The sequence below is a fragment of the Parasphingorhabdus sp. genome (genome assembly GCF_039982395.1).
GTDB lineage: Bacteria > Pseudomonadota > Alphaproteobacteria > Sphingomonadales > Sphingomonadaceae > Parasphingorhabdus.
Genome location: NZ_JBDWYO010000007.1, coordinates 1 through 57,671 on the forward strand (window position 1 = coordinate 1; position 57,671 = coordinate 57,671).

General features: G+C 54.9%; 49 protein-coding genes and 1 tRNA gene (1 of these 50 running past the window's edge). 22 read left to right on the forward strand and 28 right to left on the reverse strand.

All coding sequences use genetic code 11. The features are described from left to right. Positions 1–277 precede the first annotated feature (277 nt). From ABJV08_RS15725 to ABJV08_RS15735, 3 genes are all read right to left on the reverse strand, one after another. Positions 278–739 carry a hypothetical protein gene (locus ABJV08_RS15725; protein WP_348039889.1) on the reverse strand — a complete coding sequence of 154 codons (462 nt, stop codon included), beginning with the start codon at positions 737–739 and terminating at the stop codon, positions 278–280. Positions 740–919: 180 nt separating this feature from the next. Then, positions 920–1,594 (reverse strand): TetR/AcrR family transcriptional regulator, encoded by a 675-nt coding sequence (locus ABJV08_RS15730; protein ID WP_348114418.1) that lies wholly within the window; start codon positions 1,592–1,594, stop codon positions 920–922. 31 nt (positions 1,595–1,625) lie between these two features. After that, complete coding sequence (locus ABJV08_RS15735) at positions 1,626–3,503, reverse strand: DUF3604 domain-containing protein (protein WP_348039891.1); 1,878 nt, start codon at positions 3,501–3,503, stop codon at positions 1,626–1,628. 157 nt (positions 3,504–3,660) lie between these two features. Here ABJV08_RS15735 and ABJV08_RS15740 point away from each other — a divergent pair, with 157 nt between their 5' ends. Then, a complete protein-coding gene (locus ABJV08_RS15740) occupies positions 3,661–5,901 on the forward strand; it encodes a TonB-dependent receptor (protein WP_348039892.1) in 2,241 nt (746 codons plus the stop codon). Between the two features lie 233 nt (positions 5,902–6,134). Continuing rightward, positions 6,135–6,950, forward strand: a complete 816-nt coding sequence (locus tag ABJV08_RS15745) for a M90 family metallopeptidase (RefSeq protein WP_348039893.1) — start codon at positions 6,135–6,137, stop codon at positions 6,948–6,950. Here ABJV08_RS15745 and ABJV08_RS15750 read toward each other — a convergent pair. The 6 genes from ABJV08_RS15750 to ABJV08_RS15775 all read right to left on the reverse strand — a co-directional run bounded on the left by ABJV08_RS15750 (position 6,947) and on the right by ABJV08_RS15775 (position 18,502). After that, complete coding sequence (locus ABJV08_RS15750) at positions 6,947–7,591, reverse strand: glutathione S-transferase family protein (protein WP_348039894.1); 645 nt, start codon at positions 7,589–7,591, stop codon at positions 6,947–6,949. The genes ABJV08_RS15745 and ABJV08_RS15750 overlap by 4 nt on opposite strands. 71 nt (positions 7,592–7,662) lie before the next feature. Beyond that, on the reverse strand, positions 7,663–8,037 hold the full coding sequence (locus ABJV08_RS15755) for a hypothetical protein (RefSeq protein ID WP_348039895.1): 375 nt from the start codon (positions 8,035–8,037) through the stop codon (positions 7,663–7,665). A gap of 247 nt (positions 8,038–8,284) precedes the next feature. Continuing rightward, positions 8,285–11,443 carry an FG-GAP-like repeat-containing protein gene (locus ABJV08_RS15760; protein ID WP_348039896.1) on the reverse strand — a complete coding sequence of 1,053 codons (3,159 nt, stop codon included), beginning with the start codon at positions 11,441–11,443 and terminating at the stop codon, positions 8,285–8,287. Positions 11,444–11,716: 273 nt separating this feature from the next. After that, complete coding sequence (locus ABJV08_RS15765; RefSeq protein ID WP_348039897.1) at positions 11,717–12,151, reverse strand: hypothetical protein; 435 nt, start codon at positions 12,149–12,151, stop codon at positions 11,717–11,719. Between the two features lie 114 nt (positions 12,152–12,265). Beyond that, on the reverse strand, positions 12,266–16,435 hold the full coding sequence (locus ABJV08_RS15770; protein WP_348039898.1) for a translocation/assembly module TamB domain-containing protein: 4,170 nt from the start codon (positions 16,433–16,435) through the stop codon (positions 12,266–12,268). Continuing rightward, positions 16,436–18,502 (reverse strand): autotransporter assembly complex family protein, encoded by a 2,067-nt coding sequence (locus tag ABJV08_RS15775; protein WP_348039899.1) that lies wholly within the window; start codon positions 18,500–18,502, stop codon positions 16,436–16,438. It lies immediately after the preceding gene. Positions 18,503–18,761: 259 nt separating this feature from the next. On the opposite strand from ABJV08_RS15775, the gene ABJV08_RS15780 reads away from it, so the two are divergent. Further along, positions 18,762–19,382, forward strand: a complete 621-nt coding sequence (locus tag ABJV08_RS15780; protein ID WP_348039900.1) for a hypothetical protein — start codon at positions 18,762–18,764, stop codon at positions 19,380–19,382. A gap of 15 nt (positions 19,383–19,397) precedes the next feature. Here the strand turns inward: ABJV08_RS15780 and ABJV08_RS15785 are convergent, their stop codons facing one another. From ABJV08_RS15785 to ABJV08_RS15805, 5 genes are all read right to left on the reverse strand, one after another. Beyond that, a complete protein-coding gene (locus ABJV08_RS15785) occupies positions 19,398–20,567 on the reverse strand; it encodes a crosslink repair DNA glycosylase YcaQ family protein (RefSeq protein WP_348039901.1) in 1,170 nt (389 codons plus the stop codon). A gap of 5 nt (positions 20,568–20,572) precedes the next feature. Further along, positions 20,573–21,487, reverse strand: coding sequence for a DMT family transporter (locus tag ABJV08_RS15790; protein WP_348039902.1), 915 nt, complete (start codon positions 21,485–21,487; stop codon positions 20,573–20,575). An 81-nt stretch (positions 21,488–21,568) separates the two neighbouring features. Then, entirely contained in the window at positions 21,569–22,036 is a 468-nt protein-coding gene (locus tag ABJV08_RS15795) for a thioesterase family protein (RefSeq protein WP_348039903.1), read from the reverse strand. After that, positions 22,005–23,165: an iron-containing alcohol dehydrogenase gene (locus ABJV08_RS15800; protein WP_348039904.1), complete on the reverse strand. Its 1,161-nt coding sequence runs from the start codon at positions 23,163–23,165 to the stop codon at positions 22,005–22,007. Before ABJV08_RS15800 ends, ABJV08_RS15795 begins: the two co-directional genes overlap by 32 nt. 103 nt (positions 23,166–23,268) lie before the next feature. Continuing rightward, positions 23,269–25,854 (reverse strand): TonB-dependent receptor, encoded by a 2,586-nt coding sequence (locus ABJV08_RS15805; RefSeq protein ID WP_348039905.1) that lies wholly within the window; start codon positions 25,852–25,854, stop codon positions 23,269–23,271. A gap of 220 nt (positions 25,855–26,074) precedes the next feature. On the opposite strand from ABJV08_RS15805, the gene ABJV08_RS15810 reads away from it, so the two are divergent. The 4 genes from ABJV08_RS15810 (at position 26,075) to gpmA (ending at position 30,560) form a co-directional block, all read left to right on the forward strand. Further along, on the forward strand, positions 26,075–27,979 hold the full coding sequence (locus ABJV08_RS15810; protein ID WP_348039906.1) for a DUF3604 domain-containing protein: 1,905 nt from the start codon (positions 26,075–26,077) through the stop codon (positions 27,977–27,979). A gap of 18 nt (positions 27,980–27,997) precedes the next feature. Continuing rightward, positions 27,998–28,822: a peptidylprolyl isomerase gene (locus tag ABJV08_RS15815; protein ID WP_348039907.1), complete on the forward strand. Its 825-nt coding sequence runs from the start codon at positions 27,998–28,000 to the stop codon at positions 28,820–28,822. Continuing rightward, a complete protein-coding gene (locus tag ABJV08_RS15820) occupies positions 28,819–29,808 on the forward strand; it encodes a HupE/UreJ family protein (RefSeq protein WP_348039908.1) in 990 nt (329 codons plus the stop codon). Before ABJV08_RS15815 ends, ABJV08_RS15820 begins: the two co-directional genes overlap by 4 nt. Before the next feature lie 65 nt (positions 29,809–29,873). Further along, a complete protein-coding gene (gene gpmA, locus ABJV08_RS15825) occupies positions 29,874–30,560 on the forward strand; it encodes a 2,3-diphosphoglycerate-dependent phosphoglycerate mutase (RefSeq protein ID WP_348039909.1) in 687 nt (228 codons plus the stop codon). Between the two features lie 10 nt (positions 30,561–30,570). On the opposite strand, the gene ABJV08_RS15830 is transcribed toward gpmA, so the two are convergent. After that, positions 30,571–31,074: a GGDEF domain-containing protein gene (locus ABJV08_RS15830; protein ID WP_348039910.1), complete on the reverse strand. Its 504-nt coding sequence runs from the start codon at positions 31,072–31,074 to the stop codon at positions 30,571–30,573. Between the two features lie 300 nt (positions 31,075–31,374). Here ABJV08_RS15830 and purE point away from each other — a divergent pair, with 300 nt between their 5' ends. From purE to ABJV08_RS15875, 9 genes are all read left to right on the forward strand, one after another. Further along, the gene (gene purE / locus ABJV08_RS15835) at positions 31,375–31,863 is read left to right on the forward strand and encodes a 5-(carboxyamino)imidazole ribonucleotide mutase (RefSeq protein WP_348039911.1); all 489 of its coding nucleotides are present in this window, start codon (positions 31,375–31,377) and stop codon (positions 31,861–31,863) included. Positions 31,864–31,872: 9 nt separating this feature from the next. Continuing rightward, on the forward strand, positions 31,873–32,943 hold the full coding sequence (locus tag ABJV08_RS15840; protein WP_348039912.1) for a 5-(carboxyamino)imidazole ribonucleotide synthase: 1,071 nt from the start codon (positions 31,873–31,875) through the stop codon (positions 32,941–32,943). A gap of 35 nt (positions 32,944–32,978) precedes the next feature. Next, a complete protein-coding gene (locus ABJV08_RS15845) occupies positions 32,979–33,467 on the forward strand; it encodes a dihydrofolate reductase (RefSeq protein ID WP_348039913.1) in 489 nt (162 codons plus the stop codon). Between the two features lies 1 nt (position 33,468). Next, positions 33,469–34,683, forward strand: coding sequence for a dipeptidase (locus ABJV08_RS15850; protein ID WP_348039914.1), 1,215 nt, complete (start codon positions 33,469–33,471; stop codon positions 34,681–34,683). 6 nt (positions 34,684–34,689) lie between these two features. Further along, entirely contained in the window at positions 34,690–35,613 is a 924-nt protein-coding gene (locus tag ABJV08_RS15855) for a bifunctional riboflavin kinase/FAD synthetase (protein WP_348039915.1), read from the forward strand. Further along, a complete protein-coding gene (locus ABJV08_RS15860) occupies positions 35,610–36,593 on the forward strand; it encodes a glycerophosphodiester phosphodiesterase family protein (protein ID WP_348039916.1) in 984 nt (327 codons plus the stop codon). The genes ABJV08_RS15855 and ABJV08_RS15860 overlap by 4 nt, the downstream gene beginning before the upstream one ends. Before the next feature lie 219 nt (positions 36,594–36,812). Then, on the forward strand, positions 36,813–39,782 hold the full coding sequence (gene ileS, locus ABJV08_RS15865; protein ID WP_348039917.1) for an isoleucine--tRNA ligase: 2,970 nt from the start codon (positions 36,813–36,815) through the stop codon (positions 39,780–39,782). Then, positions 39,779–40,306, forward strand: coding sequence for a signal peptidase II (lspA, locus tag ABJV08_RS15870; RefSeq protein ID WP_348039918.1), 528 nt, complete (start codon positions 39,779–39,781; stop codon positions 40,304–40,306). The genes ileS and lspA overlap by 4 nt, the downstream gene beginning before the upstream one ends. 55 nt (positions 40,307–40,361) lie before the next feature. Continuing rightward, positions 40,362–40,769 (forward strand): DUF3035 domain-containing protein, encoded by a 408-nt coding sequence (locus ABJV08_RS15875; RefSeq protein WP_348039919.1) that lies wholly within the window; start codon positions 40,362–40,364, stop codon positions 40,767–40,769. Positions 40,770–40,816: 47 nt separating this feature from the next. Here the strand turns inward: ABJV08_RS15875 and ABJV08_RS15880 are convergent, their stop codons facing one another. The 6 genes from ABJV08_RS15880 to ABJV08_RS15905 form a co-directional block, all read right to left on the reverse strand. After that, positions 40,817–41,113, reverse strand: coding sequence for a DUF167 domain-containing protein (locus ABJV08_RS15880; protein ID WP_348039920.1), 297 nt, complete (start codon positions 41,111–41,113; stop codon positions 40,817–40,819). A 53-nt stretch (positions 41,114–41,166) separates the two neighbouring features. Further along, complete coding sequence (gene purH / locus ABJV08_RS15885; RefSeq protein WP_348039921.1) at positions 41,167–42,759, reverse strand: bifunctional phosphoribosylaminoimidazolecarboxamide formyltransferase/IMP cyclohydrolase; 1,593 nt, start codon at positions 42,757–42,759, stop codon at positions 41,167–41,169. Between the two features lie 2 nt (positions 42,760–42,761). Continuing rightward, positions 42,762–44,549: a heparinase II/III family protein gene (locus ABJV08_RS15890; protein WP_348039922.1), complete on the reverse strand. Its 1,788-nt coding sequence runs from the start codon at positions 44,547–44,549 to the stop codon at positions 42,762–42,764. After that, positions 44,546–45,208: a ribulose-phosphate 3-epimerase gene (gene rpe, locus ABJV08_RS15895; protein ID WP_348039923.1), complete on the reverse strand. Its 663-nt coding sequence runs from the start codon at positions 45,206–45,208 to the stop codon at positions 44,546–44,548. Before rpe ends, ABJV08_RS15890 begins: the two co-directional genes overlap by 4 nt. 120 nt (positions 45,209–45,328) lie before the next feature. Beyond that, on the reverse strand, positions 45,329–46,606 hold the full coding sequence (locus ABJV08_RS15900) for an RsmB/NOP family class I SAM-dependent RNA methyltransferase (protein WP_348039924.1): 1,278 nt from the start codon (positions 46,604–46,606) through the stop codon (positions 45,329–45,331). 492 nt (positions 46,607–47,098) lie between these two features. Then, entirely contained in the window at positions 47,099–47,275 is a 177-nt protein-coding gene (locus ABJV08_RS15905; RefSeq protein ID WP_348039925.1) for a hypothetical protein, read from the reverse strand. On the opposite strand from ABJV08_RS15905, the gene ABJV08_RS15910 reads away from it, so the two are divergent. After that, positions 47,268–47,993: an NAD(P)-binding oxidoreductase gene (locus ABJV08_RS15910; RefSeq protein WP_348039926.1), complete on the forward strand. Its 726-nt coding sequence runs from the start codon at positions 47,268–47,270 to the stop codon at positions 47,991–47,993. The genes ABJV08_RS15905 and ABJV08_RS15910 overlap by 8 nt on opposite strands. Positions 47,994–47,998: 5 nt before the next feature. Here the strand turns inward: ABJV08_RS15910 and ABJV08_RS15915 are convergent, their stop codons facing one another. Beyond that, positions 47,999–48,919, reverse strand: a complete 921-nt coding sequence (locus tag ABJV08_RS15915) for a M48 family metalloprotease (protein ID WP_348039927.1) — start codon at positions 48,917–48,919, stop codon at positions 47,999–48,001. Between the two features lie 84 nt (positions 48,920–49,003). Between ABJV08_RS15915 and ABJV08_RS15920 the strand changes: the two genes are divergently transcribed. After that, positions 49,004–49,186, forward strand: a complete 183-nt coding sequence (locus ABJV08_RS15920) for a DUF1674 domain-containing protein (protein ID WP_348039928.1) — start codon at positions 49,004–49,006, stop codon at positions 49,184–49,186. Between the two features lie 12 nt (positions 49,187–49,198). Here ABJV08_RS15920 and ABJV08_RS15925 read toward each other — a convergent pair whose 3' ends face one another. After that, the gene (locus tag ABJV08_RS15925) at positions 49,199–50,380 is read right to left on the reverse strand and encodes a hypothetical protein (RefSeq protein WP_348039929.1); all 1,182 of its coding nucleotides are present in this window, start codon (positions 50,378–50,380) and stop codon (positions 49,199–49,201) included. A 2-nt stretch (positions 50,381–50,382) separates the two neighbouring features. Further along, positions 50,383–50,517, reverse strand: a complete 135-nt coding sequence (locus ABJV08_RS15930; RefSeq protein WP_348039930.1) for a hypothetical protein — start codon at positions 50,515–50,517, stop codon at positions 50,383–50,385. Positions 50,518–50,613: 96 nt separating this feature from the next. On the opposite strand from ABJV08_RS15930, the gene ABJV08_RS15935 reads away from it, so the two are divergent. Continuing rightward, a complete protein-coding gene (locus tag ABJV08_RS15935; protein ID WP_348039931.1) occupies positions 50,614–51,450 on the forward strand; it encodes a nucleotidyltransferase family protein in 837 nt (278 codons plus the stop codon). 116 nt (positions 51,451–51,566) lie between these two features. Here the strand turns inward: ABJV08_RS15935 and ABJV08_RS15940 are convergent, their stop codons facing one another. Further along, positions 51,567–52,160, reverse strand: a complete 594-nt coding sequence (locus tag ABJV08_RS15940; RefSeq protein WP_348039932.1) for a TetR/AcrR family transcriptional regulator — start codon at positions 52,158–52,160, stop codon at positions 51,567–51,569. A gap of 68 nt (positions 52,161–52,228) precedes the next feature. Here ABJV08_RS15940 and ABJV08_RS15945 point away from each other — a divergent pair, with 68 nt between their 5' ends. Continuing rightward, entirely contained in the window at positions 52,229–53,158 is a 930-nt protein-coding gene (locus tag ABJV08_RS15945) for a phytanoyl-CoA dioxygenase family protein (RefSeq protein ID WP_348039933.1), read from the forward strand. A gap of 102 nt (positions 53,159–53,260) precedes the next feature. Here the strand turns inward: ABJV08_RS15945 and ABJV08_RS15950 are convergent, their stop codons facing one another. From ABJV08_RS15950 to ABJV08_RS15960, 3 genes are all read right to left on the reverse strand, one after another. Beyond that, positions 53,261–54,904 (reverse strand): alpha/beta fold hydrolase, encoded by a 1,644-nt coding sequence (locus ABJV08_RS15950; RefSeq protein ID WP_348039934.1) that lies wholly within the window; start codon positions 54,902–54,904, stop codon positions 53,261–53,263. Positions 54,905–55,530: 626 nt separating this feature from the next. After that, a complete protein-coding gene (locus tag ABJV08_RS15955; RefSeq protein ID WP_348039935.1) occupies positions 55,531–55,953 on the reverse strand; it encodes a hypothetical protein in 423 nt (140 codons plus the stop codon). A 170-nt stretch (positions 55,954–56,123) separates the two neighbouring features. Next, a tRNA-Gly gene (locus ABJV08_RS15960) sits at positions 56,124–56,198 on the reverse strand. A gap of 221 nt (positions 56,199–56,419) precedes the next feature. On the opposite strand from ABJV08_RS15960, the gene ABJV08_RS15965 reads away from it, so the two are divergent. Beyond that, positions 56,420–57,328, forward strand: a complete 909-nt coding sequence (locus ABJV08_RS15965; protein ID WP_348039936.1) for a tetratricopeptide repeat protein — start codon at positions 56,420–56,422, stop codon at positions 57,326–57,328. Beyond that, positions 57,325–57,671 carry the 5' portion of an LON peptidase substrate-binding domain-containing protein gene (locus ABJV08_RS15970; RefSeq protein WP_348039937.1) on the forward strand. Its footprint extends 274 nt past the window's final position, so only the first 347 of its 621 coding nucleotides appear in the window; its start codon is at positions 57,325–57,327; its stop codon lies beyond the right edge, outside the window. The genes ABJV08_RS15965 and ABJV08_RS15970 overlap by 4 nt, the downstream gene beginning before the upstream one ends.

Genomic DNA, 57,671 nt, shown 5'->3' on the forward strand with positions numbered 1-57,671 from the left:
CAGAGCGACGGTCAGCAATATCAAGTCGACAAAGACATACTTTTTGTAATTGTCCAATTCTTGATCCATCTTCAGGTTGAAACGCTTTCTAACGATAAAACTCGACGGTATATAGTTTTATCCTGTGACGCATTGATCAAAGAACTTCTCCCGACAACTCAAGTCCGCAATATCCCGAAAGCGGACATTAGCTTTAGGTATTTGTAACTGTAAATTCTGGATTTCCACCTATCGTTTCCCGCTTCAATGGGTAAAGACAGTAAGCTCATTGTCACCATTACAGCTTTAAGAACATCCTTACACTTTTTCCAGTATCCAATGAAAGTGCCTGGTCCTTAAACCTCTCGCAATTTCCACCTTCAACTAATGTGCATTCCCAATACTGACAAAAAAGCACTATGTATTTGCTATCTGGATCGGAATATTCTTCTCGAAAAATCCGAGCCTCTTTGAACCGTCTGAGAGCATCGTCGTAACGAGATTCAAAACCCATTACCATTGCATCGAAAGCGACTATAAAGTCATATTCTTCGTCGTGAACTCCGAGCACTTTATCGAGATACTGCCGAGACTGTGAGGCGTCATTCTTTTCAAGATGTTTAAGGGACTTCAAAAGTCTATAATCTGATATAATTTTCAACATTTGTCTGACCCCATTCTTTCTTTGAACAGTGGCCGTTATTAGCTCTGCCAAAACCCATCTGTAATCGATATTGGGCCACCTCGTGAAAATATCCATAGCGCATTGGTAACTTCAACGATGTTTATGACAACATTGCTACTTGGGATGCGCGGTGAAAACAATATCCGCTTTGTTGCCCAATCCTAATGTCCGCTTTTGCGCCCAAAGCGTACATCAGCTTGGTGGCCGCAATATCCCGAAAGCGGACATTAGCTGTATTCAATCAAGATGCCAAAATCAGCCCTTCGTGCCGAGCAGTGCTTTCACGGAGTCGATGATGGGTGCCATGCTATCCAGCGCAGGATGATAGAAGGAGACGGTATTCACAGCGCCGGCCGTGATAGCCATCATGAGGTCGCCCGCAATGACGACGTCGGTATCTTGGGGGAGGTCGCCGCAATCCACGGCGGCGGCCACCAAACTACGGAAAACTTGTGCGGATTCGTCTCGCAAGTCCCGTATTTCCTGGAATTTTTCCGGCTCTTCCTGCAATCGGTTGATCACCACATTCCCGATCATGGGGAAGCCGGAGGGCCCACCTTGTAGCGGAGTAACCGCTTCCAGCAATCTATTGAACTGGTCTTGCCACGAACCTGAACCCGAAACGGCATCCCTTATGGTTTGATTGTATATCTGAATGCGGTTGGAAAGTGTGGCTTTCAACAGATCGTCTTTTGAATCAAAATAATTGTAGATGGCCGCACCGGTGATGCCTGCGGATTCGGCGACCTTTGCCATGCTCACATCCGAATATGCTCGGGCGTTAAAATGTTCCTCGGCAGCCTTGATCAGGCGGGCGCGGGTATTTTTGGAACTGCTACCAAAGGGGCGGCCTCTTTTGATCGCTGGCGCTAGAATATCCTGTCTGTCCTTCATCAAGGCACCGTTCGCAATTTTCAATTCATTGGTCAACAAGGACCATGATTGCGAACGGTGCCATAGGTTATGATGGTTGGTACCAAATCGGAGAGCTATAGGCCCGTTCCTGGGTGATGAGCGGCGCGTCTTTGGGTGGCTTCACCTTGAATTGCACCGCATCATAGAGCGTCCAGCGCGGCGTCGGGATTTCCAGCACGCGCACATAATAAAATGCCGCGACATTCGCATCGAAATCGGGATCCACCCACAATGTCGCCAAAAGCGGCTCGCCAATATCATTGGTGTAGCTTGCATCATTGTAGTTCACCGTATTGCCGACGGCCGGGATCTTCCCGGTTGCCGGGTCAACTGTGCGATCGCCCGAAAAGACCACTTCATAGATTTTTTCATGAAGCTTACCATCGCTGCTGCGCCAGCCTTTTATCACCTGCGCCCGATCCAGATTGGCACCATTTGGGTCCTTCATTGCGGTGACCATGAAACGCGGTGCGTCCCCTTTCCCGGTCAACACACCGCCCATCGGAACGCCCTTAGCATAGCCGATCCCAGCATAGCCTGATTTCTCCATGTCGGAAGCTTGATAATCCCAACCGCCAAAGAAACGGACAGCCATGCGCGGGCCCGTGGTCGCGTATACTTCCTTGCGTTTGAAGGCTGCAAAAAGCTCTTCACGGGTATTGGCTCTCGCCCAGGCGCCAATATAACCGGAGCTTGTCAGTCGCCAATTTTCCCAAAGGCGACCGCCCATTTTGCTGTTGATTCGCTCTTTGCTCGGTTCGGATTCTACGAATTTCCCCCAGAAATTGTCATCGTCCGCCGTGGCCAATCCCGTATGGTCATCGGTGCTACCGATCAGTCCAAATTGATAGGGATTGACGCCAAAGCGTTCCTGCAGGTCCAGTCCCTGTTTCAACCCCTCCCGGGCATATTCTCCGGCCAGCCATATTTTCAACTCGGCGGGGTCGGTCGGCTTCGGGACCATCGAAATATTATTCTCGTCCCAACTTTCAAAATCCGCGAATTCATCGTCGGGTGACAACAGGGGATGGGCCTCGCCATCGCCTTTGACTTGGGTCGTTTCATAGAGCGGCTCCCAACGGGCCCGCAGGTCGACATATTCCTGATTGAAGGGCGTTCCATCGCTTTGCACATCGCCGAACATATTGCCGTTGGAGATATTGCCATTATGCGCAATCGCCATTACCTCGCCGCCGGTCTGTTCTTCATAGCCAGCCAGATAACGCCATAGGTCGAGCGGATTGTTGCTGTCTGCGGCCGAGAAGGGAATGGTCTGCAGCGTTTTGTCCTTGTTATCCTTATAGACAACGACCCGGTGCTGGTTGCCGCCACCGGGCATGGACGTCCATTCATAGCCAGCGAATGTGGTGAATTTGCCGGGCTTGTTATGGCGTTCCGCCGCTTCCACAAGCTCTGACCAAATTGTTTTCCGGAAGCTTTCCGGCGGCTGTCTTTTGGCTTTGCCTTCGCGCAGAGATGCGACAACCTCGTCCATTGGTCCGACCGTATCTCCGGCGTCATTCATCGCGGCCCAGGCTTTGCCCAATGGTGTGTCGATAATATCCGGATTGCCTTCTTCCATGCCGAGAAAAACGCCGGTAAATTCTGCGTGATCGGACACCATTAGAAAGTCCAACGGTCGCTCCAGCTTCGCTTTCCTGCCGCCATGGGCATCGACTTCTTCTCCCTGGGCAAAGCGATAGGCTTCATCGGGGCCGAGCGTCTTGTTGCCGAAATTATAGCTGTCAAAAGAATAGAGCGTGTGGAGATGGAGGTCACCCCAAAAGACTTGCTCGGGATATTCGGTCAGTGCGACGGAGGCGTCAGCTTGTCCCGGTTCTTTCGATTGTTTGGCGCAACCAGAGACCGCCATGGCGACGGCGGCAATGCCCAAAAGCAGCAGACCTCTATTTGTTTTCGGCATAGTCATATCCCCTCTGGTTGCTTCCTTTTGAAAGCTCTCTTTTGCGATCCATCACGGCCCTGTCAGTTTTGACTGTGGTTCGATAATTAAATAAATATATGTTCATTTAAATAAATAGAACACGGCCAAAATCAATAGGCCAATCAGGGGGAGAAACATGATGCGTGCATCAAAGACCATATTTAAGCGGCAATTGGCCTACGGAACAGCATTAAGCCTGATGGGCGGTCTTGCTACTCCAGCCATGGCGCAATCTGACGAATCATCGTCAAAGATTAATTCCGGCAATGAAGAGATTATTGTCACCGCCCGTAAGCAGACCGAACGGCTTCAGGAAGCACCGGTTGCCGTGACCGCCATTGGCGCTGATCGGCTGGAACGGATCGGCGCAACCGACATTTCGGATCTGAGTGGTCGGGCCCCGAACGTGACCATCAACACGATCGGCAACTTCGGCAGTTCGGTTGCCGTTTTCATTCGCGGCATCGGCAACGGCGATCCGGATTCCACGGTGGATCCTTCGGTCGGCATCTATGTTGATGGCGTATATATCCCGCGGACAGCCAATAGCTCTCTCGATCTGTTCGATGTCGAACAAGTTGAAATTTTGCGTGGACCACAGGGTACGTTATTTGGCCGCAACACAACCGGCGGTGCCGTCAACTATCGCACGAAGCGTCCGACCGGACAATTTGACATTCGCGGGCAAGTGACGCTCGGTGATTTTGGACAGAGAGATATTAAATTTGCGGCGGAAGCGCCGCTGATCGACGATGTTCTGTCTGTCAAAGTCGCGGCCTTCTCGCAATATTTGGATGGCTATTATCTGAACACGTTCACCGGCATACCAGGCAGACGCGAAGCCACACCTGCGGGCAAGAGCAACACATTTACATTCCGCCCGTCGATCCTGTTCACGCCGACCGACAATTTCGAACTGACGGTCATTGGTGAATATAGTCGTGAGCGCAGTGAAAACCTGCCTTCGATCAACGTGACACCGCCCAACAAGCTGTTACAGATATTCTATAACGTGCCGTCCTTCGCGCGCACCGACGATGTCAGAGCCTTTGCCTTCAACGTCCCGGGCCGCAGCGACATTGATGTCTGGGGCATCACAGCCGAAGCCAATTGGGAGATTGGTCCCGGGACTTTGACGTCCATCTCCAACTATCGCGAGACGACGAAAGACATTAACAACAATGACACGGACGGCACGACGGCAGGTTTTTTCGAAACATTGCGCGATCAACCGCACGAGCAATATTCGACTGAGCTTCGGTATAATGCGAATGTTACCGATGATCTGAACATCATTGGTGGTCTCTATTACTTCCATCAAAAATATTTCCTGCGCCGGGACACGTTCCTCAATGTTTTGAACGGCCCGACGACAGCGCGGAACAATGCGATCACAGGACAGACGCATAAGAATTTCGCAATTTTTGCTCAGGCACAATATAATATCACCGAAGCCTTGCGCGTCTCTGTGGGGGGGCGTTTCACTTCAGAGAAGAAGGATTTTTTCGCCACCTTCTTCACGCCTTTCCCCAACCTTGGGCCGATCACCCGTTTGGATAACAAATGGTCCAATTTCGGACCGTCGGTCAGCGTTGACTATCAGGCGACTGACGATATTCTGCTCTATGCCAAATATTCAAAGGGCTTCAAAAGCGGCGGCTTCAATGGCCGTGGCGGCACGCCCGGCGCGCTTGGGCCATTTGATGAGGAAAGCGTGAATGCTTTCGAGGGCGGTGTAAAAGCCGATTGGTTCGACAACCGGCTCCGCACCAATCTTGCGGTCTATTATAACAAATATAGCGATTTGCAGAGAACCGTGATCAGAACCCTTGCCGGGCAAATTGGTGGCAACAATCAGGAAACCGTGACCGACAACGCAGCCAGTGCGACCGTTAAAGGATTTGAGCTGGAGGTATCGGCGGTGCCGATCGATGGTTTGAATATCGATTTCTCGGCCGGTTACAACAATGCCAGCTATGATGAATATTTTGCCGATTTGAATGGCGATTCAATCGCTACAGACAATTCCAATCTCGAGATATCGCGAGCACCGAAATGGACCTTGGGCGGCGGCGTGAGCTACGCAGCTGACTTAGGCGACGCCGGCATTCTGACCTTCCGCGGGGATTGGACGCATGTTGGCAAACAAAATCTTTTGGTAACCGGCGCTCTGGACGGTCGCATTCCATCTTATGATGTTATCGATGCCAGCATCAGATGGGATATGCCCGGGGATCAGGCCTATGTGACCATCTTCGTCAAGAACCTGAACAAGGAACTGTATGAAGTTTCCTATACTCCCGTCGGAGGTTTGTTCGACTTTCACAATATCAGCCCACCGCGTCGCTGGGGCGTAACGCTAGGGTTTGATATGTAAACTAGACGCGTTCGCGAAGAGAAAGGGGCGTTCTCCCAACGTCCCTTTTTTTTGACAAAATCAAGCGTCCGCTTTTGCGCCCAAAGCGGACACTACCAATGTTCCGGTTCAATTGTCGCAATCCATTGACTGGCACTTCATCGACAGGTTGCACATCCAGTGACGTGAACGGCTGCGCAGGCGTTGCTTGTGCCGCTATTGTATTTTGCACCTTTCGTTTTTACTTCAGAGGCATGAACTGGTTGTCCGTCCTCCTTGGTGCATTGGCAATTGTCGCCGTGCTTCTGTATCGGCGCTGGGCGAGAAACCGTCGGCGCGAACAATTGTTGGCGACACCGCTGACTTCAGAGCAGCGCGCAGTGGTCGCTAGGCTGGTCCCGATTGTGCGCCGGTTACCGGAAGCATTGCGACCCAAGTTGGAAGGGAAGATCAATCTGTTCCTCGATCAGGTCACCTTCCGAGGCAATCAAGGTCTCGAGATAACCGAGGAAATCAGGCTCTCGATCGCCGCTCAGGCGTGCTTGTTAATCGCCAACAGTCAGGCTTGGTACAGCACGATCAGAAACGTGTTGGTCCATCCTTCCGCCTTTCGCATATACCGCAACACGCATGACGGGCTTGTCGTCCACGAGGGCAAGCACTCGCTGCTTGGCGAAAGCTGGGCCAGGGGACCGGTTATCTTGTCATGGGAGCATGCGCTTCACGGGGGGCTCGAGGAAGACGATGGACATAATGTCGTCATCCACGAATTCGCGCACCAGCTGGACAGCCTGACCGGCGACACCAATGGCATTCCGCTCTTGCGCAAGGGCCAAGCCTATCAGGGCTGGGAAAAAGCCATGTTGGATGCCTTCCACAAGCATGTGGAACGGGTTGAACAAGGACATAATACCTTGATCGACCCCTATGGCGCAAACAACCATCAGGAGTTTTTTGCCGAAGCGATTGTGACGTTTTTTGAAAAACCCCAGTTGATGCAGCGCGGGGAGCCAGCGCTCTATGCGCAGCTGTCTGAACTGCTGGCGCTAGATCCCGCGCATTGGGATTAGGCAAGGTCGTCCATTCTGGATCTCCAAGCCACTAGTTCGGCTTGATTGGAGAAAGCCTTGGCAAATTCTGGAGTGGCTCCAGAAAAGCCAGTGGCGCTGATACCGTAGATGGCAAAATCAGCAACACTTGGCTGGTCAGAATAGAAAAACGGATGTTGTCTGAGCAATTCTGCAAGATTGTCCAAACGCAGTTCCAGCTCCTCAACAAGAATTTCATAGGGCAACCGCCCCAGTCCTTGACCTATCGGTTGCTTGCCAACCAGTTGGCGCAATATGGGTTTCGCGAAAAAGCGGAGTGGAGCGGGAACGAACCTGCGATTTTCCTCAACAGTTCGCGGTTCGTTTCTTGTGTTCCACCGCAGAGCCTGAACATACCAGTATAAAGATTCATCGCTCCAGTCTTCGAGCAAATATTGCTTTGCAGCGAGCGCTGTGTCTTTTGAGATCAGAGGTGGCGATGGTTTCTCAATATCCAGCTTGCGCAGGATTAGGCTGGAATCAAAAATGACCTCATTATCAAAAAGAACGATCGGTACTTTTCCGGTTTGTGGGTTCAGCTTCCTAAGTTCAGATATGCCGACATATTCCTGATGCTCGAATGGAAGTTTCTTATAGGCAATCGCCGCCTTTACCTTCGTCACAAAGGGAGAGATTGATGGGCCAATGACCTTGATTTTAGAGATTGAAGATTCTCCTCGCGAAGTGACAGAGGTCAAACTGATATACCGGCTAGTCCAAGAAGGACTACCAAGCCAAAAAGCGGAATGATGGGAAAAGTCCGCAATGGCAATTTTGCTTTTACCGACACACCTGTTGCTAGCGCTATTAGCGAAAAAGCAATCCCAGTGGAGATGATGGCGTAGTCCAATCTCTCTGACCAGATAGCCGCAGTTGTATAGCCCAAGGCAACGACAGCAATGGCGATGGTTGCAATATGCCAGCTATAATAAGCCATCCATTTCAAATTGGGCTCCATCTCGACCGCCATAAATGGCCGTACAAACACCCTTCCGCCAGCGAATATGTGGATGAGAACAGTGAGATAGCAGATCAAAGCTGCTGCCCAGAAGAATAGAGTTGCGTTCAAATTTGATCCCTCGTGATTGCCGTCACTTCATACACTTATGACGGCTGCAAGAATTTGTCGATTAGCTGAATATCTAGCGTCCGCTTTTGTGCCCAAAGCGGGCATTAGCGCTGTGACGGCTTTATCCCGAAAGCGGACATTGGAGAGCTGCCCGCCAAACGCAGATATCGAAGTACGAGCATTCGTAGCTAGGTAAATACCTCTATTCGCATATGGTGGCTGACTATCTAGCTATTACCATCTCAATTCATCTAGTTTGCCGGCCAATAAGATAGTGTCCACCCCCCATATTCTCGGGGCGCAAAGTGGATGTATTTCCATCCGGCCAGCGTATTTCCATCAAGGAAATCCGTGCCGAGTTGCCGATACCGAAATGAGCTAGTATCGGGTCCGAAGACATAAAACCACCGCTGGCGCGGATCATCCGCATCTGACATTTACCGACGATGATCTTGGTTGCCCTGTCAGTGCAGATTATCACTTTTGCGCCAATGGCCATGCTGTTTTTGCCATTTTGACGCAGCGATATCCAAAGCCCTTTACCCTTAGGCCTGTCATTGCGATGGACTAGCATGCGCAGCGCCGAATTATCTCGGATAATATCGATATCGCCATCGCGATCATAGTCCAACGTGACATAGCTATAGGTCGGGATAAGATCGGTCAGGCCAAAAGCATCAGTGCCATCTTTAAAACCCTTACCAACATTATGATAAAGAATATTGGTACTGGTTGATGATGTTGCGAGCCACATGCCGGTGCCAACTAAAATATCCTGCCATCCGTCCTGATCGAGATCGGCAAAACGCGCATTCCAGCTCCAACCGGGCGAATGTGAAGCAGTCTCCGTTGCTTTGTCGACAAATTTCCCATCCGGCATTCCTGTAAATAGAATATTATGTCGCCTATACGGAGCCTTATATTTTTCATCTACATCTCTGCGCGTTAGCCCTGGAACCGCCGGTTCAAGCAATGAGCGGCAATTGCGCTGCATCAACGGCAGATGGCCGAGTTTCGCTGAGCATCTTTCGAAGCGTGCACGATCTCCTAGAAGATCGCGATCAGGTTTTTCCAATCGCCTGATATACGCCATTGCGCCGCAAATGGCGCGATGCTCAGCCTTTTGCTGGCTTGCGCATCCATCCAGCTGCGTGCCGCTTTTTCCGCCTCTAATAAGATCTGCAGATGTCAAATCAGCCGCACAATCTTGAATTTTCCGGACGTGCCAGCCAAGATCCTTCCCAAATTGCTGGCAAAGCTCAAATATTCTGCGGGCTTGTCCGTTCGAGGCGTCACCGCGAACTGTTCTTGTTGCTATTTGTGCGGAATAATAATCACTGATGAGGTCATTATTCCAATCCCCTTCGGTTTGGCTCATCGTTGTTCGCGTATAATATGGAAAGGGCTGATTGTCTTTGCCTAGCTCTGTTACCACTTGCCCCGGGCCAAATAGCGTCCATCCATCGGTGCGTCCAACGTCATCCCCATTCCATGAGTCTGAATAGCCATCGCCATCAATATCAGCGACCATGATCGACATGGTTTGTCCCGGTGCGCCAGGCAATATGACTTTCCTGAAATTGTGAGCCCCTTCGTTCCAAAGGATTTCATTGCGGGTCAATTGAGGCGGAGTGTGCCAACTTTCAATGGTTCCGCTCTGTGACCAATAGCCCAGCAAAATATCAATATCACCGTCTTTATCCATATCGTCAAAAGCGAAAGCACGGATAAAACGCGCACTAGGAGCATCAATTTGGATCATATTTTTGGCGGAAAATTCTCCATTCTTGTTAAAGAATAGAAATGCACCGCCTGGAATTGTCGATACTGCAAGATCAAGCTGCGCATCTCCATCAACATCGGCAAGCGCTACATTCATTACTTCCAGATCATCCACGCTCCCCAAATCAAGCTCTTGGCGTATGAATTTTCCACCAATATTGGCATATAGAGACAATCCATTTGCATGATCCGGACGACGTGTGACAATGTCTGTCCATCCGTCCCCGTGCACGTCACCGGCGGCCAGCCCGCCATTCATCATATGCGAACTCAATTGCCGGATGGGGGAGTTAACGCCCTGTTCGGCAAGGCCGATATCGGTGCCGATGATGCGCGTAAATACATCCCCTTCGGCATTTGCCGCCGGAGCAAAGCCCGCGGGTTGCTGAGCGAAATCATAGCGGCGAATCGATGCTGGCACCCCCTCTATGCTCGCCGCTATCTTAGTTTTTTTGGGGCTATGTTCTACCATTAACGGAAGTAGAGCATCCCTCGTCTGGCCGGGCGGCAAGGCTGCCACCTTTGGCCATGAAATGCTATCCACCGCATTTACGGCGGCCAATTGTTGAGCAAAATAATAACGTGAAACAGCAGGCGTGGTCAGGTTGGCCAATATGCCGCCAGCCATCGCCATAGCGATAACCGCGCCCCAGACTATCAAGCCAGTCCGCAGGGAAATCGAACGCCACAATATGATGAACGCATATATACTGAATGAGCCCAGCGCGATCAAGATCGCGGTCGCATAATCCTCTCGGATGCCGATATTTATGAGGACGATTGTCAAGATGACATCAAGCGCGATTGGCGCAGGCACGAAACTTGCGATCGCCGCGCATAAAGCCATTGCCATGACGATCGGCACGGCATTGGCTACGGGCAACAACTTGCCCAACTGCCCCGGACTGACAAATGTGGCAATCAATGACCCCAAAAGCGCAGCCAGTAACATCATCGGAACGGTTATGATCGCAATGTAAAACAAGTTGCGTGCGTAGGTTTTTGCAAACCAGATCAATGATCCCAAGGGCCCAGGGCCACGATGATCCACTTCCACAGGTGCAAGCGCGCGTGCAATCCATGCGGAAAAGCCCTTAGGTACCGAAATATCCGCGATCTCCCGCGTCATATGACGGGTGGTCTCGGTCTCTTCCTTCAAAATATAACGGCATAATAATGGCACGACCAGTAACACCATCACCAACGCCAGCAACAGTTTGATTGCCGCAACATGCAGTGGCAGCAGCGCAAAACTCATTGTCACCACAATGACATTGAGTGTTGGCGACGAAACCAGCGCCGATAGCGTCGTTTCAAGCCGCATCCGGCCCATATGCAGGCCAAGAGCAATGGGCGCTGCACAATTGACGCACACGCCCAATGGTGCGCCAATGACAGTGCCCAGTGCTGCATTGGCAAAGCCGCCTTCAAAGGAACGCTTGCGGATGAGCGAAAGTAAAGTCAGCGCGCCGGCCCCGAACAAAACGCCAAAGGCCATGCCTTTCAAATTGGTGTTGATCCAGTTGATCGTATTTGCGGTAATTTCCCACCATAAGCTGCTGTTGGGCATCACATCGAAGACGATATCGAATGACAATCCAGACAGCGGCGTATCTCCGCCCATCAAAGCCTTTTCATTCAATGCAGGATATCGCGACGACAGCCAGAAAAACAGCGCGAGTATTGTGATCGCGGCTATCGTAATAACAAGCCGAAAATCAGACTGGCGGCTTTTTCCTCGATAAAATTGAGAATTGATAATGAGGCCTTTGGCTATAGCGATAGCTCGTCAGAAACATCTCCCGACTGACGCATCATTAAAATGATAAAAGAACTTCGGACATGTTTCAAATCATAAATGTAAACTGAACGTCCGCTTTTGCGCCCAAAGCGGACATTAGGTACCGTTCATAGATTGTTGGACGGGATTGCATCTCTTGCCTACTTCATGATCAAAGGAGCTGTTCAATCCGTGTTGATATTGTAGCAAGTCTCTCGCCTCTTTTTGGGTCAATTTTGAATCCTCTAATGCATTAACGTGATCGATAACATAATACTCACACGGTCCATATCTGCGGTCCAAATTGGCTTCTTGTTTCCTAATGGCCACAATATATTTCGTATCGGATTGATACCAATCCACCCGCATCGGAATCGTGAAATCAGTCTCTTTGCGGTAAATTGTTCGATAGTCATCGCTGGTCGCCTGCACATAGTAATCGCCTGCAATGTTAATATCGTAAGACTCATTGAATGCCTCATCGATCAACCAGCATAAACCCACCCCTAATCCCAGCAGAATTACGATAGAGTAGACAGCAAACTTTTTCATGTTGTTATGCTTCTAGAACCAACCAACCACAGTCAATAGATTTTGGATTGACCGTCTGCCTGATTCCCTAACGCCCCCTTTTACGCCCAAAGCGGACGCTAGCATCAACCGCGCTCAATAGTCTCGGCTCACCCGCACGTTGGCGCTCTGGCGGCCCAATGTGGAGATGCTGGACAGGATTGATAGCCAGCGGGTGATCTGGAATTCAAGCTGGGTGGCGCTATAGCCCTTGCCGTCGGTGATCAGCTCCACATAGGCGCGGCGGGTGATATATTTGCCTGCGGCAATTGAGGTTCCGGACCCCGCCACCGTGTCGCTTGGCAATATCCGCAAGCGATCAAGGCCAACGGCCTTGCGCAACTGGTTGATCGGATCGAGCCCGCCGCCGCTGTTGAGCGAAGCCACGGCTGCTGCCAGCTGCACCGCTTCGGGCGCCGATAGGTCGGCAATGGATGCGCCGAACAATATGCGCGAAAGCAGCTCGTCTTCCGGCAGGGCCGGGTTGCTGGCAAAGGCGATTTCCGGCTTATTGCCCGATCCCGTGACATTGATCGTCGCATTGAGGCCGGTCAGATTGGCCTCCGCCTCGATGTCCAAGACCGGATTGACCGGCTGGTTGCCGACAAAGCGGATCCGCCCCCGTTCCAGTCGGAAACGCCGGCCAGCAAATGTATAATTGCCACGCACCAGATTGGCGGTGCCGGTCATCGCGAAATTGTCGACCGGCCCTGATATTTTGAGATTGGCACCCCATTCACTGTCGAGGCCCAGCCCTTCGACCCGCAAGCGGTTGGGAGCCTTTGCCGACAAGGCAAATTGCCAAGGGCGGCTGCGGACCCGCACCGGCCGCTCGTCGGCCCGCCGGTTGATCTCTCGGGTTTTGATATCCGGCAAGCTGGCGGTCGCGCTGGCTTTGCCAAAGCGGAAGAAGCTGCGGTTGAGGGTTACGTCACCGGATATCAAGCCGCCTTGCGCCGAGCTGCGTATCTTGATCGGTCCGGTCACCGTGGCTGCAAAATCATCCCGGGCGATGAGGGCCGCTTGCTGGGCGTTGACGTCCATCACAATGCCAATGCCTTCGCCGGGTTCGACGGCAAAGTTAAAGCTGCCGCTGCCGCTGACCGTCCCGCCGCCGCTAGTGTTCCCGGTCAGGTTCGGCAGCACGAGGCGCGAGCCGTCGAACCGGCCGACCGTTTTGATGTTAGAAACCACCGTACCGGTCAGGGGGCTTTCCAGTCTTGCGTTACTGGTGCGCACCTGCCCCTTAATTTGCGGATTGGCCAGGCTGCCGTTGATATCGGCGCTGGCCGCCACTGGACCGGTGAGATCAAACGTCTCGACACCGGTCAGCCGCCACAGGCTTTCCGCGCCGCCGCTGAACCGCGCCTGCGCGAACATGGGCTTGCGCATCAGCTCTTCCTGCCAGCGGCCATTGCCAAGACCGGTGATCCGCCCCTGAAAACGGCCGAGGGCCTTCCCACCGGGAGATTTGATAATTCCCCGCGCCGCAGCGTTGCGCCGGGTAATCGCGATATTCAGGCCGAGATTGACAGGGTCCGAGGTCAGGATCAGCCCCGATCGCATCAGACCGTTAACGGTTAGTTTCGCTTCGCCCTGCGGTACCTGCCGACCCGACTGGCTAAGGTTGACGCTGCCGTTGACCGTGCCGCCCAGCCCGAGATCCGGATATCCGATATCGATCAGCGACAACGGCATTTTCGACAACGACAGGTTGAGCTTGGAACTTCCGCTTCCCCATCGACCGGACAGTCTGGCGCTGCCGTTGCCGTAACTGATGGTGGTCGGAGCCGCGGTCCAGCCATCGCTCACGCGCCGCAGATCCAGCGCTCTGGTGAGGCGCAGGTTGCGGCCTTCGAACTGGCCTTTGCCGGTAATCTGATAGCGGTCAGGGCTGATATCGGCCTTGGCCTGAAATTCAAACGTGCTGCCCCGGGTTCCTGCCACAGTAAAGACCGCCTTGCCGCTGCCGTTGGTCAGCTTTGCATTGGCAGCGATCCGCCCGATGATAAGTTCGCCGCGGCTGATCCCCTGCGCACGGAGCGTTGCATCGATATTGGACTGGCCGTCGATCAAAACAATATCAGCATCGAGCACGGCGGTGCGAATAAAAATTGGTGGTGCGCCGTCAAATCGAGCATTTTTGGCGGTGAGATCGGCGCGGATCAACTGGCGTCCGTTGCCGGGACGGAACAGCACATCCCCGTTCACGCCGCCGCCGCTGATCGCGAGCCTGCCCGCCAGGCCCTGAGCGGTGGGCCGGATCGTGCCGGTTGCCAGCGTATCCGATACCAACAGACGATCAACCCGCACCGCAGTGTCCTGCCCTGCGCTGGTCAGGATCATGCCATTGCTGTTGAACGGCCCCAATGTGGAACCTCCCGCCGCAATATAGGCAAAACCGGAGGCTGCAGGAGCCAGTTTCAGGCTGACCGCAGAGAGACCCGCAGCCGGTAGCGGATTGTCGAGCAACAGCGCAATTTCGGGGCGGTTGAGCGGCCCATCCAGTTTGAGGTCAAAACGACCATAAGTGTCTTGCGTACCCGACCCCTGAAACGCAAAAGTCGTTGCCGTGGTCTGTATGCCGGAGCCCTGGAACGAAAGGTTCGGCGCATTCAAGTTGAGATCCGTAAAGCGCAACAATCCGTCTGGACCCAGCGCGAGGCCGGTCTGCAGTTCCGGCAAGCCGCCAGCCAATTCGCGCAGAAAACCGATATCAAAACGACGAAGCCTGGCATTGACCTGCCCATCAAATGACAGGCCGGAAGCCCCCGGCCCCAGTTGAACATCAGCGATAATATCGGCCATCCCGACACCCTGTACCGCGAATCCCGGCGCAGCGGCGCCAATATTGACCGCAAAATCACCGGTCGAGGGACGCAGTTCCAAATCCACCGTCCCTGTTGCCGTGTCGGTCGCCACCCGGCCGCGCTCGGCAAACAGCCGGTCTTTTTCGTAGCGCAGATTGGCGGTTGCGGTAAAACCGGAGAGCAATTGTTTCAGCAGTTCACCATTGCCGATGAGCGAACCGACCGACAGTTTCAGCGGGATATTCCAACCACCGGCATCGCGCCGCCCCTCACCTTCGCCCCGTACATTGGACAGCAATGTTTTGCCAAAGGCCAGTTGCGGCGCGGTCAGCAAATATTGATAACGCAGCTCTGACATTTTCCCGTTCAGCAAAGCTTTCAATTCAAAATTCTGCGCCTTCATATTGGAGACCAAAGCGGATGGATTGATCAACCGGCTTTCCAGCCGCATCGCGTCGAAGCTGTTTCGCGCCAGATCAACTCCGCCCTTTGCCGTCAGCGACAAGGCAGCAGAGCGGGCTTCGAGGTCGAGCGCCAACAGGCGATCATCCAAACTGGCAGTGCCCTTCATGGCCAGATCGGGCGACGTGATTTTCCGGGCGATGCCACTGGGCAGCAGAGACCCGGCCAGCTTTCCGTCATAGGCAAAAAGGCCTTCTTTGGCCTCGATTGCGAATTGCGCCAGAGGCTCTTCCTTGCTCAACGCATTAAATTCGCCATTCCATTTCCGCCAACTGCCGTCGCCCTTCACGGTGACAGACAGATCGCGTTCCATGTTCAGCATACCCGCCAACACACCGCCGGCAGGCGCTATGATTTCAGCATCGAGATCCAGCTTCTGGCGATCCGGTTCGGCATTCAGAGCAAGCATCAATTTGTCGCCGCTACGGGTTGTTGCTGCGTCCAGACTGACCATGGCACGGCCGGCTCTGATATCGGCTGCACCAGACAGATCGGCAAATTGTTCGGAACCGGCGACCGCTTCCCCGAGGGCCAGATTGTCGGCCCGGAAAGCGCCGATATAAATGTCGAAATCTGGCAGCAGCGGCTGATCTTCAACGCTTTCGATCAATTCCGGCAATCGGTCGAGCCGCGCTTTGCGAATGACGGCGTCGGAGATATTGAGTTCGTTGAAAATCCAGGCCAGTGGATTCCAGTCCACCGCAACCGATCCGGCCGAGAAGAATTTCCCCTTGGGATCGTGAAGCTCAAGTCCCTGGACGTCTGCCGTTCCGTAGACAGACCCTTTGATGTCCGAGAGCTTGATCCGCAAACCATTATCCGGTTCCAGCGCCTCGACCTGATCGATGATATAGCGATGGCCGGAATCGCTATCCAGCCATAGCGCGGCAGCAATCAACCCGGCGATGATCAGCACAGCAACCCCAAGCAGGCTGCGCATTGGCCAGCGCCAGGTCATTAATTTGAGCCGCGATTTTTGGGCGCTGTCCGTCATCTAGAAGGCCTGTCCGAGCGAGACATAGACCGCGACACGGGAATCGCCGGGCTGCGGGTTGATGGGCGTGCCAACGTCAATCCGGATCGGTCCGAAATCGCTATAATAGCGAACGCCAAGGCCGGCCCCATAGCGCAATCCCTTAAAATCGGGGCTGCTGCTGGTGTAGACATTGCCGGCGTCGATGAAAGGCACCACGCCGAGATTGCCTCCGAACAAGCCCGTCTTGACGCGTGCCTCGAGCGAGAATTCGACCAGCGAGCGCCCGCCCACCGGATCATTATTGGCATCACGCGGCCCGATGCTTTGATAGCTGTAGCCCCGCACAGAACCGCCACCGCCAGAATATAGCCGGCGGGAAGGTGCGATCCGGTTGTTGCCGGCCCCAACAATGGATCCAAAACGCGCGCGCCCCGCTAACGTTATTTTTTCTGAAGCCGGAAAATAGGCGCTGCCGTCCAACTGGCTCCGCACATAGAAAAAACTGCCGTTCTGCAGCGATGCTTCGGGAGCGATACGGCCACTCAACCGAAAGCCACGGGATGGATCCAGCAGATCATCGCTAGCATCATAAGTGACCAACCCGGGCAGAGAACCGATGAAAAATGTATCCCGGCCGGTTGCGCCGGTTGGCCCGGTGACGTCTTTCTCCCGCGATGCGAGGAGCTCGATGCCAACCGACCAGCTCCAGCGTTTTTGATAAATGAGATTGCTTTGCCGTTCGATATTGGCAGCAACTGAGAAAGTTTGCGCCTTGAAGGCCGGACGATCGACCACGCTCAGCGCGGTACGCCCGTTCAACACATTATCGCGCCGCCGATAATTGTTGCGGCGATAGGCGATGCTGCCGGATTGTTCTTGCGTTGCAAGCACACCCGTCATGCGGATCAACCCTTCTGGCGGGAACATATTCCGATGCTCCCAGCTTACTTCGGCGCGGGCCCCTTCCCCGGTGCCATAGCCCAGCTCGCCAGCAATGGTGCGAAGCGGGGCCGGTGTCACGTTCACCGCAATATCAACAGCATCAGGCTCCTCCGCCACCACCGGGTCAATGGTGATCGTCGACACCAGTCCGGTCGCGATCAACGCCCGCCGCAAGTCTTCAAGGTCGGACGCCTGATAGACATCACCGGAATCGAAGCGGGCAATCATCTGGACGTGATCGGCATCGAACAAATCCGCTTGTCCCATGACCACGGAACCGAAATTATATTTGCCGCCGGGCTTCACCGTGACTTCGAGATCGCCCAGCCGTTCAGCATGATCAATTTCCAGTTCCGGCTCTCCGGTGATCGCAAAGGGATAGCCATTTTCTGCCATCGCCCCATCCAGCCGGCCTTTGGCATCCATAATATCGTCGCTGTTGACGATATCGTCCGACTGCAATCCAAAGCTGTCGCGGAATGCCTGCCGATCGGCAGTCCGCGCATCATCCAATCCGGGCAGGACAATCCGGTCCAGCGCATATTGCGGACCCGCTTGCACGTTGATCAACACCGCCAGCTGATCGTCCCCGTCTGCTTCAAAGCCGGTTTGCACGACCGCATCATAATAGCCTTCGATCCGGAGCAACCGTTCCACCAGTTCCGTATCGCTCTGTGCTCGCCGTCGAATCTGCGCGAAATTTGCATCGTCTCCGCGATATTGCTCAAGAACCGACAAGATTTTAAAGCGGCTGCGGAAGGCTTCACCGATCCCATCAGGCAGCCCGCGGAACCCAATCCGATAACTGGTTTCCGCCAAGAGATCCGCTGGGCGATAGTCATTCAGGGGCAGATCGTCTGCCAGAATATTTTCTGTTGCGGTAAGGTCCTGATCCTCGTTTTCATCTGCCTTTGTAAGCGCTGGAACGCCTTCCACATCCTCTGCGCCATCAACAGGTTCCGCCACCTCATCAAGATCGGGCCATTCTACGCCAAAATCCGGAAATTCGGTCAGCGGCTGGTCCGGGTCGAGCGGCGCATCCAGATCATCCTTGAAAACTGGATTTGCCGGCGCTTCTGACAGGCCATCTGTTTGGGCATGGATCGACCGGACAGGAAAACCCATCAGCAGAATAACAAGCATGCCAAGGCAGCAACGATATGCAGTCAGACCCATTATGGGTTCTCTAGCGGTTGATGAATCGTGACGCCAATGAATAAGATTGAACCAGGCCGCTTTACCGGCAAGCTTCTCATTTTATGGGATATTCCGAGCCGGCATCATATCCATCCGATTTCACCACAGGATTTAACCATGTGTTAACCAAGATGTAGCATATTTTAAGACCGATACCGATCAGGCCTTTGGTCTGGTCACCATTAGTTCAACAGGATCGCAGAAAATGTCGAATATGCGTATGATTTTGATCGAAGCAGCCATGCTCACCAGTTTTTTGATGACCGGTCTAGCCGTGTCTCAAGCCGCCCACGCAACTCCGCTTGCCGCCAGCATACAGTCCGCGGCAGCCGACGCTCGGGCGAATGTGAAAATAGACAGCAAAATATTTGTTGAAAAAACGCAACAGTCTGAATCGGGCAAAAGTAAAACCACTTTGGTGGATCCCTCGACCGTCAAAGTCACTCCCGGTGACAAGCTGTTGTTTCTCAACACCTATCGCAACACTGGCAAGACCGCCGTCACTGGTTTCGTGGTCAACAATCCGGTTCATGCCGCCGTGGCCTTCGTCGAAGTGCTAGAAGGATGGGCACTGGTATCCGTCGATGGTGGCAAAACATATGGAAAGCTGTCCGATTTCACCGTGACCGCCGCGCCGCCAGTGGCAGCTGCCGAAGCTGAAACCACCGAGGCCGTTGATAGCCCTGAAACACCGGAAGTTGCGCCTGCCGCTCCTACAAGCCGTGCGGCTATCCCATCCGATGTGACTCATATCCGCTGGATTCTGCCATCCCCGATCCCAGCGGGTTCCACCGGCGAACTGCGGTTCCGCGGGATTGTCAAATAGGACAGTCCTCGGACCTCACGGTCGGTCGCATTCCCAGAGAATATCGCTAACGTCAATCAGGCGGGCCAAGCGCGACAGTTCGGCTGCCAGCTTGTCCTGCTTTCCGACAGACCAGCGGGCTCCGGGCTCGGGCCAGAATTGCGTCACCCGCAAGCGGCCCGCGGACCGGTCCGCTTTAATCTCAATCCGGCCGACAAAGCGATCACGCTCCAATATCGGATAGACATAATAGCCCCATATGCGCTGCGCGGCGGGCACAAACATCTCGTTACGATAGGCAAAGCCAAACAGCGTCAGCAGCCGGTTTCGATCGCGCACGATTGGATCGAAGGGATTGATAATCCGCAGGCGCGACGTCGGTGCGACTAGATTGGCAAGGCGCGCCTCAATATCCGCAGGCGCCATTGCCTGAAGCCATCTCCCATCACGGCCTTCCAGCTTTATCGCAACCAGATCGTCTGCCCTTTGCGCCCAGGCCCGGGTCTCCTTCGCATCCACTGCCCCCCAGAAACGCTGTATTTCCCCGAGGGAAGCAAAAGCCAGTCGATCCAGTGCATTGCGGCAAAGCCAATCGATCTGGCCGATATCATCATGGGTCACTTCCCGATGATGCGGTGGAATCACCCGTTCCGATAGGTCGTAATATTTGGTGAAATTGTGACGATGGGAGGTCGCCAGTTCGCCAGCATACCACAGTTGATCCATCACCCGTTTGTGCGGCGGTCGATCCCACATCTGTTTGGCGCCTTTGACCTTCGTATCGAAGGCATGGGTGGACAACGGGCCTTCCGCAGCAATCCGGTCCTTGATCTCCTGCGCACCAATATCCTTTATGGCTTTCTGGAAGGATGCATAGCCCGCAGCACGATCGCCCAGACGCCGAAACTGGCGCTGCCACATCGGATAAAATTCGATCGGCAAAACCGAGGCATCATGGGTAAAATGTTCGAAGACCGCACGGTCTTTGCCGAGAAGCTGATCCAGCATCGGTTCCCGGTAATTCTGATTGCGGCTCCACAGGATATGATGATGGGCGCGCGTGACATTCTGGATCGTATCCAGCTGGACATAGCCGAGGTGACGGATCGTTTCTGACAGGTTCAGCGGGCCAGTCGGCGTATCGGACAGACCTTGCGACTGCAGCCAGAGCCAGCGTGCCTCGCGGTTGCTGATCTGCAGCGCCATCGCGGTCAGACCGCGGTGTTTTCGATATGGGTGACCTGCTTGTCTTTCCGGGTTGCCACGACACAGCCGATGACGATCAAAACGGTGCCGACGATGGTGGTAACCGTGACCGGTTCCTGAAAGAACAGCCAGCCGAAAATCACCGCCCAGACAAAGACGCTATATTCCAAATTGATCAGGTTCTTGGCCTCTGCTCGGGCATAACCCCAGGCAATGAGCACCGCCGATGTGATCGACAGAATCGCCCCCGCACCGATATAAGGATAAAATTCCTGATCCGGGACGACCGCAAGAAACGGCGCCAGTAGCAAGAAGGTCGAACCGACGATCAGATTTTGCGAAAAACTGATCTCGATCGGATCGGCGAGCAAGGCCTGAGTCCGCTGAATCACCAGATTGCCGGCGTAGAGCACCGCCGACACCAATATGGCGCCGATGCCCATGATCACCTCTTCATCATAGCCCCCGGTGGCACGGCCTCCGGCGATGACCAGCACACCACTGAATCCCAGTATCGAAGCCAGGATGGCGCTGCGGTGAATCGTCTCGCCGAGAAAAACCGCGGCCAGATATAGCGCGATAATCGGCGCGATGAAGGACAGGGCAATGGCTTCGGCCAAAGGCACGCGTGCCAGTCCCCAGAAGAACAGATAGGACATGAAAACGACAATGATGCCGCGCTGCAGATGCACTTTGCGCGCTGCCTTGCCGGGCATTTTTGGCCGGCGCGCAAAGAAGATCACCGAGACAAGGGCAAGAGAGACCAGCACCCGCCAAAGGATGGCATTATAGGCACCAAGATCCATCGCCAGACTCTTCATGACGACATCCATCATCGAGAAGGTCAGCAGGCCGGTCAGCACCGACCCTGCGGGCAATAGCGATCCGCTATTTTGTGAAGAGGGAGACGGTCCGGACATAGTTCGCTATCGGGCGAACGTTAGCGCTTGTCTAGCCATGACAGTCTCATTTTCTGAATGACTGAAGGCCAAATCCGCTAATTAGACCACTATCGCCTCCAGCGCCGCGCGCAATGGGGCGGGGAGAGAGACCGGTCGGCGGTTTTCACGGTCGACATAGACATGAGTGAAGCTGCCCGCTGCGGACGCTATATCGTCATCTCCGCGAAACAGGCCGACGCCATAGGTCACGCTGCTATTGCCCAACCGATCAACCCGGATGCGGGCCATCACGTCATCAGGGAAAGCGATCGGCGCGAAATAGTCGCAACCGGTGTTGACGACCAGGCCGATGGTGTCACCACCCGCGATATCCAGCACGCCCTGCTCAATGAGGTAGCGGTTCACCGCGGTATCAAACCACAGATAATAGATGGCATTGTTCACATGGCCGTAGGGGTCATTGTCATTCCATCGGGTGGTGATTGCACAGCCCGCGCGATAATCACTCAGGGCCGGTGGTTCAGCCCTTGGGTTTTTACCAAGCGGCATCATAGATCCTTTGGGCATCGGCCAGCGATACTTCCCGAGGGTTGTTGTCCAGCAATCGTGTTTGCAGCATCGCTGCTTCGGCGAGCTCGGTGGTCGCGTCCTGCGCGATCCCGATATCCCGCAACTTGCGCGGCGCGTTGACCTTGACCGCCAGCGCTTCCAGAAAATCGATCAATTGCTGAGCCCGCGCTTCCTTGCTGTTGTCGCTGCCTCTGGGAATGTCCAAAGCATCGGCCAGTTCGGCATAGAGCGGCGCCGCCGCCTCCAGATTAAACTGCATCACATAGGGCATGACCAATGCGTTGGAGAGGCCGTGTGGAATATGATAAATGCCGCCGAGCGGATAGGCCAGCGCATGGATTGCACCGACCGGGCTATTGGCAAAAGCCTGCCCTGCCAGCATAGAACCACGCAACATCGCTTCCCGGGCTTGCATATTCTGCCCGTCGAAGCAGGCGGTTTCTATATTGGCGGTGAGCAGTTTGAGCCCCTCGATTGCCAGCATATCGGAGACCGGGTTCTTGCCGTTGCGGCTGGTGTAGGATTCAACCGCATGCACCATGGCATCAATGGCGGTTGCCGCCGTCACATCGGCCGGAAGACCAACCGTAAGCGCAGGATCAAGCAGAGCTACATCAGCAACCAGATAAGGCGAAATAATACCCGCCTTGGTGGTTTCTCCGGTGGTCAAGATCGAAATGGCAGTCACTTCCGACCCGGTGCCGGATGTGGTCGGGATCAGGATCGTCGGCAGGCCCTTTCGCTCGAGAGCGCCGATGCCGTAAATTTCTGCCAGTGGTTGCGCGCCGTCGACAGCAAGGGCTGCGACCACCTTGGCGGTGTCCAGAGAACTGCCGCCGCCCAGTCCAATCACAATGTCCACATCAGCGGCCTTTGCTGCGGCTATCGCTTCCAAGACAATGGCTTCTGGCGGATCGGCGACAACGGCGTCGAATATCGTGACATCCAGACCAGCGGCTGAGAGCGTTTGCTCCACCGGAACGATCAAGCCGGCACTGACGATACCCTTGTCGGTTACGATCATCGGCCGGCTTGCCCGAAACGCAGCAATTTGCGCCGGCAGTTGATCAAGGCATCCTTCACCGAAATGCAGAATGGGGACGGTCTGGAAAGTATATTTTTTCATAGGTCAGTCTTTCGCACCAATGGTTCTGACACGCAATAAAAAGGGGCCGGAAAACCGGCCCCTGATTGCTAGGCGACCAAAGGCCGCCAGATTTTATCGACTTCTAGAACTTGCCGCGAAGGGTCAGGCCATACATGCGCGGTTCTTGCACAAATGCCGACCGTGAACCGGAACGCAGCACGGTGTTGAACGTAACACCGCGTGTGACTTGGTTGGTCAGGTTGGTGACCCACGCTTCAACACCCCATGCATCGTCGATATCAGCGATACCAGCCCGCATGTTGATCTTGATGTTGCCGTCTTGCACGTCGAACGGGTTCAGCGCCGCAACATCAACGGCTGCCTGTACGCTGCCTGCTCCAGCAATGGCTGCCGCACTTGGAACGACAATCGCTTGCGTCGAGGTCCGGCGATCGCTTTCCATACGAAGCTGTCCGTTCAGGAAGAACTTCATGTTGGTTCCGATATCGCGATCATAGGTTGCGCCCATGATACCGACCCATTTCGGAGCGTTGGTCAGCGAATTGCCGCACAGGCTCAGAACGTTGGCCGATGTCTGCGTACCTGCACAATTGTCAGGATAGCGTGCATTGGTATATGTCAGGCCACCATTGATTGTGAAGTTCTGGCTCGGACGGATAACCGTTTCGATTTCAACACCCGTTGATTTTGCCAATGGCACGTTGAACGTGGTGAACTGGGCTCCCGTGAATTCGAGCACCTGGAAGTTGGTGAACTTTTCATGGAAACCAGCAACGTTCAATGTGACCGCATTATCAAGGAACTTGCCCTTGAAGCCGACTTCATAAGCATCAACTTCTTCAGAAAGGAAGCGTGGATCCGCGCCGCCTGCTGCTGCTGTTGAATCAAGGTTGAAACCACCTGATTTATAGCCGTGCGTGAAGCTGGCATATACCGTGATCGGGGAAGCGAATTCATAGCTTACCTTACCGGTGTAAATCAGCTCTTCATCGCTGAAGTTGGTGTTGAAAGGCCGCGGCAATGGGAATGGGTTAGCATTTGATCCAATCGCAGGTGCGGTGAAGGCAAAACAACCCAATCCGAAGATATTATTGACCAACGGTCCTGGAACGTTGCCAGCAAAAATCTGACCGAGCGTAGCTGGGCAGAGATTATTGTTGATGCCGGGTTGCGAGTATGAGCCGTCCTTGCTTTCATCGGAATAACGCAGACCGACCGTGAATTTCAGGCCATCGGTAACTTCCAGCGTATTATGCGTGAAGATCGACCAGCTTTTGCTGCTTTGCGTGTAGGCATTGGCTGTTCTGACCGTGGCCGGATCAACACCCGTCAGGGTCTGAAGCGGCGTCGCGCCAACAAAGATACCACTGAGTGGGTTCAGAGTTGCACCACCTGTGCCGGCTGCCAACAAGGCGCCAACCAGACGATCATAATCTGCTCCGAGTGCAAAATTTGCTGTCTGGCTGATATCTTCGTCAGAGTAATAACCGCCAACGAGCCAATCCAGCGCACCGTCAAACGCATCACCCTGGATCCGCAATTCGTGGGTCATGGTGTTAATAGCGGTACCGCCACCAGCGCCGAAGTCAGGAACGACGTTGAAAATATCCAGACCGGAAAAGTCCGAATCATAGGCTTCAGCAGCACGGAATTCGCGATATGAACCGATATAGATCAGGTCGGCGCTGTCGCCCAACGGGATCTCGACCTCTCCGGTGATACCCCATTGGTCATTGCTGTTGGCCGACTGGAAGCTCTGTGTTCCGACGCGATTGTCGAGCACTTGCTGCATCGTTGTGGTGTCAAACGGGTTTACCGCTACCGCCGGAGCAGCCATGCCGCCACGAGGACCCAGACCGATAAGGTTAAAAATGCCTGCGGTTTCGATGCCAGACTGCAACAATTCTACAGCCGCACAGCAGCTAGCCGTGCTTTTGGAATAATCTGCAATCAGACGACCGCTGATGCCGCTTTCGGTTTCAAAGCCCAACTGACCACGAACAAGATATTGGTCGGTATTGTTGGATTCACCATTGCTCGCTCCGGCGCTGTTGATCGTGTTCACATAGCCATCACGCTTCCGATAAGCACCGGTTACGCGCAGGGCCAAAGTGTCTTCGATAAGCGGAGCGTTTACCGCACCTTGAATGCTCATATGGTCAAAATTGCCATAGGTTGCGTTCACGAAACCGCCGAATTCATTCAGGTCAGGACGTTTGTTGGTGATGTTCAATGCACCCGCCGACGTATTCCGTCCGAACAAAGTGCCCTGAGGACCACGAAGAATTTCGACGCGTTCTACGTCAACAAATTCGCCAAGCGCAACGCCGGGACGGGACTGGTAAGCACCATCCACGAAGATACCGACGGCTGATTCAAAACCAATATTGTTGGATGTCGTACCGACACCGCGGATACGCAGAACAACCGTGCCCGATGCGGTTTGCGCATTGGAGGTCGAAAAGCTGGGGGAAACGCTACCGATATTTTGCACGTTCACAACGCCCTGCTGTTCAAGCTGAACGGGGCTGACTGCGGTCACGGCAATAGGAATGTCTTGAACATCTGCTGCGCGGCGGGTTGCCGTCACGATGATGATGTTGTCGTCTAGTGCTTCAGCTTCTTGCGCTGCGTCCTGCGCGAAGGCTGGCGTGGTCATGGCAGTGGTACACAATGCCGCCATGAGGAATTTATTGATCGTTCTCATACATGTTCTCCCGTTAAGCTAACCGTCGTCTCCGCCATTTTCCTGGGGTGTGGCTTGTTATTACGACAGCGATGCTTGCGTCAGTCGTTTAATTGCGTCATTAAATCAAGTGAAGAGGGCAGAGACAAGCCGATTCCAGCACGGTCGTTGCAAATATGTGACAATCGTTTGAATCGAAAAATACGGAAATCGGCGCTCATGCTTCAGGAGGGATGCTTAAATGACACATAAATTTGTCGCAGTCGCCGCAATCGGCGCGTTGATCACCGGCTGTTCTGCCGAATCAGGAGGAAGCGCGGAAACCGACGTCGCGCTCGCCCCGGGTGAAACCGCCGGAGAAGAAGCCAATCCGGACCGCAATGTCTATTTTGGCGACCTCCATATCCACACCAAGAATAGCTTTGACGCTTATATCTTCAATGTCCGCACCACGCCGGATGACGCCTATGAATTCGGCATGGGTGGTACCGTCAAACATCCGCTCGGCTATGACTTGAAACTGGAAGGACCGCCGCTCGACTTTATGGCGGTTACCGATCACGCCGCCTATCTCGGTCATCTCGAGGCGATGAACACAGAAGGCACGGAACTATCGAAGCTGGACATGGCCAAACAAATGTTCAGCACCGATCCGGAAAAGATTGTCGCAGCGTTTCAGCTGATTGGCGGCGCGGTTCGCGACGGCAAGAAAATGGACGGCGTCTATGATCCCGCCATTGTCGGCAATGTCTGGAAACAGATTGTCGATTCCGCCGAGAAATATAACAAGCCGGGCAAGTTCACAGCTTTTGCTGGCTATGAATATACCGCCGTTCGTGTTTCCCGGGGCAAAGAAGGCGGCTTTGCTGGCGGCAATCTGCATCGCAACGTCATATTCCGCGGGTCCGCTCCGGACATGCCGTTCGCCACGGTCGACTCAACCAATCCGGAAGACCTCTGGTCCTGGATGGATGATCAGCGCGAAGCGGGCAATGATGTCATGTCTATCCCGCACAATAGCAATGTCTCCGATGGCGAGATGTTCAAGATGGAAACCTATAACGGTCAACCATTGACCAAGGCCTATGCCGAGCAACGGATCCGCAACGAACCGATTGTAGAAATCACCCAGGTCAAGGGCACGTCCGAAACCCACCCATCCCTTTCACCCAATGATGAATGGGCTGATTTCGAAATTTATGACAAGCTGCTCAGTTCGCCGGTCGTATCGAAAACCGCCACCGGTGACTATGTCCGGCAAGCCATCGCCAATGGACTGAAACTGACCCAGGAAATCGGCGCTGATCCGTTCCATTTCGGATTTATCGGATCAAGCGACAGCCATGTCGTCGGCGGCTCGTTTGACGAAAAGAATTTCTGGTCCAAGATTGGCGTGGTCGACGGATCACCCGAAGCGCGCGGATCGATTCCACCCGATGGCAAGAAAAGCTGGGAAGGCGTGACGGTCAATCCCAACGCCGCCAACTGGTTCTCGCGTTGGAGCGCATCGGGCTATGCCGCGGTCTGGGCCGAACAGAATAGTCGCGAAGCAATTTTCGACGCCATGCGGCGCAAGGAGACTTATGCAACGACCGGAACGCGTATCAAATTGCGCTTCTTTGGCGGCTTTGGTTTTGACGAGAAAATGCTCGACGATCCCGAGATGGTCAGCAAAGCGTATAAAAATGGCGTATCCATGGGTGGCGACCTGGTCGGCAACAAAGCACCCGGCTTTATCATTTGGGCGATGCGCGACGCTATGAGCGCGCCGCTACAACGCGTTCAGGTCATCAAGGTCTGGACCGATGGCGGCGTCGCCAAAGAGAAAGTCTTTGATGCCGCGTGCAGCGACGGCGGAACCCCCGATGCCAATTTCCGTTGCCCTGACAATGGCGCGAAAGTGGATATAAGCGACTGTTCGATTTCGACGGACAAAGGCGCGCCGGAGCTGAAAACATTCTGGCGCGATCCCGAGCATAAAGCGGAACAACGCGCGTCTTATTATGTGCGCGTGCTGGAAAATCCGGTGTGCCGCTGGTCCACCCATGATGCCTTACGGGCGGGCGTAGCGCCCAATCCGGCGTTGGAGACAACCATTCAGGAACGCGCCTGGTCTTCGCCCATCTGGTACGTCCCAACCGCCTGATCTGACGGGGTATATTGCGTGAAAATCTTTCGTGACCCGATCACACATTTTGTGCTGATCGGACTGGCGCTGGTTGCCATCAACCATTTCTGGACCGCCTGGCAGGGCGAACTGGGCCGGACCATTGTCGTCAGCACGGCAGAGATCGATCGGCTCGAAACAATTTGGGCTGGCACCGCCGGACGCCGCCCTACCGGAGAAGATCGCAAGCAGATCATCGAACAATATGTGCAGGAAGAGGCGCTGGTCCGGGAAGCCGAACGGCTGGGATTGGGCAACGACGATACGATCATCCGGCGGCGGCTCGCTCAGAAAATGGATTTTCTGGTCAACGAGGACGCCAAGGCTGATGATCCCACTGATGCAGAACTGGAACGCTGGTTCAACGAACACCGCGAGCGGTTTGCAGCGGCCGAAATGCGCAGCTTCACCCACGTCTATTTCAGTCCCGAAAAGCACGGGTCTGGCCTCGAAGCAGCTGCCGGCGCGGCCCTGACCCAATTACGGGCCGGCGCAGAATGGAAGGCCCTAGGCGATCCCTTCATCCAGAAACGCAGCTATGCAGCCGTTCCGGAACGTGAAATCACGCGCTTGTTCGGACCGGAATTTGCAACCGCAATTTTCAAGCTTGAAGCCAATGAGTGGAGCAGTCCCATCGGGTCCGCCTTCGGTCTGCATCTGGTCCGCATCGAAGCGATCGACAGCGCCGCACAAGCACAATTCGCGCCCATCCGCGCTGAAATAATGGGTGCCTGGAAGGACGAACAGCGCGCCGAAGCCAAGCGGGCAGCGGTCAGCGAACTGATCGGCAATTACGAAGTGGTCATCGAGAAAAAGGAATGAGCAGCACCCTCACATGGTTGCAGCAAATTCTCGTTCTCTGGCTTGGCGCTCTGTTTCTGACGAGTCCTGCCAGCGCTCACGAAATCCGCCCCGCAGCGCTGGGACTCACCGAGCAAGCCGACGGCAATGTCGCGGTAATCTGGAAGCAACCAGTGCTATCAGGCCGCAAGCTCAGAATGCGGCCTGTTCTGCCGGCGCAATGCGCTCCCCCCGACCAAACCCGGCAGGAATTTAGCGGCGCGGCAACCGTCGAGACATGGCAAACCGCCTGCCGCCTCGACCGCGGAGAGATCAGAATCGAGGGACTCGAACAGACGCTCACCGATGTTTTTGTCCGCCTGACATTTGCTGACGGCCGCGAACAGACGCGGGTCTTGCGGCCAGCCAGTCCTTCATTTTCGCTAAACGCACAAATCAATGATTCGCCCGCCAGCGCTTATTTGCGGATTGGCGGAGAACATATGCTATTCGGTTGGGATCACCTGCTGTTCGTTCTCGGTTTGCTGCTGCTCACTCCAGTGCGGCAGCTGTTGTGGGTCATAACCGCTTTCACCGCCGGTCACAGCATCACTTTGGCGATCACAGCCTTTGGCCTGTTTCGCCTGCCCAGCGGGCCGGTCGAGCTGCTGATTGCCCTCAGCATATTCTTTCTCGCCATCGAGGCCGTTCGCAAGCAGGCCGGAAAGACCAGCCTGACCATCCGGCAGCCCTGGATTATTGCGGCCTGTTTTGGTCTGCTGCACGGCCTGGGCTTTGCCGGAGCGCTAGCCGACATCGGCCTCCCAAAGGGTCAGGAAATCTGGGCCCTGTTGCTGTTCAATCTGGGACTGGAATTGGGTCAGTTGCTATTCGTGGCAGCCATGTTGGGCGGCTACTGGCTGTTCGGGCGGCTGGCGGTGGATCGGCAAAAATTACTGGCTCGCCCTGCCCTCTATCTCGTCGGCTCGCTTGGCGCTTTTTATACCATGACCCGGATATTCAGCTGAAATCACTCTTGGCGACCCACGCCATCGCGGCTAGAGAGCCTCAAACACAAGCTTAAGGACAAAACATGCCCCAACTCATCTTGCTTCGCCATGGCCAGTCGCAATGGAATCTGGAAAACCGGTTTACCGGTTGGTGGGATGTGGAGTGCACGGAAAAGGGCATAGAAGAAGCCAAAGCGGCCGGACAGTTGATGAAGGAAAAGGGCATCGACCCGAATCTGTGCTTCACCAGCTTGCAAACCCGGGCGATCAAAACGCTCAATCTCGCGCTGGAAGAAATGGGCCGGCTTTGGTTGCCGGTAGAGAAAAGCTATCGCTTGAACGAGCGTCATTATGGCGGCTTGACCGGCCTCAACAAGCAAGAGACGCGCGACGAACATGGCGATGAGCAGGTCCACATCTGGCGCCGCAGCTTTGACACGCCGCCGCCGCCAATGGCCTCCGATAGCGCCTATCAAATGTCCAACGACCCGCGCTACAAAGGGATTGAAGTTCCCGCGACAGAGAGCTTGAAAGACACAATCGCGCGGGTGTTGCCTTATTGGAAAAGCCGGATTGCTCCGGAATTGCAAAATGGCAAGAAGGTGATGATTTCAGCCCATGGCAACAGCTTGCGCGCCCTGGTCAAACATCTTTCGAAAATTGCGGATGACGAGATCACCAGTCTGGAAATTCCGACCGGCCAGCCGATCATCTATGAGCTCGATGACGAGCTTAACGAGATCGAACGCTATTATCTCTCTGAACGATAGTCCAAATTGACTATTCGGCGCTTTCCTTAGCCCGATACATGGCCGCATCGGCGCGGGACATAAGATCTTCGACCGTGTCTTTGGGACCGACGAAGCAAAAACCTATGGCCGCGCTGAAGGGGAGCGATATGCCTTCATAGGTGCAATCTACGGCTTCAAATTTGCGCATCAGAAAGTCGATTTTTTCGATCACCTGATCACCATCCAGATTGTCCAGCATCACGCCAAATTCATCGCCGCCGATGCGCGCGACCACATCGGAGGTCCGCGTGTGGTTCTTTAATATTTTGCCCATTTGTACGAGCAACATGTCTCCGGCAGCATGACCATGCTGATCATTGACTGTTTTCAAATTGTCGACGTCAAGAAACAACAATGCGCTATTGTCGCCATATCTCTGGCATCGTGCGACCCGGTCCTTGAGGCTATCGACGAAGAGACGGCGGTTGGACAGTCCGGTCAGCGCGTCATGATAGGCATGCTGCTCCATTTCTAAGAGAGAGGATTTCAGCAAAATTATTTCCTGTTCTAATTTGAGGCAGTTTGGGCAATCTTGGTCATTGCTTGCCGAGTTCCGGATTTTGTCAGTCATTCGTCGTCACACCCGAACATATATTTCTGCCTACTTAACAAAGAAACAATATTATTAGTACTTATGAGTCCGATACAGTATTTTACTTTCGTCAAAACTGCAACAGTAGCATTTCACCGCGCATAAGCGCCATAAAAGGCACTGCCTCTCATATGTGTCATTGCGTCCGTGCCAATTCATGACTAAACCGCATTGCTTCCGTAGCATTTGTCAGGGGCGATAATGGTCGAAGCACCTCCTTCCGTTGGAATAATCATGGGCAGCCAGTCCGACTGGCCGACGATGAAACTCGCGAGCGACATTCTGACCAAGCTAAGCGTCACCCATGAGCAGAAAATCGTGTCGGCGCACCGCACGCCCGGTCGCCTTTATGACTATGCGACATCGGCTGCCGAACGCGGACTGAAAGTGATCATCGCGGGCGCTGGCGGAGCAGCCCATTTGCCCGGCATGGCCGCGGCTATGACCCGCATTCCGGTGCTCGGCGTGCCGATCCAGTCCAAAACACTGAGCGGCATCGACAGCATATTGTCGATCGCCCAAATGCCTGCGGGCATCCCGGTGGGAACTTTGGCCATTGGCGACGCAGGCGCCAAAAATGCTGCGCTGCTGGCCGCAGCCATTCTCGCAATTTCAGACCCTGCGCTGGCCGAGCGGCTGGACGCATGGCGCGCGGCGCAGACAGAAGCCGTCGCCGACCAACCCGTATAAGAAAGTCATATGAAGACACTCGCTCCCGGATCAACCATCGGTATATTGGGCGGCGGCCAGCTTGGCCGGATGCTCGGCGTGGCAGCAGCGCAACTGGGCTATCGTTGCCACATCTATGCGCCCAATGAGGATAGCGTTGCGGCCGAGACAGCCGCGCAATTCACCTGCGCCCAGGATGACGATATAGAATCGCTGACCCGCTTCGCCGAAGGCTGCGATGTCGTCACTTTTGAATTTGAAAATGTTCCGGTCGATCCGCTGCACCAGATTGAAAATTGCGCGCCGCTGCATCCGCCAATAGCCGCGCTGGATGTTGCCCAGAACCGGATCGCTGAAAAGAATTTCGCGCGCGATCATGGCGGCACAACCGCTCCCTTTGCCGCCGTAACCGATCGCGCATCCCTGGACAGCGCGATTGCCGAGATCGGCGCACCGGCGATCCTGAAGACCATTCGCATGGGCTATGATGGCAAAGGCCAGTCCCGCATAAAGCCGGGCGATGCGCTCGACGCCCATTGGGAAGCCGTCGCGCACCAGCCCTGTGTTGCAGAGGGCTTTGTGACCTTCGACCATGAATTTTCCGTGCTATTGGTGCGTGGTCAGGACGGCGAGATCCGTTTCTGGGATACCCCGCATAATGTGCACGAAGACGGTATATTGGCGATCTCGACCGCCCCGGCACCGGCCGAAATTTTGGCGCAGCAGGATGCCGCCCGTGCCCTCGCTGCAAAAATGGCCGATGCGATGCATTATGTCGGCGTTCTGACTTGTGAATTTTTTGCCACAGCGGATGGACCGGTGTTCAACGAAATGGCCCCACGGGTTCACAATAGCGGCCATTGGACCATCGAAGGCGCGATCACCAGCCAGTTTGAAAATCACATCCGCGCGATATGCGGACTGCCGCTGGGTGACACTGGGCTGGCCGCCAAAAAAGTCGAGATGCACAACCTGATCGGGTCCCAAGCCGACGACTGGCAGACGCTGTTGTCCGACGGTACCAACGGCCTTCACCTCTATGGCAAAGGCGAGAGTCGGCCAGGTCGGAAAATGGGCCATGTCACCAAATTGCATTTCTAATTTGCAGTCTGCTGCAACTGCGCTAGGCGTCGCGCATGATCCATCCTGAAATCATTCTCTTCCTTGCCCGCGCCGACAATGGCGTGATCGGCGATGGCGATACCATTCCATGGCGCCTGCCCGAGGACCAGAGACGGTTCAAGCGCATGACCATGGGCAAGCCAATGATCATGGGCCGCAAGACGTTTGACAGCCTTCCCGGCATGTTGCCCGGTCGTCGCCATATTGTGCTGACCCGCGACAAAAAATGGGAAGCGGAGGGCGCCGAAATTGCGGGCAACCTCAAAAACGCTCTTAAGATCGCCAATTCTCCCCATATTGCAGTGATCGGCGGCGCAGAAATCTACAAAGCCTTTCTCGACAAGGCCGACCGGATTGAACTGACCGAAGTGCACATCAGCCCAACTGGTGATATCAAAATGCCGGCCTTTGACGACGCGGTCTGGGAAGAAACGGAGCGGGAAGATCATGATGCAAAAAACGATCAACCGGCCTTTAGTTTCGTCACGCTGAAAAGGAAATAATATGCGGAAAATCCTGCTCACGCTTTTGGCCATCATCGGGATTTTGCTCGCCATCTGGTTGATTTTCGCACCCGCATTGTTCGAAGAACAGACCAATATGATCGATGGCAAGCCATTGCCGGAGATCAGCGCCGAGGCACAGAAGCTGCACGACAGCCTGATGATAGTCGACCTGCACGGCGACACATTGCTTTGGAAACGCAAGATTACCGACAGCGTAGATCGCGGACATATCGACCTCAAACGCATGCAGGCGGGCAATGTCGGGCTCCAGATTTTTTCCAGCGTGACCAAAACACCTCGCGGTCAGAATTACGACAGCAACAGCGCCGACACCGACAATATCACTCTACTCTCGATCACCCAGATGCAGCCGATGCGAACCTGGTTCTCGCTTTTCGAACGCCAAATTTTTCACGCGCAAAAGCTGGACAATGCTGTGAAACAATCGACGGGCCAAATGCTATGGGTCAACACAGCCGGTCATCTCGCGGCCCTGGAAACCGCACGCGCGCAGACGGACAAGCCGATTGGCGTTTTATTTTCTGCGGAAGGCTTGCAGACACTGGAAGGCAAGCGCGAAAATTTGCCAAAGCTTTACGAAGCCGGGATGCGCATGGCCGGACTGGTCCATTTCTTTGACAATAAGCTCGCCGGATCTATGCACGGTGAAGAGAAAGGCGGCCTGACCGACTTTGGCCGCACGATCATTCGCGACATGGAAGATATGGGCATGATCGTCGACATTGCCCATTCCAGTCACACGACCGTTGCGGAGATTTTGAAAATGGCTCGCCGTCCTGTGGTCTCCAGCCATGGCGGCGTGCAGGCAGTTTGTGACGTCAATCGCAACCTGACCGATGCCGAGATTAAAGGCGTGGCAGCGACCGGCGGTATCGTCGGCCTGGGCTATTGGGACGGCGCAATGTGCGACACAGATCCGGCAACCGTTGCCAAAGCCGCCAAGCATGTCCGTGATCTGGTGGGCATTGAACATGTCGCTCTTGGTGGTGATTTTGATGGTGCAGTGACCACGCGCTTTGACACAAGCGGCATTGCCCAGATCACCCAGGCGCTGATGGACGCAGAGTTTACCGAAGCGGAAATCCGGGCAGTGATGGGGCTCAATGCGATGCGGGTGATTGCAGCGGGGCTTTTGCCATTGAAAGACATTCCACAACAAGCAGTTGAAAAATCAGCAGAAGCTAGCCAATAGTTTGATATGCAAAGACTGAACGGAAAAGACCGGATCGAAGGCGACCTGCGCGGGGCGATAATCGCGCTAGGCAATTTTGACGGCTTTCACTTCGGCCATCAGGCCGTTGCCGGCAAGGCGCTGAGTCTGGCGCGGGAACAGGGGCGTCCAACGATTGTCGCGACTTTTGATCCCCATCCGGTGCGTTTTTTCAAACCCGACCTCCCGCCGTTTCGCCTGACATCGCTGGACCAACGGCAACAAAGATTCGCGGATGCCGGCGCCAGCGCGATGCTGGTCTTCGCATTTGACGGCGGTCTCGCCGGAACAACGGCAGAAGATTTTATCACCAAGCTGCTGGTCGATCGCTTTGGCGCGGCGGGCGTGGTCACCGGCGCGGACTTTACCTTTGGCAAAGGCGCAGCGGGCAATATCGATCTGTTGCACGAAATAGGCAGAGCGCACGGCCTAACCACCGAAGCGGTCAGCCCGATCGGCGATAGCGAGGATATCATATCCTCCAGCCGCATTCGCGAGGCTCTGAAACAAGGCCATTGCGAGGAAGCCAACCGGCTGCTCACCCGGCCGTTCGCCATTCAGGGCGACGTCATTCATGGCGACAAAAACGGCCGGATACTGGGCTATCCTACCGCCAATATCGACATCGGCCAATATCTGCGCCCGAAATATGGAATCTATGCGGTCAAAGGTCGCCTGCCCGACGGCCGGGTGCTGAACGGCGCGGCCAATATCGGTATCCGTCCATCGTTCGATCCGCCGAAAGAATTGCTGGAGCCCTATTTCTTTGATTTTTCCGAAGATCTCTATGGCCAGACCATCGAGGTAGAGCTGCACCATTTCCTGCGCGGCGAAGAGAAATTCGACGATCTGGATGCGCTGAAGGACCAGATGGCCAAAGATTGTGACAAAGCGCGCGAGCTGCTGGGATGAAGAAGAAGCTGCTGTGGGGCCTTGGCGGGCTCTGGATGATCTTTGTGACCATCATGCTGCTCAACAGCCCGCGCTGGGCCCCTGATCCGGTCGACGGCATGAAGCTGATCGCTCATCGCGGCGTCCACCACATCTATGACCCGACCGGTTTAGGGCGCGACGACTGCACCGCAGAACGGATGTTGCCGGGACAGGAAGAACAAGAAATTTTCGAGAATACCGTCCATTCAATCCGGGCTGCGGTCACCGCCAAAGCCGACATGATCGAGGTCGATGTCGCGCCAACCAAAGATGGCCAGATGGTGCTGTTCCATGACTGGACCGTCGATTGCCGCACCAATGGCAAAGGCGAAACACGGGACAAAACGCTCGCTGAACTCAGAGCGCTGGATATCGGCTATGGCTATACCGCGGACGGCGGCAAGACCTATCCCCTGCGCGGCACAGGTGTCGGGAAAATTCCGACCGTCGAAGAAGCGTTGGCCGCTGAAAGCTACAAACCGTTTCTGTTCAACTTCAAGAGCAAGGACCCGGCGGAAGCCGATCAGCTGGCCGCCATATTGAAAGCGGCGGGCCGCGATCCGGTCAAGGAAGGCGACGGATTTTACGGGGGCGAAGCGCCGACCCAGCGGATGGCAGAGCTATTCCCCGGCGCATGGACATGGACCAAGCCGATGGTGAAGGCCTGCTCCAAGGATTATGCCTGGATGGGCTGGTTCGGAATCACGCCGGAGAGCTGCACGAACAGCACGCTTGTCGTGCCGCTCGATTATCAATGGGCGATTGCTGGCTGGCCCAATCGAACGATGGCGCGGATGGAAGCGGTCGGCGCGCGGATCGTGATCATCGGCCCGTTGAACGATCGTGAATCCACCCGTGGTCTGACCTATGGTCGGCAATTGGCGGACATTCCGACGAGCTACAATGGCTATGTCATGGTCGAGGATATCCTGATGGTGGGGCCTGCGCTTATCCGCTAGCCTTGCTCCGATTGTAGTGAACTTATCCGACCATCGTGCATGACGATGTTGGCCCTTCGACGGGCTCAGGACGAACGGACCAATGGCTCAGGGCGACCGGCAAAATAGCAAACTGGTGGTATAGGCCAAAGCCCGTTCGTGGTGAGCCTGTCGAACCACCTTTCCCGTCAAGAAAAACCATGCTTGCACACGTTCGCAACCTCGCCTAATCCCCCGATTATGAGCGATCCGAAAGCAGATTATAAAGACACGGTTTTCCTGCCGAAAACCGATTTCCCGATGAAGGCTGGCCTTGCGAACAAGGAACCGGCGATTTTGGAGCGCTGGCAGAAGATTGGTCTCTATGAAAAGCTGCGCGAAGCCCGCGATGGCAACGAGAAATTCATTTTCCATGACGGCCCGCCTTATGCCAATGGCAATATCCATATCGGCCATAGCCTCAACAAGACGCTGAAAGATCTCGTCGTACGCTCACAGAATCTGCTGGGCAAGGACGCGCCCTTTGTACCCGGCTGGGATTGCCACGGGCTTCCCATCGAGTGGAAGATCGAAGAGCAATATCGCAAGAAAAAACGGAACAAGGACGAGGTCCCGGCCAGCGAATTCCGCGCCGAATGCCGCGAATATGCGGACAATTGGGTCAATGTGCAGCGCGAGGAATTCAAACGGCTCGGCGTCTTGGCGCAATGGGACAAGCCCTATCTGACGATGGACTATGGCGCCGAAGCGGTGATTGTCACCGAATTGCTGAAATTTGCCGAAGCCGGACAGCTCTATCGCGGCGCCAAGCCGGTGATGTGGTCGCCGGTCGAGAAGACCGCGCTGGCCGAGGCCGAAGTCGAATATGAGGATATTACGTCGACACAGATTGATGTGGCGTTCGAGATTGATAAGTGCCCGTTAGCTCCCGAATTAGAGGGCGCGCGCGCGGTGATCTGGACGACCACGCCATGGACGATCCCGGTCAATCAGGCGTTGGCTTATGGGGCGGATGTTGAATATACTCTCTATGAAATAACCACCCACGTTGAAGCGCCAGGGCTGTCTGGAAAGCGTTTTCTTATTGCGCACGATCTCTATGAACTTTTCAAAGGTCGCGTGGAGAAGCTTGTTCGAAATTTACCATCGGCTGGCGATTGGCCCTCCGATCAACCAATTGTAGAATTTGATGACCATTTGTTTGACAATTCAGAGCATGATGGTGGGTTCTTCAACATAAAAGGCTCCCAACTAGCCGGCGCCACCGCCAAACACCCGATGGCTGACAAATTCCCGGACAGCGAATTCTACACCAAGCCGCGCCCGTTCCTTGACGGCTCAAGCTTCGTCACCACCGACGCTGGTACGGGCCTCGTCCATATGTCGCCCGATCACGGAGAGGATGATTTTGATCTGTGTAAAGCCAATGGCATCAATCCGGTGTTTGCGGTCGATGCAGGCGGACAATATCGCGAGGATTGGCCGTGGCTACCGCTAACGGGCAGCGTTATCAACAAGAAATTTGTTGGCAGCGATGGGCCTATCTGTTCGGACCTGCGCGAAGCGGGTGGCTTGCTCTCCGCCAGCGATGATTTCCAGCATAGCTATCCGCACAGCTGGCGCTCGAAAGCCAAGATTATTTACCGCTGCACGCCGCAATGGTTTGTACCTATGGATTCAGACCTCACCCATTTGCCCGCCAAGACTCCGCAGGAGAAAGGCTGGGAAAGCGAAGGCGGCGCGGTTGATCTGTCGGATGAAACCCTCTGCGCTTCGCCAAGCCTGCGCGAAGTCGCGCTCGACGAAATCCGCAACAAGGTTCGCTTCGTGCCCGAACGCGGCCGTCGCCGTCTCGAATCCATGGTCGAGGGTCGCCCCGACTGGGTACTCAGCCGCCAGCGGGCCTGGGGCGTGCCCATCGCGCTTTATGTGAACCGCAAGAGTGGCGAATATCTCAACGATCCGGCGGTAAACGCCCGGATCATCGCCGCCTTTAAAACCGGCGGTGCCGATGCCTGGTTCAACGCCGATCATCAGGAGTTTCTGGGCAGCGATCACGCGCTGGATGACTATGAAGTGATCACCGATATCCTCGACGTGTGGTTCGACAGCGGCTGTACCCACAGCTTTGTGTTGGAAAGCGGCAAATGGCCGGATCACCAATCGCCCGCCGATCTCTATCTGGAAGGCAGCGATCAGCATCGTGGCTGGTTCCAGTCCAGCCTGCTCGAAAGCTGTGGTTCCCGTGGTCATGCGCCCTATAAAGCCGTTCTGACCCACGGCATGACGCTCGACAAAAACGGCAAGAAAATGTCGAAGTCGCTCGGCAACACTCTGGACCCGAAGAAAATCATCGACGTGCAGGGCGCCGATATCCTGCGGCTTTGGGCGGCCAGTGTCGACTATACCGAGGATCATCGCATTGGTGATGAAATCATCAAAGGCGTCACCGACAGCTACCGGAAATTGCGCAACACCTTCCGCTATATGTTGGGCGGCTTGGGTGATTTCACCGATGCCGAACGCGTGGCGGTGGCCGATATGCCGGAACTGGAACGCTATATCCTGCACCGGCTGGCCGAGGTGGATGCCGAGCTGAAACAGCATGTGAATGACTTCGCCTTCGGGCCCTATATGCGGACGCTGAACGCTTTTGCGCAGGAAGATCTGAGCGCCTTCTTCTTCGATATCCGCAAAGACTGCCTCTATTGCGATGCGCCGGACGATCCCAAGCGCATGGCCTATCGGACGGTGATGGACATATTGTTCCACGCCCTCACCCGCTATATCGCGCCGGTGCTGGTGTTTACCGCTGAAGAAATCTGGCAGGGTCGCTTCCCGGACGAAGAAGATTCGATCCATCTCAAGCTTTGGCCGGAAGTTGATGCGCGTTGGACGGATGCGGATCTGGCGGGCAAATGGCAGCAGATTCGCGATGCCCGCGAACAGGTTACCGAGGCTATCGAACCGTTGCGCCGCGAAAAAACAATCCGGTCCAGTCTGGAAGCCGAAGTCATCTATCCGATGACCGACCTTCCGATCGACAGCGACGAATTTGCCGAACTGGCAATTGTCGCACGGATCACCGACGGCGCGGACATCGCGGTGACCAAGACGGACAATCACAAATGCGGTCGCTGCTGGCGTCTCCTTCCCGAAGTGGAAGAGGATGGCGCGCTATGCGGTCGTTGTGCAAAGGTACTCGCATGACCGACCAAATCAAAAAATATCGCCGCACCGCATTGATTATCGCCTTCGTGATTCTCTTTCTCGACCAGGCAACGAAATTCATTGTGATGCACTTGCTCCAATTGCCGGTCAAAGGCGAGATAGAGTTGATTCCCTTCTTCCAACTGACCTGGGCGCAAAATTACGGGGTTTCGATGGGTTTTCTCACCGCTTCCACTGATTTTCAACGCTGGGCACTGGTTGCGCTCACCGGATTGATCGGCATCGCCGTCTGGATCTGGATGAACAAGGAAAAGGCGAAATGGGACATTCTCGCGCTGGGCATGGTGCTGGGCGGAGCGATGGGCAATATCATTGATCGCGCGCGGCTCGGCTATGTCGCCGATTTTGCCGATTTGCACATTGGCGAATTCCGACCGTTCCTGATTTTCAACCTTGCCGACGCCGCGATTAGCATCGGTGTCGTGATCCTGCTTGCGCGCGCGCTGTTAATCCGCGAAAAGAAGAACGAGATAAATGACGATGTTCAGCTTGACGAAAGTTGACCTGTGTCAGGAGCGCGCTATCAGGCTCCGTAAGAGATTTTTGAGGGACAATATCATGCGTAAATCCACCGTCGCCATCAGCCTTGTTTCGCTGGCCAGCTTGACCGCCTGCGGCTCCAGTGGGCTGTTTGACCGCGACCGGCCCGATGAATTTGCCGTGTCTCGCCAGCCACCGCTGGTGATCCCGCCCGATTTTACGCTGACCCCGCCAAAGCCCGGTGAGCCCCGCCCACAGTCCGGCGGTTTGCAGCAGCAAACGCTGGAAGCACTATTCGGCGGCCCTCAAGCGCGCAGCGTTACCGAATCCGCTGTTGTCGGTCTGGCCGGTGGTTCTGATGCCGGCATTCGCACCTCGGTTGGCGATCCAGGGACCTTCACGGTCGACAAAGGCAGCGTAACCCGCGACATCATCGCCGCACCGGAAGGCGACGGACAAAACGCACAGGCCGCAACGCCGGATTGAACCCGCCGGACGAGGCCTATGCTCGTCCGCCAACAAGAATTGACTCTCTAATTTTGTAGCGGAATTGCAATGACCTTGGTTCTTGCATTTTCGCCGCGAACAATCGCGAGCGATGTCTTCGGCAATCCCAGTGCTTTTGACAACAGTTTCAAAACGGCCGAATTGGCCTTTCCATTCTCCGGAACGGCGGTAACGCGGACGAGCAAAATACCGGAAGGTCCGTTTGTTCTTGGCATGCCAATGCTATTCTCTCCCGCATTGGGCGTTACTTTGACGGTCAACTCGCCGCCACTCACAAGCGACAATAAATCATCAAGAGGCGGGAACGCAGTCTTTTTTGCCATTTTCCTAGCCCGGATCTGCTGTCCCCTTCCCCCTATGAGAGAAGGGTAGAGACTTAGTGGCGGAAATGGCGCATCCCGGTGAACAGCATCGCGAGACCGGCTTCATCCGCCGCTGCAATCACTTCATCATCCCGGATAGAACCACCCGGCTGAATGACCGCTGTCGCGCCCGCTTCGACCGCGGCCAGCAAGCCGTCGGCGAAGGGGAAGAACGCATCCGATGCAACCGCAGACCCCAACGTCCGTGTCTCGCTCCAGCCTGCTTTTTCTGCCGCGTCCTTGGCTTTCCATGCAGCGATGCGCGCGGATTCGAGCCGGTTCATCTGACCAGCACCAACACCCGCTGTCGCCCCGCCCTTGGCATAGACAATCGCATTGGATTTCACATGTTTGGCGACCGTCCAGGCGAACAGGCAATCGGTCATTTCCTGCTCGCTCGGCTGGCGCTTGGTGACGCATTTCAGATCATCGCGGGATATCTGGCCATTGTCGCGAGACTGGAGCAGAAAACCACCGGCAATGGATTTGAAACCCATGCCACCGCGCGCCGGATCGGGAAGCTCCCCGGTCAGCAGCAAGCGCAGGTTCTTCTTCTTGGCGAAAATAGCCTTGGCGTCGTCATCGGCGCTCGGCGCGCAGACGACCTCCGTAAAGATTCCGGTCATAGCTTCTGCCGCAGCGCCGTCCAGCGGACGGTTGACCGCGATGATGCCGCCGAATGCCGAGACGCTATCGCAAGCCAGAGCTTCTTTATAAGCGTCGACAATATTGTCTGCGCTGGCAACGCCACAAGGATTGGCATGTTTGACGATGACCACAGTGGGCGGACCGTCACGAAATTCGCTGACCAGTTCCAGGGCCGCATCGGCATCGTTATAATTATTGTAGCTCAAAGCCTTGCCTTGCAGCTGCTCCGCCTGGGCAATGCCGCTGGCAGACGGGCCGTTGGGCAGATAGAGCGCCGCGCTTTGATGCGGATTCTCGCCATAGCGCAGTTCGACAGGCTGACTCATGGTAAGAGGCAGCGAATCGGGGAACATCTTGCCCTGATCGGCAAAGCCAAACCACTGGGCAATCATGCTGTCATAGCTGGCGGTTGCGGCAAAGGCCTTCGCCGCCATGTTTTTGCGGAAGGCCAGCGACGTGCCGCCGCCATTCTGCTGCAGCTCGGTCAACAGAGTCGCATAATCGGATGGGTCGGTGACGATCGTCACAAAATCATGGTTTTTCGCCGCGCTGCGCACCATCGATGGACCACCGATGTCGATATTCTCGATAATCTCGTCGCGTTCCGCGCCTTTGGCGACGGTTTGCGCGAAAGGATAGAGGTTGACGATCACCAGATCGATTCCGGCAATATCATGCTCTTCCATCGATGCCACATGACCAGCATCATCACGCCGCGCCAGCAAGCCGCCATGGACTTTGGGGTGCAGGGTCTTGACCCTGCCATCCATCATTTCCGGAAAATTGGTCACGTCACTAATATCTGCAACTTCGAGACCGGCTTCGCGCAAGGCCTTGGCTGTGCCGCCCGTCGAGATTAGCGCAACGCCCATGGACGCCAATTGCTTGCCGAGATCGGCCAGTCCGCTCTTGTCCGAAACCGACAATAATGCGCGTTTGATTTTGATATTTTCCGTCATGTCTACCCCATATGTTTGAGCAGCCAGCCGGTGGCGCCGCCACCTCTGCCCACTGCTCCCGTAATCACCATCTGCTTGACCTCATGGCCTATACCCATGCCGTCGACCCAGACACTTTCTTCCAATTGAATTTGACCGCTCGTCGAACGGAACTGCCACAAATTCCCATCCTTCAAGCGCAAGAGCACGCCCTTGCCTTCCGAGATCAGATCGCTTTCGATATCGGGCCCGAGATGGAAGCGCAGCGCAAAAGGAAAGTCCTCTTTACGACGCCGGCGCTTCTTGCCATCGGGGATCAGCATATCTTCGCCGCGCAATTCCAGACCGTCGGAGCGCTGCAACAACAGGCGCTTGTGGATCAGTCCGAACCGGCGGGCATAGCCATCATGGCTGGCCTCCAGCCTCGTGGCATTTTCGACATCACGGCGGAACAATTCCACCTCGCTGACGCCACGGCCAAGCTTGCCATCCGCCAGGATCGAAGTGCTGTTGCTATCGGCAATGCACAAAGTGCTGTGCGCAGCGGTGGTCCGCAGACCGCGTGCCAAGGCCGCCGGTATCGTCGCCCCGACCAATCCAGCGCCGCCGCAATTGCTGATGATACGGCAATCGCCATTGGAAAATTCAAAGGACAATGTGGAGGCGCAGCCGGCAACAGCCATGCGCGCAATAGGCGGCGGTGCTGCGTCGAGCACCAGCACGGAACGACCAGAAGACACTCGCTGATAGCCCCATTCCCGCGCCTGACGCAGCGGCCTTGCGCGGACGCCGCTGGCTTCGACCACTTGCGCCACTTGCTCGGCCGATGTCGCGCCGCTGCCCTGCCAATTGCCGAGCGTTCCGTCAAAATGGGTGAGCGCGGTGAGCGGCGGCACCGCTTTGTTGAGCGCTTCCTGAAGAAAGGGCGGCGCATCGACTTTGCGCGCCAGATAGACTTGTTTCAGCATCGATAGCAGGATCACCGAATCCATCTGGTTGAGCGGCGAGCGCGATACGGTGCCGCCATCGGCAAAGAAAAACTCGCCCATCGCTTTTTCAAGCCCCGCTTCGCCGACAATCTGACGGACGCGGCCTTCGGGCAACAGCAAGGAGGCGGCAACCACTCCGCTCCACGCCACCAGCCGCCCGAGGCTGGAATTGGCCTTGTCGGCAGTCCGGTCCAGATGGCGCGCCGTTCGCGCGATATTGTTGAGCATCTTCGAGCGGTAAATCAGATCGCTCGATGAAAGAATCAACGGCGCGTGGCTCGCCCAGATCAGCAACCGCCAGCCGCAATTGTCTGGCCGCCAAGCGGGCTGGCGAATGACGCTGCCATTGGCATCCAGCCACTCACTGATCAGCTTCTCCGCCACTGGTACAGCCTGATCGCGGGAGGCAGCCGTATCGAGATCGCGCAGCCACTGGAAACGGTGCACATAATCTTCAAATTGCGGCGGCAGTTTGAGATCGGCGAAATCAATTTTCTCGTGTTTTTTCTTGAGACCGCGAAACAGGAAGTATCCAGCCCGCACCGCCATGCCCTGCACCCGATCGCCATCGACAGGATCAACCGGCACCGCCAGCAAGCGCAAGGGCAATTTTCCGGATAGGCGCAACCGGTGCATCGGCATGCGCCAAGTCATCCGGTAATAGAGCATCGTCGCCTGCTCGGCGAGCGACTGACCACGATCCTTGTCATGGCGCAGCGTTAAGCTGCGGCCTTCCCCTGCGGCATCATTTTCGTCATGGGTCGCGGGTCCATCCGGGTCACTATCGCCCAGATCAAGCCGGTCAGGCTTGTCGGTGCTCATTCACCCCTCAGGCCGCTGATATTACTCGCATAATGATCCGGTCCGCCCCGGAATGTCGCTGTCCCGGCCACCAAAGTGTCGGCACCGGCGGCTATCGCCTTGGGCGCTGTCGTGAAATCAATTCCGCCATCCACTTCCAGCCGGATATCCTTGCCGGTTGCGGTGATCCGTTTGCGGATCTCTTCAACCTTGCGCAGCTGGCTGTCGATAAAGCTCTGACCGCCAAAGCCGGGGTTGACGCTCATCACCAATATGAGGTCGAGATCATCGATCAGATAATCGAGAATGTCTAGCGGCGTCGCCGGGTTCAGCACAAGCCCGGCCTGTTTGCCGAGCGACTGGATGGTTTGCACCGTGCGATGCGGGTGCGCACCGGCTTCCGGATGGAACGAAATAATGTCAGCGCCCGCATCGGCAAAAGCTTCAAGATATTGGTCAACCGGAGAAATCATCAAATGGACATCAAAGGGCTTGGCGCTGTGCGGTCGCAGCGCTTTGACCACAGCGGGCCCGATCGTAATATTGGGGACAAAATGGCCGTCCATCACATCGACATGGATCCAGTCACAACCGGCTTTGTCGATGGCCTGCACCTCTTCACCCAATCGGGCAAAATCGGCGGAAAGAATGGATGGGGCGATACGGATATTGTCGGACATAGCTCTTCCTTAGACTGCGGCTGGCTCTAGAATTTTTGACCGGCGCAAGCAAGCCGTGTGTCAAGCCAAACCACAGTCCCTTGTGGACAAAATGGGGACAGGTTCACAATATATAGAAAATCAGCTTTTTCGGATCAACCGCGCGACGAAAAATCCGTCGACATGGCCCTGTTCCGCAAGCGTTGTCGGCAAGGTGCGCACACAACCTTCCTTCGTCGGAACAAGCTCCTCGGGCAATTCGCTCGCAGCCACAGGATCGATGGAAAAATCATCCCGACGCTCCAAAAACGCTTCGATCTGATCCTCGCCTTCTTCCGGTTCCAGCGAACACACCGCATAGACCAATATCCCACCGGGTTTCACATTGGGCGCAGCGCGATCAATCAAGACCCGTTGGACCTCGGCACGGTCGGCAATCTGATGGCTACTGATACAATGCAACACATCGGGGTGACGGCGATAAATACCGGTGGCGCTGCACGGCGCATCAAGCAAAACCGCATCGGCGCGCTCCGCCGGCTTCCATTGCATCAGGTCGGCGATCACTTCTTCTGCCTGCAGACCGGTTCGCTTGAGGTTTTCCTGAAAGCGCTCCATCCGTTTGGCATTATTATCGACCGAAACCACGTTCCAGCCAGCGCTCGCCAACTGCATTGTCTTGCCGCCGGGCGCGGCGCAAAGATCGAGGACCGTCCGCCCCTTGCCCTCACCCAACAGACGCGCCGGAATTGACGCGGCCAGATCCTGCACCCAGAATTGACCGTCATCAAAGCCATCCAGTTCGGTGACTGGAAGAGATGGAAGCATCCGGAGATGTTTCGGGGCCAACGGAACCCCCTCTAACCCCCCGACATCAGCAGATTTGAAACTGAGATCGAGTGCAGCCGGCTTGGCCCAGGCTTGCGACGCTGCATTGGCGACATCTTCGCCCCAATGGCTGGTCCAGCGGTCCAGCGTCTCTCCCGGAATCTCTGGAAATTCCGGCAATTTCAAGTCGCCCGATTCCACGCCGCGCATCACGGTCGAGAACACGCCATGCACCAAACGGCGCGGTCCGCCATGGACCAGCGGCAAGGCTGTGGCGATCGCGGCATGTTGCGGGGTTTCCAATATCAACACCTGCGCTAGCGCGATCCGAAGCGCCATCCGCGCCTTGGCATCATCGGCAAGACGGTTGCGGGTCGCACTGTCGATCATCGCGTCCAACGCGCTCATCCAGCGCAGGACATTGGCGGCAATATTATGGGCCAGCGACTTGTCAGACGGATTGGACAATTTGCCGGTAGCCGAAGGCATCGCCTGATCAATCGTCTCGCCGCGCCGACAAACAGCGTCCAGCAGACGAATGGCCGACTGGCGTGTGGCGAGGCCGGGGGTCTTGTTACTGGGTTGGTTCATTATTCTATTCCGCAATCGCTTGGTCCGCAAAGCCGGGACGCGCGCAAACCGGATGGTCCGCGCTGCCGCACCGCATAGACGCTCCCGCGTTTCGATCAAGCTTTTGGATAGAATCCGCACGGGAAGAGCAGCAGCATAAGTCTGTTTTCGACTCTGCCCATAAAGCGTTCATCGCCAATACCAATAGTTGGGATATTTTCCCACTATTCGACATCTAGCAAAATTTCCTTCGCGCGGAATTTTCACCATATCATTGAAATATATAGATAAATCAAAACTGGCACGGCCTGTGCAAAGCTATGGACATCTTCGCTAACAACAACAGCGAAGCCCAAATTTGAAACCAAAAGGAAATCAAAATGTCGAACGCAAACATCCAAAACCAAGTCATCGCCGCTTTTGCCGCTCTTTTCTCCGCAGCCGTTTTTGTTGGTGCCAGCGTTGGCCCAGCCGCTCAAGCCGCTTCGTTGATCGCATAATCACAACCCAATTCTAAGGAACCCCCATCATGTTTTCACTCTCTTCCAACAGCATCGCCGCCGCTTTCGCCGCCATGATCTCATCCGCCATCTGCGTCATGGCCGCCGTCGGACCAGCCGCAAACAATGCGGCCTCCACTTTGGTTTGAATCAAAACGGTTTTGACCAGAAGCGGAACAACAATGACCATATTGGTCCTCGGAGCCACCGGCGCCACCGGCAGATTGCTAGTCCAATATCTGCTCGAACGTAGTAAACATGTCCGGATCATTGTTCGTTCAAAGGAAGCTTTGCCGAAGGATTTGCTCGCGCACGACAATCTCTCGGTGACCGAAGCGAGTCTTTTGGACTTGAGCGATGCCGCGATAACGGAACAGGTAACCGGATGTGATGCGATTGTATCTTGCCTGGGCCATAATATGACGTTCAAAGGAATGTTCCTCCCGCCGCGCCGTCTAGTAACCGATGCGACACGCCGGCTTTGCGAAGCTGCGGCGGCCGTAAAACCGGCGACACCTATCCGATTTGTGCTGATGAACACGAGCGGAAACAGCAATCGCGATCTCGATGAGCCACTATCATCGGCTCAAAAAATCGTGCTCGCGCTCATTCGGACCCTGGTGCCTCCCCATGCCGACAATGAAGCCGCTGCCGATTATCTGCGAACAGAAATTGGTCAGCAAGACGCGGCGATCGAATGGACCGCCGTACGCCCAGACGGCTTGATTGACGCGCCGGAAGCAACGCCATTCGAAGTCCATCCCTCACCGATCAGAAGTGCAATCTTCGATGCCGGCCAAACAAGCCGCATGAATGTGGCCAGCTTCATGGGCGATCTCGTCATTGAAGATGACATTTGGGCACAATGGAAGGGCCAGATGCCAGTCATCTATAATGTAGAAGACTAGCTTCTCTAGCGCGTCGGATCCAAAGCGCTCGGTTTGCGCAGGCGACCCATATCACCCAGTTCATCAGGCCGGTTTGACCAACCGCCCGAGCCTCCCCCAGAGCCTCCACCTGAACTGCCAACATGTGCGATTTCTTCCAGCTTGGCGATCCGGTCTTCGGTCGCCGGATGGGTCGAGAACATCTGCCGCACCCCGGCTGGCACAATATAGAGTTGCGCGGCAGCCGGATTGCGCTGGGCAATCGGATTGGGAATAAGCGCCGCTTCCCCAGATATTTTGGCCAGAGCAGACGCCAGCGACAGCGGCTTGCCGCTAATCTGGGCCGCTGCTGCATCCGCGCCAAATTCGCGGGTCCGGCTGATCGCCATTTGCACGATCATCGCTGCGAACGGTGCAATCAAAACTGCCATGATCCCGGCCAAACCGCGATTGCCGCGAAAGAACATTCCGAAATTGGCGAGCATCGACACCGCACCGGCAATGGTTGCGACCATCGTCATGATCAACGTATCGCGGTTTTTTACATGGCCAAGCTCGTGCGCCATCACGCCTTCTATTTCGTCATGGTTGAGCATATTGAGCAAGCCAGTGGTTGCGGCGACCGCCGAATGCTCGGGATCCCTGCCAGTCGCAAAGGCATTGGGTTGCGGTTGATCGACAATATAGACTTTCGGCATCGGCAATTGCGCACGCTGTGCGAGGCTTTTGACCATATTGTAGAATTCCGGATGGCTGGTTGAATCCGCCTCCACGGCATTGTGCATTTTCAGCACGATCTTGTCGGCATTCCAATAAGTGAACAGGTTCATCCCCGCCGCGACAAGCAGCGCCAATATCGCGCCGCGCGGGCCTCCCAGAGAAAAGCCCATGACCATGAACAGCGCCGTCAACGCCGCCAAAAGCATAGTCGTCTTCATGAAATTCATTGCCTGCTCTCGCTTGATTATATTTGCCTTAGCTTCAATATAGGGGCGGAAGCGATAGGATTCAAATTGGCGAACAGGCAAAATATGACCGAAAGCGATAGAAAACCAGGCGAACGCCCTGCCCATGTGAAGGCGCCCGCGCATCTTTCGCCAAGCAAACCCGTGCCGAAGCCTGATCCCCTCGAAAGGGCGGACGAGGCTGCCGAGAAAAAAGGGCCTACCCGCTACGGCGATTGGGAACATAAGGGCATAGCGGTCGACTTTTAACGCACAGCGCTATCAAGGGAGATCAAGAAACTCCGCGATTGCATGTGCCGCTCGCTCCGACGGCGGCGTTGCGTCATCCATATCAAAGGACCGCGCAAAGGCTTGCGATTGCGCCTTTCTATAAGATGCCGGTAGCGGCGAAACCGCCTCCAATGCTGTACCGAGGCCGCTTATATCATCCAGCACCGGACCGAAGTTCCAATGGTCGTAATTGGCATTGCCCTGCCACTGGGCATCATGGGAATTGAGGAAGATGGCGGGCCGGGGCTGTTGGATATATTCGTAAATCTGGCTGCTCACGTCGCCAAGATAGACATCGGCTGCCCGCGTATAGGTCATGTCGACACTATATTCGCTGCCGGTATCGATATGAATATGGTTGAGCTTGTCGTAGCGCGGATCGATATTCTTGCGGAACCGGAGCAAACGGTGCTCGACCGAAGCCAAAATCTTGCGCTGGAACAGCATGACATGTGGTGCGACAATCAGATTATAGTCGGTCTGCTGCGCGAAATAGGCGAGTATCTGTTCGCCGAAACGGAACCAGGACGACAGCAACGGATCAAAATGCGGATTGTAGAGCACGGTCGGCTTGTCATTGTCGAACAATTTGACGGGCGGTCGCGCGCCAAAGGCTTCGAATTTGGGATAGCCGACGATGCTGTGATTGTCGGAGCGGATGACCCCCGCCGCCAGCATCCGGTCGCGGGTCTTTTCGCCGGGCAGCAACACATAGTCGAACCGTTTGATGTCCGGCGAGAAACCGATCGATCGATCCCCTGCCCCATGGGGAAAGAATATCAGTTGGGGGCGCGCGCTCTGGCCATTTTTCTTCAAGAAGGTTGTCGTCGTCTCCGGCACGACAAGCGCATCAAAATGCCGGAACAATGGGGTGGCACGCTTCAAACTGCTGAGCCGGTTGAGCGGCACCATATTGCCCAACAACGCCTCAACCGCCCGGCTCCAGCCGCTAGGACTAATCGACCAGAAAGCCGGCAGGGGGCAAGCGGGATCCAGAAATGCACGCACCGCGTCTGCCTGCCGGTCGCTGGAGGTAATGATCTCTACGCGCTCGGTCGGGGCCCGCCGCTGGAGCGCGGAAATAATCGGCGCAATATGGGCGACCTGATGCAATTCGTCATGATTGAACAAGAAGCCTATACGCTTGGGGTCTCTAGATGAATCGGCGCTCATAATCATTCCATCGCAAGTCCGCCCTCATAGCTCTTCGGGCGCAGGCGAACCAATTGCGCCACGGCATGTCCTTGGACAAATATGGGAGAAAAGTCTACGGCACTTCCCTCGCCGTCCCCGGTCACCAGACCCGGCATTGCCCAGCGCCGCTTTGCAAAAGCCTTCGCTGCGGCTAACAGGCGGCACAAGCATCCGGTTTTCGCAGGAAGCTTTGGAATAGAATAAGGACCGCCGTGACCCCTGTTGAAATCCCCGAAATATCGTCCGGCGCAGGACAATCCGATCAGCATCCCCTGTGGACCGCGATCATATTGGCGGGCCAGAGGCCGGAAGGCGACCCGATGGCCGTCCATTGTAACGTCCAGTATAAGGCCCTGATTCCAATCGACGGGCAGACGATGCTCGAGCGGGTGGCGCGCACTCTGCTCGCCTCGCCCTCTATCGGTAGGATTGTTGTCTTGGCCCAATCTCCCGAAGACCTGCAGGCTGGCCTTCCTCCCGAACTGACAAACAATGCCGCGTTGCGCTTTGCCAGATCCACCGACGGCATCGCTACCAGCATCCACGATGTGATCGGCACCGATCGCGCACCTTGGCCGGTGCTGGTGACCACCGCCGACAATGCACTGTTGACCAGAGACATTGTGGACAGCTTCTTCCAAGGCCATGACGGACAAGATGTCGCGGTCGGCGTGGTCGAGCGCCAGACGATGCTATCCGCCTACCCCGATGCCCGCCGGACCTGGCTGAAATTCCGGGGTGGTGCCTATAGCGGTGCCAATCTCTTCGCCCTGCACAATGCAGCGGCCAAACCCGCCGTCGCCTTTTGGTCGGCGGTCGAAAAAGATCGCAAAAAGGGCTGGAAAATCTTCGCCCATTTCGGTCCCTGGCTATTGCTGCGCGCGCTCACCCGGACGATCGGTTTCAAAGACGCAATGGCGCAGGCAGGCCACCGCATGGCGCTGCGGGCCGAGCCGATTATCTTGCCGATTGCGGAAGCAGCGATTGATGTGGACAAGCCAAGTGATCTGGAACTGGTAACCGGGATTTTGGAGCGGCGCGAGGGTTAGGCTGCGCGGGCTTGAAGACAAAAAACAGCGTCTGCATCATCGGCAAAAGCGGGCTTCAGGAATTGCGAATATAGTGTAACCCCTGAAAGGCGCCTTATCAGAGCATTATCTGATCGCTAAACAATCTGCCGAATGGCTGCAATCGCGATATCAACAACATTGATTTGCAGGGATGTCTCATCCACTTCCTTTGGAAATTCTCCGTGGCTTTTGAGCGAAGCAAAACCGTGAATGACCGACCAGCATGCCGATGCAGCTTCCAGCCGTTTGTCTTCCGGGAGCCCCGGTGCAGCCGCCGCTACCATTTTCACGAAAAGGACGAAGGATGGCGAGTCATCGCTTGAACTAATGGACGTCGCACTGAATTTTCCATTGCTCTCGAAGACAAGCTGAAAAAGACCCGGACGATCCGCCGCGAAAGCCAGATAGGCATGACAGGCTCTGCGCAGCCTCTCTTTCGGGCTTGCCGCCAGATCCGCAGCCTCCTGATAGGCGAGCATCAGTTCGTGTAAGCCGCCATCTATAAGCTCCTGCAGCAGCGCCTCTTTATTTTTGAAATGGCGATAAGGCGCCGATTGCGAGACGCCGGCTCGCGTCGACAGGTCCCGCAAAGAAAGCTGGTCGACACCGCCTTCGTTCAACACACTATGCCCGGCTTCAATCAGCGTATGGCGCAAATCGCCATGATGAAATTTCTCTCGTTGCGCCATGGCCGCGATTTGACACCGGCCGCCAATGATGTCAATGTAATAGCCGAACACATTGAGGATGAATATTGATGACAAGCGAAATTGACGGCAAGACTTGGACATTGGAAGATGCACGCAAGCAATATGACGAAGATGGTGCAACTGTTCTCAGAGGCGTGATCGATCCGGAATGGATTCAGAAGCTCACAGCCGGTGCAGAACCTCTTCAATCCAAAGGCGCGCCATCAACCGTCGAGTTCAGTCGACCGGGCGAAGGCCGTTTTTTCCAAGACAGTTTTGGATGGGTACGCATTGAAGAATATAAAGACTTTCTATTCAAATCCGATATTGCCGAACTTGCGCGCGACATGATGCAATCCGAGATGGTGCGTTTCTTCTATGATCAGACCTTGGTGAAGGAACCCGGCACGCCCAAAAAGACTCCTTGGCATCAAGACTATGCCTATTGGCCCGCCAACGGCGAACAAATCATATCCTTCTGGATCCCGCTGGATGCAGCAACGCCTGAGACCGGGGTCGTGACCTATGTCAAAGGATCCCACAAATGGAATTCCTATATCCCGGTCGAAGGCTGGTCAGACAATAATGCAGCCGGCGCCGAGATATTCGGAGACACTAGCGACTTGCCGCCAGAGGCCCTGGTGGAGCGTTCCGGCGAAAATCCGAAAGGAAAGCAGTTGCGGACACTGGCTGATATTCGTGACCATCCGGAAAAATATGATCTGTTAAGCTGGGATGTGGAACCGGGTGACGTGTTGATTCATCATAGCCACACCATCCATGGCGCCCCGGGCAATCTTTCCGCCGACAAACGGCGCAGAGCGATCTCCTTCCGGTTTTTTGGCGATGGCGTGACCTGGGACGAGACGCGTCCGCATTTCATGAGGATAATCAAGAAAAATGCTCCGCATTTTCCTTATCCCGAACATGAGACAGGCGATCCAATCACAGCCCCGATTTTCCCGGTTCTTTGGCCAAAAATGGCAGGCAAGCCATAGACAGGAGCCCGGGTGCTTCGGCTAGACAAGCCATTGGCTTTTGGAATCCTAGCGTCCGCTTTGGGCGCAAAAGCGGACAGTTATACTCTGGCAAACGCCAATTTAATCCGGCGGATTATGTTTACGCAAAAAAGCCTCGAGACGGGTGTACCAATCAATCTCGTTGGCACGGTCGGAAAAACCATGACCTTCATCCTCGTAAACCTTCACGTCTACAGGAATGTTAGCTTTCTGTGCAGCCTTCACCAAACGTTTGTACTGGCTAAAGGGAACATTGCTGTCTTCATCACCATGTGTCAGCAGCAAAGGCCGTTTCAGTTTGGCGATCTGCTGGACGGGTGAAACGCTATCCAGATCAAAATCCCCACCACCCTGAACGGTTTCTTTCCATTCTTTTGCGTAGCGGCTGCGGAAAAAACGCTTGTCATATTTCAGTTGTTTCTCCCAGTCGGTCACTCCCGCAAAACTGGCGGCGCACCGATAACGATCTGGATTGCGAATGGCACCCCAGATGGAGGCGTAACCCCCATAGGAAGCCCCGACCAAACAGACCCGTTTAGGATCGGCAAAGCCTTGTTCAACCAACCAATCCATCCCATCATCAAGATCATCTTGCATGGCTCGACCGATTTGACCTTCACCTTTCGTATAAAAGTCTTCGCCATAGCCTCCCGAACCGCGAAAATTTGGCCGGAACACGGCATATCCAAGATTGGCAAGAAACTGCACTTCTGCATTATAGTCCCAGGCATCGCGGACATCATAAGGCCCACCATGCGGCAATATGATAAGCGGTAAGTTCTTATCCTCCCTGCCTTTGGGCAGTGTCAGATAGGCCTTTATTTTCAACCCATCCCGAGCTGCATATTCCACATATTTTGTCGATGCCATTTTTGCAGGATCTATCGAGTCATTTATGCCTCCAATGCGATCGAGCTTTTTCGCATCTGGCTTGAATAGATAGTAGCTGCCGGGATCTACAGACGACGTGGTGTAGATGATCATCTTTTTTCGATCTCTACTTCGCGACTGGATCCAAACTTCTTGTCCTTTTAGGGCTTTTTCGAGGCTGCTTTGTATCTTTTTAAGGTCTTCATCGAACCAGACGATGCGATCCCGAGAATCGGTATAGCGCGCTGATAATAGATTTGTGCCATCTTCACTCAAACGATAATTGGAAATGTCATTCTCGGGATGGCCAAGCACCATCTTGCCAAGCGCGCGCGTACGATAGTCAAATTCATACAGCGCAAATCGTCCCGTTTCCTTGTTGGAAAGAACATAGCCAGTATCGCTACCCGCTGTGATACCTTCTATATCAAGCAGACTCTCTTCCCGCTCTTCATCGCTGTCTTTGTCACGCAATTTGCTGATAAGCGCAAATTTTTGATCGGCATTGCTGCGATAATATATGTCTAATCCTGTGCTACGAAAAGAAATTCCCATTCTGACGACTCCGGCATCATCCGCGAGCCAGCGCCAGATTTTCTTCTGGGGATAGACAACAATCGAGACATCATTGTCAGTCAAACCAACCCGGTAGACGGTTGGATATTCTGTTGAACTGGCTTGAATCGACTGAAGCAAATATTCGCCATCGGGGTCAACATATAGGGCATTGTCACCATCGGCCACCGTTTGCCATCGGCCGACGGACTGGAAACTTTCCTTCTTAATGTCATATGCGAATAAAGATGAGCGCCAATACTCCCTTGATCCGCGCTTCAGAACTCCCCGGACGCTCATAAGAATCTTGCTATTCCCGGCCCACCGGTACCACTTTAAGGTGTTGTTCTCGGGAACTTTGATACGTTCAATTTGGCCAGTTTCGAGCGCTTTGATTGTAAGAGTTTTGTGTGTCCCTATGTGCTCCCTATATACCATCTTTAAACCATCAGGTGACAATATGGGACGGATCATTTGTCCCGGCGCTGCGAATGTTTCGGGAGGGATCAGCTCTGGTGGTTTAGCAGGCTGGCTCTTGATCGAATTTGCATCGTTTTGAGCGAAAACAACCGTGCTCGAACAAGCAAAGATGCCAAAGGCCGCCAACATTCTAAAAAATAGTCGCATAAGGCCCTCTGTTTATTCCAAATTTTCTAATCATTGTCCTAGTCTATGGCTAGTCTTGAGCTCGTGCTTCCAGGACGTTGCGAACAACATACTAATATCTGATTTCGGGATCAAGTTGTCACAACCCTGCGCTGACATTCCGAAGGCGTTGGAAGACAATCCGCCGGATCGTCATTTTTCTGGAAAATGGAGCGGGCGAACAGATTCACTCATTAGCATAAATAGTGAAAGCCCCGGTTTAACGAGGAACCAAGCAAATTTACTTCTGTCCGCTGTGGGCGCGAAAGCTAACAATTCTATCAGCTAGAAAAGTGCTGTAATTTTGAATCCAAAATATCGGGAATTAATGCTTCAACTGCCCCATTGTTCTTATGCCAAATAATGTAGGTATAATCCCATTCCTCAGTAATCACACATTCCATCTCGGGGATTACATACTTTGAAAATTGGGAAGCATCCTTATTCATAGATTGGGTATGCGAAGACAATGTTCGCACGATTTCGGTCGAAAACGAAACTGTGCCCTCGTTGCAATCTACTAGTCCTGTTTTATATTTTTGAGAAATGGAAGAGATAAACGAGTTAAACCTGGACCATTCCTCCTCAGTAACTTGATCTAGTAAATGGCAATCTGCTTTTCCCAACCACCCAGACCACAGGGAAATATACTCCTTCTCGAATATTGATTTTACTTCCCAACCATCAAAATACTGATCAAACATATTTCATCGAATAATTGCGTCTATCTTCCAGTGCAAGCACAAGTGCTCTCTATTGAAAAACGGTTATTGGGACCGATTCGAGAGACTGGTGAGCGCAGTCTTGCTGAACGATTCATTGATTTTGCGAAGTTAAGCTGGACGAAACCTAAAAAGGCTGATTTTCAAAGTCATGGAGCGGGCGAAGAGATTCGAACTCTCGACCCCAACCTTGGCAAGGTTGTGCTCTACCCCTGAGCTACGCCCGCTCGGCGTTGCTGCGACACTTGGGTAATCACTTGGTCAGCAGCAGTTGAGGCGCGCGGTTAGCATGGGTTTTTATACCCCGCAAGCCCCAATCATCCTTAACTTCCCTACAAATGCAAAAATATCCTTGGCATTGGCGCGCTGCTCCCCACATAAAGCCCACAAGTTGAACGATTTGAGCGCGAGTCCGAACCACGGTTCCGCGCGGTAACAGGAGCATCAAGTGGCAACAGCAGGACTGACAGTCGAAGAACAGAAAGCGGTAGAAGTCTTCCAGCGGGAGGTCGTGACGCCGAGCATGGACAAGCTCGTGATTCTCGATTTCTGGGCAGAATGGTGCGGGCCTTGTAAAGCCCTGACCCCGATGCTGGAGAAGGTCGCGGCGCAATATGCCGACAAAGGCGTGATTCTCGCGAAGATCAATGTCGACGAAAATAAATTTATCGCCGCCCAGTTTCAGGTGCAGTCGATCCCGACCGTCTATGCGATTTTCCAGGGCAAGCCGGTGGCCGACTTGACCAGCGCGCGGTCCGAAAGCCAATTGACCGGCGCGCTCGACCAGTTGCTGGAAAAGCTGCCGGTGGGCGCCGGAGCCGAACCCGAGCAGGATATCGCGCCTTTGCTCGCCATGGGCGAAGAAGTGTTGGGCGAAGGCGATGCCGAGCGGGCCGCCGGAATTTTCGCGCAGATTGCAGACATGGCTCCGGATAATGTCGAGGCCGTTGGCGGACTGATTCGGTCGCTGGTTGCGGCGGATCATCTGGAACAAGCCGAATCTGCGATCAATGGACTGCCCGAAGAATTGCGCAGCGACCCGGCGATCGAACGGGCCAGCACGACTTTGCAGCTGGCCAAGGACAAACCCGAAGCGGGCGCCCTGGAAGCTCTTGAGGCCGCCGTGGCAGCCAATGACAAAGACCATCAAGCCCGGTTCGACCTTGCCGGCGCGCTGATTGCCACCGGCGACCATGACGCCGCAGCCGGACATTTGTTGACCATCATCGCCGCCGACAAGGACTGGAGCGACGGCGAGGCACGACAAAAATTGCTCTCCTTGTTCGAAATGGTCGGCCTTGAGGATGAATGGGTTGCCGCCACCCGCCGCAAGCTTAGCGCCGTGCTGTTCGGATGAGCGAAACCAAGAGACTCTCGATCTTTCCGTTGTCCGGAGCTTTGCTGTTCCCGGGCATGCATCTGCCTTTGCACATATTCGAGGAACGCTATCGCGCCCTGATCAACGATGCCATGGCGCGTGACCGGCAGATCGGCATGATCCAACCCAAAGAAGCGGGCGATCACCCTGCCCTGTTCAAAGTCGGCTGCGTCGGCAAGATCATCGATATCGAGGCGCTGGACGACGGGCGTTTCAACGTCGTGCTGGAAGGCGTCGCCCGATTCCGGATTGTCGAAGAAATTGATGCCTCCACTGCCTTTCGTCAGGTCCAGGCAGAGATTGAAGATGATCTCGAGTTGGA

Excerpts from the sequence above, each read along its gene's own strand:
- ABJV08_RS15740 (WP_348039892.1), top strand. The coding sequence starts at position 3,661 with ATGATGCGTGCATCAAAGACCATATTTAAGCGGCAATTGGCCTACGGA.
- lspA (WP_348039918.1), top strand. The coding sequence starts at position 39,779 with ATGACCGACCAAATCAAAAAATATCGCCGCACCGCATTGATTATCGCC.
- gpmA (WP_348039909.1), top strand. The coding sequence starts at position 29,874 with ATGCCCCAACTCATCTTGCTTCGCCATGGCCAGTCGCAATGGAATCTG.
- ABJV08_RS15800 (WP_348039904.1), bottom strand. The coding sequence starts at position 23,165 with ATGAAAAAATATACTTTCCAGACCGTCCCCATTCTGCATTTCGGTGAA.
- ABJV08_RS15840 (WP_348039912.1), top strand. The coding sequence starts at position 31,873 with ATGAAGACACTCGCTCCCGGATCAACCATCGGTATATTGGGCGGCGGC.
- ABJV08_RS15875 (WP_348039919.1), top strand. The coding sequence starts at position 40,362 with ATGCGTAAATCCACCGTCGCCATCAGCCTTGTTTCGCTGGCCAGCTTG.
- purE (WP_348039911.1), top strand. The coding sequence starts at position 31,375 with ATGGTCGAAGCACCTCCTTCCGTTGGAATAATCATGGGCAGCCAGTCC.
- ABJV08_RS15855 (WP_348039915.1), top strand. The coding sequence starts at position 34,690 with ATGCAAAGACTGAACGGAAAAGACCGGATCGAAGGCGACCTGCGCGGG.
- ABJV08_RS15785 (WP_348039901.1), bottom strand. The coding sequence starts at position 20,567 with ATGGCGCTGCAGATCAGCAACCGCGAGGCACGCTGGCTCTGGCTGCAG.
- ABJV08_RS15725 (WP_348039889.1), bottom strand. The coding sequence starts at position 739 with ATGGATATTTTCACGAGGTGGCCCAATATCGATTACAGATGGGTTTTG.
- ABJV08_RS15790 (WP_348039902.1), bottom strand. The coding sequence starts at position 21,487 with ATGTCCGGACCGTCTCCCTCTTCACAAAATAGCGGATCGCTATTGCCC.
- ABJV08_RS15945 (WP_348039933.1), top strand. The coding sequence starts at position 52,229 with ATGACAAGCGAAATTGACGGCAAGACTTGGACATTGGAAGATGCACGC.
- ABJV08_RS15955 (WP_348039935.1), bottom strand. The coding sequence starts at position 55,953 with ATGTTTGATCAGTATTTTGATGGTTGGGAAGTAAAATCAATATTCGAG.
- ABJV08_RS15745 (WP_348039893.1), top strand. The coding sequence starts at position 6,135 with ATGAACTGGTTGTCCGTCCTCCTTGGTGCATTGGCAATTGTCGCCGTG.
- ABJV08_RS15860 (WP_348039916.1), top strand. The coding sequence starts at position 35,610 with ATGAAGAAGAAGCTGCTGTGGGGCCTTGGCGGGCTCTGGATGATCTTT.
- ABJV08_RS15805 (WP_348039905.1), bottom strand. The coding sequence starts at position 25,854 with ATGAGAACGATCAATAAATTCCTCATGGCGGCATTGTGTACCACTGCC.
- ABJV08_RS15890 (WP_348039922.1), bottom strand. The coding sequence starts at position 44,549 with ATGAGCACCGACAAGCCTGACCGGCTTGATCTGGGCGATAGTGACCCG.
- ABJV08_RS15930 (WP_348039930.1), bottom strand. The coding sequence starts at position 50,517 with ATGCCGGGTCTGGTGACCGGGGACGGCGAGGGAAGTGCCGTAGACTTT.
- ABJV08_RS15765 (WP_348039897.1), bottom strand. The coding sequence starts at position 12,151 with ATGAAAAAGTTTGCTGTCTACTCTATCGTAATTCTGCTGGGATTAGGG.
- ABJV08_RS15880 (WP_348039920.1), bottom strand. The coding sequence starts at position 41,113 with ATGGCAAAAAAGACTGCGTTCCCGCCTCTTGATGATTTATTGTCGCTT.
- ABJV08_RS15940 (WP_348039932.1), bottom strand. The coding sequence starts at position 52,160 with ATGGCGCAACGAGAGAAATTTCATCATGGCGATTTGCGCCATACGCTG.
- ABJV08_RS15905 (WP_348039925.1), bottom strand. The coding sequence starts at position 47,275 with ATGGTCATTGTTGTTCCGCTTCTGGTCAAAACCGTTTTGATTCAAACC.
- ABJV08_RS15915 (WP_348039927.1), bottom strand. The coding sequence starts at position 48,919 with ATGAATTTCATGAAGACGACTATGCTTTTGGCGGCGTTGACGGCGCTG.
- purH (WP_348039921.1), bottom strand. The coding sequence starts at position 42,759 with ATGACGGAAAATATCAAAATCAAACGCGCATTATTGTCGGTTTCGGAC.
- ABJV08_RS15900 (WP_348039924.1), bottom strand. The coding sequence starts at position 46,606 with ATGAACCAACCCAGTAACAAGACCCCCGGCCTCGCCACACGCCAGTCG.
- ABJV08_RS15735 (WP_348039891.1), bottom strand. The coding sequence starts at position 3,503 with ATGCCGAAAACAAATAGAGGTCTGCTGCTTTTGGGCATTGCCGCCGTC.
- ABJV08_RS15920 (WP_348039928.1), top strand. The coding sequence starts at position 49,004 with ATGACCGAAAGCGATAGAAAACCAGGCGAACGCCCTGCCCATGTGAAG.
- ABJV08_RS15925 (WP_348039929.1), bottom strand. The coding sequence starts at position 50,380 with ATGAGCGCCGATTCATCTAGAGACCCCAAGCGTATAGGCTTCTTGTTC.
- ABJV08_RS15820 (WP_348039908.1), top strand. The coding sequence starts at position 28,819 with ATGAGCAGCACCCTCACATGGTTGCAGCAAATTCTCGTTCTCTGGCTT.
- ABJV08_RS15780 (WP_348039900.1), top strand. The coding sequence starts at position 18,762 with ATGTCGAATATGCGTATGATTTTGATCGAAGCAGCCATGCTCACCAGT.
- ABJV08_RS15795 (WP_348039903.1), bottom strand. The coding sequence starts at position 22,036 with ATGCCCAAAGGATCTATGATGCCGCTTGGTAAAAACCCAAGGGCTGAA.
- ABJV08_RS15850 (WP_348039914.1), top strand. The coding sequence starts at position 33,469 with ATGCGGAAAATCCTGCTCACGCTTTTGGCCATCATCGGGATTTTGCTC.
- ABJV08_RS15810 (WP_348039906.1), top strand. The coding sequence starts at position 26,075 with ATGACACATAAATTTGTCGCAGTCGCCGCAATCGGCGCGTTGATCACC.
- ABJV08_RS15910 (WP_348039926.1), top strand. The coding sequence starts at position 47,268 with ATGACCATATTGGTCCTCGGAGCCACCGGCGCCACCGGCAGATTGCTA.
- ABJV08_RS15770 (WP_348039898.1), bottom strand. The coding sequence starts at position 16,435 with ATGACGGACAGCGCCCAAAAATCGCGGCTCAAATTAATGACCTGGCGC.
- ABJV08_RS15845 (WP_348039913.1), top strand. The coding sequence starts at position 32,979 with ATGATCCATCCTGAAATCATTCTCTTCCTTGCCCGCGCCGACAATGGC.
- rpe (WP_348039923.1), bottom strand. The coding sequence starts at position 45,208 with ATGTCCGACAATATCCGTATCGCCCCATCCATTCTTTCCGCCGATTTT.
- ABJV08_RS15775 (WP_348039899.1), bottom strand. The coding sequence starts at position 18,502 with ATGCTTGTTATTCTGCTGATGGGTTTTCCTGTCCGGTCGATCCATGCC.
- ABJV08_RS15950 (WP_348039934.1), bottom strand. The coding sequence starts at position 54,904 with ATGAGCGTCCGGGGAGTTCTGAAGCGCGGATCAAGGGAGTATTGGCGC.
- ileS (WP_348039917.1), top strand. The coding sequence starts at position 36,813 with ATGAGCGATCCGAAAGCAGATTATAAAGACACGGTTTTCCTGCCGAAA.
- ABJV08_RS15760 (WP_348039896.1), bottom strand. The coding sequence starts at position 11,443 with ATGGGCGGAGATACGCCGCTGTCTGGATTGTCATTCGATATCGTCTTC.